This window comes from Parapedobacter luteus (genome assembly GCF_900168055.1).
GTDB lineage: Bacteria > Bacteroidota > Bacteroidia > Sphingobacteriales > Sphingobacteriaceae > Parapedobacter > Parapedobacter luteus.
The window spans coordinates 55,913-113,583 of sequence record NZ_FUYS01000001.1 but is presented as its reverse complement, the minus strand read 5'-3'; the positions used below and the strand labels follow the sequence as shown (position 1 = coordinate 113,583).

Annotated in this window: 49 protein-coding genes (2 of these 49 running past the window's edge); 26 read left to right on the top strand and 23 right to left on the bottom strand. The window is 49.5% G+C overall.

Going from position 1 to position 57,671, the window contains the following annotated elements; genetic code table 11:
• The 4 genes from B5X72_RS00570 to B5X72_RS00555 form a co-directional block, all read left to right on the top strand.
• Window positions 1–220 carry the final stretch of a GLPGLI family protein gene (locus B5X72_RS00570; protein ID WP_079714861.1) on the top strand. 620 nt of this gene lie to the left of the window's left edge, so only the last 220 of its 840 coding nucleotides appear in the window; its start codon lies beyond the left edge, outside the window; it ends in the stop codon at window positions 218–220.
• Window positions 221–312: 92 nt separating this feature from the next.
• Window positions 313–1,083: a GLPGLI family protein gene (locus B5X72_RS00565; RefSeq protein WP_079714860.1), complete on the top strand. Its 771-nt coding sequence runs from the start codon at window positions 313–315 to the stop codon at window positions 1,081–1,083.
• Window positions 1,084–1,144: 61 nt separating this feature from the next.
• Complete coding sequence (locus B5X72_RS00560; protein ID WP_079714859.1) at window positions 1,145–2,014, top strand: GLPGLI family protein; 870 nt, start codon at window positions 1,145–1,147, stop codon at window positions 2,012–2,014.
• A gap of 4 nt (window positions 2,015–2,018) precedes the next feature.
• Entirely contained in the window at window positions 2,019–4,673 is a 2,655-nt protein-coding gene (locus B5X72_RS00555; protein WP_079714858.1) for a carboxypeptidase-like regulatory domain-containing protein, read from the top strand.
• Here B5X72_RS00555 and B5X72_RS00550 read toward each other — a convergent pair.
• The 3 genes from B5X72_RS00550 to B5X72_RS00540 are packed head-to-tail and all read right to left on the bottom strand — an operon-like array spanning window position 4,663 to window position 8,328.
• Entirely contained in the window at window positions 4,663–5,439 is a 777-nt protein-coding gene (locus B5X72_RS00550) for a Rossmann-like and DUF2520 domain-containing protein (RefSeq protein WP_079714857.1), read from the bottom strand. The two genes, B5X72_RS00555 and B5X72_RS00550, sit on opposite strands and share 11 nt — an antisense overlap.
• Window positions 5,439–7,886 (bottom strand): heme lyase CcmF/NrfE family subunit, encoded by a 2,448-nt coding sequence (locus tag B5X72_RS00545; protein ID WP_079714856.1) that lies wholly within the window; start codon window positions 7,884–7,886, stop codon window positions 5,439–5,441. The genes B5X72_RS00550 and B5X72_RS00545 overlap by 1 nt, the downstream gene beginning before the upstream one ends.
• A gap of 10 nt (window positions 7,887–7,896) precedes the next feature.
• On the bottom strand, window positions 7,897–8,328 hold the full coding sequence (locus B5X72_RS00540) for a cytochrome c maturation protein CcmE domain-containing protein (RefSeq protein ID WP_079714855.1): 432 nt from the start codon (window positions 8,326–8,328) through the stop codon (window positions 7,897–7,899).
• Between the two features lie 208 nt (window positions 8,329–8,536).
• On the opposite strand from B5X72_RS00540, the gene B5X72_RS00535 reads away from it, so the two are divergent.
• Entirely contained in the window at window positions 8,537–9,499 is a 963-nt protein-coding gene (locus B5X72_RS00535) for a lipid A deacylase LpxR family protein (protein WP_079714854.1), read from the top strand.
• Here B5X72_RS00535 and arfB read toward each other — a convergent pair.
• Both arfB and B5X72_RS00525 read right to left on the bottom strand, forming a co-directional pair.
• Entirely contained in the window at window positions 9,496–9,933 is a 438-nt protein-coding gene (gene arfB / locus B5X72_RS00530; protein ID WP_233632426.1) for an alternative ribosome rescue aminoacyl-tRNA hydrolase ArfB, read from the bottom strand. The genes B5X72_RS00535 and arfB overlap by 4 nt on opposite strands.
• Window positions 9,902–11,170, bottom strand: a complete 1,269-nt coding sequence (locus tag B5X72_RS00525) for a dicarboxylate/amino acid:cation symporter (protein WP_079714853.1) — start codon at window positions 11,168–11,170, stop codon at window positions 9,902–9,904. The genes arfB and B5X72_RS00525 overlap by 32 nt, the downstream gene beginning before the upstream one ends.
• Window positions 11,171–11,214: 44 nt before the next feature.
• Between B5X72_RS00525 and mnmD the strand changes: the two genes are divergently transcribed.
• A complete protein-coding gene (mnmD, locus tag B5X72_RS00520) occupies window positions 11,215–11,886 on the top strand; it encodes a tRNA (5-methylaminomethyl-2-thiouridine)(34)-methyltransferase MnmC2 (protein ID WP_079714852.1) in 672 nt (223 codons plus the stop codon).
• 4 nt (window positions 11,887–11,890) lie between these two features.
• On the opposite strand, the gene B5X72_RS00515 is transcribed toward mnmD, so the two are convergent.
• From B5X72_RS00515 to B5X72_RS00505, 3 genes are read right to left on the bottom strand one after another with little or no spacing between them, the layout of a single operon-like run.
• Window positions 11,891–12,388, bottom strand: a complete 498-nt coding sequence (locus tag B5X72_RS00515; protein ID WP_079715371.1) for an FKBP-type peptidyl-prolyl cis-trans isomerase — start codon at window positions 12,386–12,388, stop codon at window positions 11,891–11,893.
• A gap of 40 nt (window positions 12,389–12,428) precedes the next feature.
• On the bottom strand, window positions 12,429–14,435 hold the full coding sequence (locus B5X72_RS00510) for a thioredoxin domain-containing protein (RefSeq protein ID WP_079714851.1): 2,007 nt from the start codon (window positions 14,433–14,435) through the stop codon (window positions 12,429–12,431).
• A 19-nt stretch (window positions 14,436–14,454) separates the two neighbouring features.
• Window positions 14,455–14,940: a SixA phosphatase family protein gene (locus tag B5X72_RS00505; protein ID WP_079715370.1), complete on the bottom strand. Its 486-nt coding sequence runs from the start codon at window positions 14,938–14,940 to the stop codon at window positions 14,455–14,457.
• 219 nt (window positions 14,941–15,159) lie between these two features.
• Between B5X72_RS00505 and B5X72_RS00500 the strand changes: the two genes are divergently transcribed.
• Window positions 15,160–15,960, top strand: coding sequence for a glycosyltransferase family 2 protein (locus tag B5X72_RS00500; protein WP_079714850.1), 801 nt, complete (start codon window positions 15,160–15,162; stop codon window positions 15,958–15,960).
• A gap of 15 nt (window positions 15,961–15,975) precedes the next feature.
• On the top strand, window positions 15,976–16,941 hold the full coding sequence (locus tag B5X72_RS00495) for a glycosyltransferase family 10 domain-containing protein (protein ID WP_079714849.1): 966 nt from the start codon (window positions 15,976–15,978) through the stop codon (window positions 16,939–16,941).
• 56 nt (window positions 16,942–16,997) lie between these two features.
• Here B5X72_RS00495 and B5X72_RS00490 read toward each other — a convergent pair whose 3' ends face one another.
• The 7 genes from B5X72_RS00490 to B5X72_RS00455 all read right to left on the bottom strand — a co-directional run bounded on the left by B5X72_RS00490 (window position 16,998) and on the right by B5X72_RS00455 (window position 24,010).
• The gene (locus B5X72_RS00490; RefSeq protein ID WP_079714848.1) at window positions 16,998–17,249 is read right to left on the bottom strand and encodes a hypothetical protein; all 252 of its coding nucleotides are present in this window, start codon (window positions 17,247–17,249) and stop codon (window positions 16,998–17,000) included.
• A gap of 70 nt (window positions 17,250–17,319) precedes the next feature.
• Window positions 17,320–18,150, bottom strand: coding sequence for a GLPGLI family protein (locus B5X72_RS00485; protein ID WP_079714847.1), 831 nt, complete (start codon window positions 18,148–18,150; stop codon window positions 17,320–17,322).
• Window positions 18,151–18,800: 650 nt separating this feature from the next.
• Window positions 18,801–19,916, bottom strand: a complete 1,116-nt coding sequence (locus tag B5X72_RS00475) for a glycosyltransferase family 2 protein (protein ID WP_079714845.1) — start codon at window positions 19,914–19,916, stop codon at window positions 18,801–18,803.
• A 30-nt stretch (window positions 19,917–19,946) separates the two neighbouring features.
• A complete protein-coding gene (locus B5X72_RS00470) occupies window positions 19,947–20,960 on the bottom strand; it encodes a glycosyltransferase (protein WP_079714844.1) in 1,014 nt (337 codons plus the stop codon).
• A 19-nt stretch (window positions 20,961–20,979) separates the two neighbouring features.
• Window positions 20,980–21,987: a glycosyltransferase family 2 protein gene (locus B5X72_RS00465; RefSeq protein WP_176146038.1), complete on the bottom strand. Its 1,008-nt coding sequence runs from the start codon at window positions 21,985–21,987 to the stop codon at window positions 20,980–20,982.
• On the bottom strand, window positions 21,984–22,841 hold the full coding sequence (locus B5X72_RS00460) for an alpha-1,2-fucosyltransferase (RefSeq protein ID WP_079714842.1): 858 nt from the start codon (window positions 22,839–22,841) through the stop codon (window positions 21,984–21,986). Before B5X72_RS00460 ends, B5X72_RS00465 begins: the two co-directional genes overlap by 4 nt.
• Window positions 22,838–24,010 carry a glycosyltransferase family 4 protein gene (locus B5X72_RS00455; protein ID WP_176146037.1) on the bottom strand — a complete coding sequence of 391 codons (1,173 nt, stop codon included), beginning with the start codon at window positions 24,008–24,010 and terminating at the stop codon, window positions 22,838–22,840. Before B5X72_RS00455 ends, B5X72_RS00460 begins: the two co-directional genes overlap by 4 nt.
• 128 nt (window positions 24,011–24,138) lie before the next feature.
• Between B5X72_RS00455 and B5X72_RS00450 the strand changes: the two genes are divergently transcribed.
• Complete coding sequence (locus B5X72_RS00450; RefSeq protein WP_079714840.1) at window positions 24,139–25,107, top strand: glycosyltransferase family protein; 969 nt, start codon at window positions 24,139–24,141, stop codon at window positions 25,105–25,107.
• Between the two features lie 4 nt (window positions 25,108–25,111).
• On the opposite strand, the gene B5X72_RS00445 is transcribed toward B5X72_RS00450, so the two are convergent.
• From B5X72_RS00445 to B5X72_RS00425, 5 genes are all read right to left on the bottom strand, one after another.
• Entirely contained in the window at window positions 25,112–26,203 is a 1,092-nt protein-coding gene (locus B5X72_RS00445; RefSeq protein WP_139378467.1) for a glycosyltransferase family protein, read from the bottom strand.
• Window positions 26,196–27,284 (bottom strand): glycosyltransferase, encoded by a 1,089-nt coding sequence (locus B5X72_RS00440; protein WP_079714838.1) that lies wholly within the window; start codon window positions 27,282–27,284, stop codon window positions 26,196–26,198. Before B5X72_RS00440 ends, B5X72_RS00445 begins: the two co-directional genes overlap by 8 nt.
• An 84-nt stretch (window positions 27,285–27,368) precedes the next feature.
• Window positions 27,369–28,490, bottom strand: a complete 1,122-nt coding sequence (locus B5X72_RS00435; RefSeq protein ID WP_079714837.1) for a glycosyltransferase family 4 protein — start codon at window positions 28,488–28,490, stop codon at window positions 27,369–27,371.
• A complete protein-coding gene (locus B5X72_RS00430) occupies window positions 28,487–29,524 on the bottom strand; it encodes a glycosyltransferase family 9 protein (protein ID WP_079714836.1) in 1,038 nt (345 codons plus the stop codon). The genes B5X72_RS00435 and B5X72_RS00430 overlap by 4 nt, the downstream gene beginning before the upstream one ends.
• Entirely contained in the window at window positions 29,521–30,126 is a 606-nt protein-coding gene (locus B5X72_RS00425) for a DUF4254 domain-containing protein (protein WP_079714835.1), read from the bottom strand. The genes B5X72_RS00430 and B5X72_RS00425 overlap by 4 nt, the downstream gene beginning before the upstream one ends.
• A gap of 162 nt (window positions 30,127–30,288) precedes the next feature.
• Between B5X72_RS00425 and B5X72_RS00420 the strand changes: the two genes are divergently transcribed.
• The 6 genes from B5X72_RS00420 (at window position 30,289) to B5X72_RS00395 (ending at window position 37,136) form a co-directional block, all read left to right on the top strand.
• Window positions 30,289–31,167, top strand: a complete 879-nt coding sequence (locus tag B5X72_RS00420) for an AraC family transcriptional regulator (RefSeq protein WP_079714834.1) — start codon at window positions 30,289–30,291, stop codon at window positions 31,165–31,167.
• A 156-nt stretch (window positions 31,168–31,323) separates the two neighbouring features.
• Window positions 31,324–32,274 (top strand): dihydrodipicolinate synthase family protein, encoded by a 951-nt coding sequence (locus B5X72_RS00415; RefSeq protein ID WP_079714833.1) that lies wholly within the window; start codon window positions 31,324–31,326, stop codon window positions 32,272–32,274.
• A complete protein-coding gene (locus B5X72_RS00410; protein ID WP_079714832.1) occupies window positions 32,271–33,746 on the top strand; it encodes an aldehyde dehydrogenase (NADP(+)) in 1,476 nt (491 codons plus the stop codon). The genes B5X72_RS00415 and B5X72_RS00410 overlap by 4 nt, the downstream gene beginning before the upstream one ends.
• The gene (locus tag B5X72_RS00405; protein WP_079714831.1) at window positions 33,746–34,753 is read left to right on the top strand and encodes a 4-hydroxyproline epimerase; all 1,008 of its coding nucleotides are present in this window, start codon (window positions 33,746–33,748) and stop codon (window positions 34,751–34,753) included. The genes B5X72_RS00410 and B5X72_RS00405 overlap by 1 nt, the downstream gene beginning before the upstream one ends.
• Before the next feature lie 112 nt (window positions 34,754–34,865).
• A complete protein-coding gene (locus tag B5X72_RS00400) occupies window positions 34,866–36,128 on the top strand; it encodes an NAD(P)/FAD-dependent oxidoreductase (RefSeq protein WP_079714830.1) in 1,263 nt (420 codons plus the stop codon).
• 114 nt (window positions 36,129–36,242) lie between these two features.
• Complete coding sequence (locus tag B5X72_RS00395; RefSeq protein ID WP_079714829.1) at window positions 36,243–37,136, top strand: thioredoxin family protein; 894 nt, start codon at window positions 36,243–36,245, stop codon at window positions 37,134–37,136.
• 3 nt (window positions 37,137–37,139) lie between these two features.
• Here B5X72_RS00395 and uvrB read toward each other — a convergent pair whose 3' ends face one another.
• Complete coding sequence (gene uvrB, locus B5X72_RS00390) at window positions 37,140–39,173, bottom strand: excinuclease ABC subunit UvrB (protein WP_079714828.1); 2,034 nt, start codon at window positions 39,171–39,173, stop codon at window positions 37,140–37,142.
• Window positions 39,174–39,270: 97 nt separating this feature from the next.
• Here uvrB and upp point away from each other — a divergent pair, with 97 nt between their 5' ends.
• On the top strand, window positions 39,271–39,921 hold the full coding sequence (upp, locus tag B5X72_RS00385) for a uracil phosphoribosyltransferase (RefSeq protein ID WP_079714827.1): 651 nt from the start codon (window positions 39,271–39,273) through the stop codon (window positions 39,919–39,921).
• On the opposite strand, the gene B5X72_RS00380 is transcribed toward upp, so the two are convergent.
• Window positions 39,918–41,147, bottom strand: a complete 1,230-nt coding sequence (locus B5X72_RS00380) for an acyloxyacyl hydrolase (RefSeq protein WP_079714826.1) — start codon at window positions 41,145–41,147, stop codon at window positions 39,918–39,920. The genes upp and B5X72_RS00380 overlap by 4 nt on opposite strands.
• A 49-nt stretch (window positions 41,148–41,196) precedes the next feature.
• Here B5X72_RS00380 and B5X72_RS20475 point away from each other — a divergent pair, with 49 nt between their 5' ends.
• Both B5X72_RS20475 and B5X72_RS00375 read left to right on the top strand, forming a co-directional pair.
• Window positions 41,197–41,403, top strand: a complete 207-nt coding sequence (locus B5X72_RS20475) for a hypothetical protein (RefSeq protein ID WP_139378466.1) — start codon at window positions 41,197–41,199, stop codon at window positions 41,401–41,403.
• A 70-nt stretch (window positions 41,404–41,473) separates the two neighbouring features.
• Window positions 41,474–41,947 carry a ribonuclease H-like YkuK family protein gene (locus tag B5X72_RS00375; RefSeq protein WP_079714825.1) on the top strand — a complete coding sequence of 158 codons (474 nt, stop codon included), beginning with the start codon at window positions 41,474–41,476 and terminating at the stop codon, window positions 41,945–41,947.
• A gap of 3 nt (window positions 41,948–41,950) precedes the next feature.
• On the opposite strand, the gene B5X72_RS00370 is transcribed toward B5X72_RS00375, so the two are convergent.
• Complete coding sequence (locus B5X72_RS00370) at window positions 41,951–44,218, bottom strand: glycoside hydrolase family 20 protein (RefSeq protein ID WP_079714824.1); 2,268 nt, start codon at window positions 44,216–44,218, stop codon at window positions 41,951–41,953.
• Window positions 44,219–44,321: 103 nt separating this feature from the next.
• On the opposite strand from B5X72_RS00370, the gene B5X72_RS00365 reads away from it, so the two are divergent.
• From B5X72_RS00365 to B5X72_RS00330, 8 genes are all read left to right on the top strand, one after another.
• Window positions 44,322–47,228: a triple tyrosine motif-containing protein gene (locus B5X72_RS00365; RefSeq protein ID WP_079714823.1), complete on the top strand. Its 2,907-nt coding sequence runs from the start codon at window positions 44,322–44,324 to the stop codon at window positions 47,226–47,228.
• A gap of 253 nt (window positions 47,229–47,481) precedes the next feature.
• On the top strand, window positions 47,482–50,595 hold the full coding sequence (locus B5X72_RS00360; protein WP_079714822.1) for a SusC/RagA family TonB-linked outer membrane protein: 3,114 nt from the start codon (window positions 47,482–47,484) through the stop codon (window positions 50,593–50,595).
• Window positions 50,596–50,607: 12 nt separating this feature from the next.
• Complete coding sequence (locus B5X72_RS00355; protein WP_079714821.1) at window positions 50,608–52,128, top strand: RagB/SusD family nutrient uptake outer membrane protein; 1,521 nt, start codon at window positions 50,608–50,610, stop codon at window positions 52,126–52,128.
• 27 nt (window positions 52,129–52,155) lie between these two features.
• Window positions 52,156–53,094: a hypothetical protein gene (locus B5X72_RS00350; RefSeq protein ID WP_079714820.1), complete on the top strand. Its 939-nt coding sequence runs from the start codon at window positions 52,156–52,158 to the stop codon at window positions 53,092–53,094.
• 123 nt (window positions 53,095–53,217) lie between these two features.
• On the top strand, window positions 53,218–54,060 hold the full coding sequence (locus B5X72_RS00345; protein ID WP_079714819.1) for a glycoside hydrolase family 16 protein: 843 nt from the start codon (window positions 53,218–53,220) through the stop codon (window positions 54,058–54,060).
• Between the two features lie 17 nt (window positions 54,061–54,077).
• On the top strand, window positions 54,078–55,850 hold the full coding sequence (locus B5X72_RS00340) for a cellulase family glycosylhydrolase (RefSeq protein ID WP_079714818.1): 1,773 nt from the start codon (window positions 54,078–54,080) through the stop codon (window positions 55,848–55,850).
• 74 nt (window positions 55,851–55,924) lie between these two features.
• Window positions 55,925–57,016, top strand: coding sequence for an NADH:flavin oxidoreductase/NADH oxidase (locus B5X72_RS00335; protein WP_079714817.1), 1,092 nt, complete (start codon window positions 55,925–55,927; stop codon window positions 57,014–57,016).
• Between the two features lie 211 nt (window positions 57,017–57,227).
• Window positions 57,228–57,671, top strand: partial view of an alpha/beta hydrolase gene (locus B5X72_RS00330; RefSeq protein WP_079714816.1) — the 5' portion only. It continues 414 nt past the right edge of the window; 444 of the gene's 858 nt are visible here — the first part of the coding sequence; it begins with the start codon at window positions 57,228–57,230; the stop codon falls past the right edge of the window.

Genomic DNA, 57,671 nt, shown 5'->3' with positions numbered 1-57,671 from the left:
CGTTCTGAACTTTCAGTCATGGTATAAATTTGTCCCGGCTACGAAAGAAAAGCTGTTTCGCGAAAGAAGACAGTTCCAAAACAGTTTGGTAGCCAACATGGAGGCGGCAGGTGCCGATTTCAGCCATCCGGCAAGTGCGGAATACACTCACGAACGCGGCAGGAAAGAATACAGCAAAAGACTGGCCGATGACAACAATTGGATAGAATTGTACCCATAGATATGCCGAAAAATATCTTTGTAACTGGTTGCAAACCCGATTATTATAAACTAATTTAATAGTTTATAAATTGCCATTTGAATGAATCATTTATGAAAAGTAAGCTGTTGATAATAATATCCCTAGTACATTTATTTTTCTTTACCGCGGCAGCACAGAACCATGAAGGGTATAAAATATACTATGACATGTCATTCCGGAAGGATAGTACAAGTTCCCTTACCACCACGGAATTGACCGAACTGCTGGTCAATGGGAGGAAATCCCTGTTTCGCACGGTTCTCCAAGCGGAACAGGATACAGCCCTGTTCTACCAAAGTTTGCAGAGACGCTCGGAACAAGCCATTTCAACTAATGCAAGATATCGTATTCTTAAAGACTATTCCGATCAAAAAACGCATTATTATGAGCAGGTTGAAACGCTGGGAGGAGTAATCTGTACCTACGTTGAATCACAGGATAGTATGATCTGGTCATTAACGAATGATACGGCCACAATCAACAAATTTTTGTGTCAGAAAGCATTACTAACCTTTGGAAAACGGACGTGGGAGGCTTGGTTCTGCCCAGATATACCCATCAGTGACGGGCCCTACAAATTCTGCGGACTGCCGGGATTGATAGTCAGAATCCGTGATCGGACTGATTCTTGGCTATTTGATCTGAAGCGGATAGAACATGTGCCGGCTTTCATAGTTGACCTCACATTTCTGCATAGCGCCGAGGTAGTGAACAAACTGGAGCTTTATAAGCGAAAATGGAATTATCGGTATAATTGGTTGCAAATCAATCAAGCGGCCGGCAATATCGGGCCGGTGGACGAAGAAATGCGGCAGCATACAAAAAACTTTTTCGAGAAATAGTTGCAAACTCGATTACTAAAAACTAATTTTATAGTTCACAAATACCGTTTGAATAATTGTTATGAAAAGTAAGCTGCTGATTATATTATGCCTGATACGTTTAACACAAGACAGTTTTAGCCAAAAAACCGGTTATCACGCACAGCATACTGATACGCTGCACTTCGACCGCCAAGTCATCTACCGAGCAACCTATCAAACAGATAGCACCGATACCGAAAGCCGCAAACAACTCGACTTTGAATTGCTGCTGAATGATGGACTTTCTTTGTTTCAATCCATAAAAAAATTCAGAGCGGATTCGGTTTATTACGCTGAAAAAAAATCTAAAAGTATGACCATAGGCTTACGGCCCGTAGACCCATTCAACTACCAAGTCATCAAAGAGACAGGGACAATAACAACATATGATTCGCCCTTCGGAATGAACTTGAATGGGAAAGAAGTAATCTACTACTACGAAGAATACCAGCAGGACTTAAATTGGGACATTAGACCAGATACCATGACCATAGCAAACTTGCTTTGCCAACGTGCCGACCTGTACTTCGGCAATCGACATTGGATAGCATGGTTTACTACTGACATCCCCATTCAGGATGGGCCTTATAAATTTGCGGGACTACCGGGCCTGATAATTTCCATATCCGACGTCAATGACTTTTGGCGTTTTGAAATGACTAATATCAGAAATATCGATAAGAACGTGGTCATCAATTTTCAGGATTGGTACGAGTTTGCCCCCGCGACTAAAGAGCGCCTTTATAGAGAGCGGCGGCATTATCAAGCCAACATATTCGATGTATACAAAACCGCTGGAGCCCTCCGATTTGAAAATGCACCCGATGAGGAACGAGCGCTTGAAGAGGCACGGAAACAAATTGCGGCCCAAATGGCAAAAGACAACAACTGGATAGAACTATACCCATGATACCATGTATATCCGCTACATCATCCTACTGATCATTTGCTTGCAGAGCAATGGGCTGCTTCATGCGCAGGTGGTCATTTCCGGCCGTGTCGTGGATTCACTTGGGCGGCCCATCGGCAATGCCAGCGTCACCTACAAAGAAATCGGAAGCCCTGCCGTCAAAGGGTATACGATGACTAAACCGGATGGTTCTTTCCGGCTTACCAGCAATACAACAAATGCAGACAGCATCGAACTGGCGGTTTCACACCTAACGTACCGGACATGGCGAGCCATCATCGCCAATAATGCCGCAGACCATGCGATCAAGCTGGAAGCAAGCTATACCGAGCTGGCGGAAGTAGACGTGGCTCCTTTTCCGATATATAAACGACGCGATACAATCAGCTACGTCGTGGATGCGTTTACCTCCCGTCAGGATAGGGTTATCGGGGATATCATCCAGAAACTACCGGGCATCGAGGTGGTGAACGGTCGCATTTATTATCAAGGGAAGCCTATACAGAAGTACATGGTAAACAACCTGGACCTGATGGAGGGACGCTACGGCATGATCAATAACAACTTGCCGGCCGATGCCGTAAAGAATGTACAGATCGTGGAGAATGACCAGCCCATCAAGGTGCTGGATTCGGTGGTCGCCTCCGACCGCGCCTCGCTCAACCTGGAATTGAAAAATCCGGTGACCACCACTGGCACGGGCCGTGTCGGCGCCGGCGCTTTGCCCGCCTTATGGGACGTCAACTTCACACCGATGGTGTTTGGCAAGACGTTCCAACTGCTTGCCAGCGGCCAAACCAACAATACGGGCAACGATGCAGCAAAGACATTGCAGCCATTTTATACCGGCGGACAGCTTTTCCATGCGGCCACCGGCAATACCCCGGGTCCGTCTTATCTTTCCGTCCGCGACGTAACAAGCCCTGGCTTCGATGAAGCAAAATGGCTGGACAACCGACTGTTCTTGATCAGCGCAAATGCACTTCAAAAGCTATCCAGCGGATTGGAAGTCAAAGGAAATATCGCTTTCTATAATGACCGCCGGCAACGCCGGGGATATACGGCCACGAACGTGTTTGCCCCGGATCAGCAAATCCTGTTGACGGAAGCCGTGGACAACCGCTACCGCCTAAATGATCTGACAGTTGGCCTGTTGCTGGAAAAGAACGAAAAGCAGGTATACCTGCGGAATAAACTGAACTACCACAGCCGCTGGAATAGAGACCGCGGTGCCCTGCGGCTGAATACGGCAAACGATATCTCGCAGAATCGCACCTACGATGATTTCAGCCTGCTGAACAATCTGTCGCTGGCACGTTTCATTGGCAAGCAACTCATCACTATTCAGTCGGATGTGGAAATCATGCAGACGCCGCAGCACCTCGTTGTTCAGCCCGGTCAATTGCTGGAGGCACTGAATAACGGCGAGCCTTACGAACGGATGCGGCAACGCATCGATTACCGAAGCCTGCGTACAGAAAACGAACTCAGCTTCGTTCGCCGGATTGGATGGCTGTCCGTCACACCATCGCTTATGGTCAATTATCGTTCCAGCACCTTAAAAACCGGCATAACCACTACCGTAGATGGTGAGGCTAACGACTTGGGCGCAGGCTATTGGAACGATATGGTGGCCAGCAGGGGGCAATTAGCCATGGGATTCCGCCTCAACTATGAGCGTGGCAATTGGAAGCTATCGGGCAACCTTCCCTATTCCCTCCACCTGTTTGATGTGGAGCAGCAAGGCGAACGGCCGTTGCGGCATGTGACGAGGAACACGTTCAATCCGGAAGCGTCGGTGCGTTATGCCCTGAGCAGTCGGCAGGAGCTGGGGATTACCTCTTCCTATGGCCGGCAATTCGAGGAGATGAACAACTTTTACAACGCCTACATTGCCAGCACATACCGGAGCCTCCTGCGGTACAGCGCACGCCTACTAAGCAACCAAGGGGTAAGTACGGCCGTCTCCTACAACTTCAACCACACCCTGAAGGGCATTTTCGCCAACGCCAGCTACAACTATGCCAACCGGATACAGGACTACCTCTTTCAGACTTCGATAGATTCACTCGCGCAATCCGTAATAAGCATCGCGAATCGCAGCGGCAGAAATACCATGCATCGCCTATCGGCAGGTTACGGCCATTTCTTTGCCCATAGTAAGACGGTGGTCAAACTGCAGGCCAATGCCGGCTTGGGACAGGCCGACTACTTGTTGAATGGCGTAATGGCCAAACGCAAAAGCCGTTCATGGGACGGCTCATTTGAAGTGGTCAACTCGAAGTGGCACTTCCTTGGATTTTCGTACAAGTTGGTCCATGGCTATGGGAAGACTTTGCTGGCTATGGGGGAGTCCAATACCGTGGTCTACCAAAACCACTTTTTACAGGCCAGCACGCACATCGGCGACCGGCATAGCTTCGCCGTCCAGAATGCCTACTACTTGAACAATATCGAAGGTATCCGTCCTCAATACTTCGTGGACTGCTCCTACACCTATCACCTCAAAAAATGGAAAACCGACATCGTGCTGAACGCGCAGAACCTATTAGATAATAGTCGCTATACCCAACAATTCTCCAGCGACTACCAACTGGTCGAAACGTACTTTGAACTTAGGCCAAGGCAGTTCGTCGTTTCGACGCGATTCAGGTTTTAAGAGCTGATTGGCGACCAATCCGCTCGCTCAACTTCCGGTAAAGCTCGGCTAAGTCAGGCTGGCCGTCCAACAGCGCCAAATGCCGCTGCATCGTGCCGATGTCATTGCGCACGGCCGGCCCCGTCTGCACATCCTCAGGCTCGTGCATCATCACCTTCTCCGCCGTCTCAAGGATGAGTGGCCGGATAAGTCCGAAATCAAGCCCGTGTTCGCGAAGAATGCCTGCCCCGATGGCATACAGGTGGTTAGCGAAATTGCAGGCGAACACCGCCGCTACATGCAGGGAAAGGCGCTGCCCCGAATCACAGGGGAAAACACGGGTGGACAAACTTTCCCCGAGCCGGGCAAGCGCGGTATATGTCGCCGGATCGGAAGCTTCCACAGCGACAGGAACCGCCGAGAAATCAACTGCCTTGGCCTTGGAAAAGGTTTGTACAGGGTACACGACGCCATACCGCTCCGCGTGTCCTGCAAATACCTCCATAGCTACGCTTCCGGCTGTATGGACGACGATACCGTTCGACGATGGTGGCAACTGCGCCGCCACCTGCGCGATAGCATCATCCTTTACAGCGATGACATACACGTCTGCATTGGGTTCAACGACCGCGAGGTCGTCAATTGCCCGGGCATTGACCGCATCAGCTAATACCATGGCGTGCGCTTGGGTAGGGCTGTATACCTGCGTGATGCGGTGTCCGGCATCCACAAGCGCCCGGCCCAAATGTGTCGCCACATTACCGCTGCCAAGCAAAACAATATTCATCAGACCTTTTCGGGTTTAATCTCTTTGTTGCGTCGGAAGATGGAAAGCAAAAAGCCAATGGTCATTACAATAGCCCCGCACCAGAAGAAATTGATGTAAGGGAATTTGATAGCCTTAAACACGATCCACTTTTTCTCCGGTACCGGCTTTTGGTACACCATGACTTCCAGCTTATCTTTCTGCGGGATGATGTTGCTGAACCGGAGCCGCAGTCCCTGCTCTTCGACGTCTTTGAATAAATCAAATGTGCTGCCTCCGCGAATCAGGAATACAGGCTCCGCGTCGTAAGATTCGCCGCTCACTGCATGTACCTTCAGCTTGAGCCCGACAATGACGTCATCATCCCGGCGGGGGATGTTCTGTACCGTGGCATCGCGGTTGATACCTTCCACCACAATATAGCCATTGCGATAGCGCAGCGTATCCCCGATATTGGTTTCGTAGATAGCCGGTTCTTCGTAATCCTCAAAACCTCCCTGATCACCCGGTTGGGCTTGCTGGTGTGCATCCGACATCGCGGCGGTGATCAACGTATATATATCATGGGTCAGGTAATGCTTGGTTGCCGGGGTACCGATGAGCCCCCCCATCTGTGGGTTGTTCTGTGCAAACGGCCGAAGCTGGAAACGCTCGGTCACCCTGCCAGTTTCCTCATCTATCTTTTCATAGTTGATTTTGTAGTATACGTTGGGGCGCGCTACGCTATCACCTACGTACGTGATGCGGTAATCACCCATTTGCACGGGCTCGCCCTCGGTGAGAAAGAGGTTGTCACCGGGTTTTTCGACCTGGTCAAAGCCTGCCACCGCAATGTAATTGCTACTGTTGACCGAAATCACTTCGTTTGTTGCGGCAGCTACCAGCGCACCGATAAGCAACAACCCAAACCCAATATGTGCCACTGCTGATCCGGTGAGCTTCCATTTACCCTTGATGGCCTCACCCAATATCCTGCCATTGGCCACAACAGCATAGGCAGCGGAAAACACCAACAGGATATACATAAAATTGGTATATACGCCGGTGATATACACCACAAGGGCGGTAACGACCATGGCGACAACCAACGATGCGATAGCCGCAGCGTAAAACTTGCGTACATCCGTACGCTTGTATTTCATGAATTGCGTAAAGGCCGAAAGTAGGCCAACGACTACAGCAAAGCCCGCCTGCCACTTATTGTAATGCTGCACCGGCTCAACAGGAGGAGCTACCTTGGTTCCAAAAACAGCATTGAATACGGGGATGGACGTCGATGAGATAATCTGTACGCAGGCGACCGAGAGCACCAATGCACCGATAAACAACCAGAACTCCCGTGAATAGATGTCTTCTTCTTTCGGTGTTGACGGCATGCGCTTCTTGTGCTTGACCAGCAAGTAGACCATGATACCGAGGAAGATAACGTTGAACGCCACCAACTGCCAGTAAAGTCCCAGATCGGTAAAGGAATGTACAGAAGTCTCTCCCAGCACACCACTGCGGGTAAGAAACGATGCATAGATGACGAGTACGAAGCTGACCAGCACCAAAAAGGTAGCGGTAAAGTATGAGTGGCCCGAATTTTTGTATGCCACCATGACGTGTACTGCTGCAATGAGGGTAAGCCAGGGAATAATCGAAGCATTCTCGACTGGATCCCAAGCCCAGAATCCTCCAAAATTAAGCGCCTCATATGCCCAAAACGAGCCCATGATGATACCTGCCCCAAGCGTCATGACAGCAAAGAGCGCCCATGGGATACCGGGTGTAATCCACTCGTGATATCGTCGCTGCCACAATCCGGCCACACCATAGGCAAAGGGCACAATCATCGCCGCAAAGCCAAGAAAAAGTGTGGGAGGATGGATGACCATCCAATAATTCTGCAACAACGGATTAAGGCCCCGGCCATCGGTAACCATGGTCAAGTAATCCGGGTTGGCAAAAATCGGTCCCGGTATAGCCTCCCGTAGCAGAATAAATGGCGAGCTGCCCACGCGCTCACCGAAAATCTCGACGCCGATAAGCATCGAGCCCAATACAGCTTGGCAAAGCATGACTACCGCCATCACGGGATTTTCCCAGCTTTTCGCCTTGAACACCAACACGATTCCCAGTACAATCTGCCAAAACATCCACAGCCAAAAGCTGCCCTCCTGGCCTTCCCAAAAACTGGAAATAATGTAATGGGTGGGCAATGCCCTGGATGAATGGGCCCAGGCATAATGATACTCAAACAGGTGGCTGTAAATGATGTAATACAAACAGGTACCGATACCCACCACGGCCACCACGTTTGCCCAAAAAGCAAACCGTGCAATGGTTTTCCATGACTGTTCTTCTTTGTGGTTGGCAGCGAAATAGTAGCTGATGCAAGACAATAATGCTGTCCCAAACGAAAGAATGACAAAGAGTTGCCCTACTTTCCCGGGCAGCAGGTTTTCACCTACATACGTTATATCCATTTATTGTGTCCTATCGATTATCGGTTGGAACGAAGCTCAAAGCCTGTGCAGCGGTTGCCTCAGTCACCTCTACCTCGTCTTGGTTATATTTAGAAGGGCATTTCATCAAAATCTTGCTGGCGTGAAATTCATCCCCCACCATTTTGCCCGTCAGTACAATCTGCTCCGAACGCTCAATGTCCTGCGGCTTTGCGCCCCGGAACACGACCCTGCATTCGGTGCTGTCGTTGTCATACATATAAAACGAAAAATGGTTGGCGTCTACGGTTGGATTATAGACCAAATCCTTTTCCTTATTCAGCACACCGACCACATATAATTCAGCTTGCTTTTCCCTCGCTTCGGTGAACGTTGAATACGTACTTGAATCTGTGTATATCACAATAATCATCGCGATAGCAATAGCAATGATGATGATTCCTATTACCGAACTTTTCTTCATGTCATTATCCCCCAATGGATTAATACCGGAATGCAAAATTACGAATTGGAAAATGAAGCTACGAATATTGCAACTGATTGCTATTTTTTAGAACTATTCTAAATTAGAAGAGTAGGTCGTAAGCGTATAAGCTAATGCATATAGCTTATAACCAAAAGCATCAAAAAAATCAGTATGTTTGCTACGGCGAGATACAGCTACACCATTCATGATCAACAGCCTATATAGTCGTCCCAAAGTTTACGCCGTGGCCGTGCTATTTTTTGTTTACACTGGAGGCCTTGCACAACACACACCCCGATCTGAATTTAATTTCAGAAATGACAACGATCTTTATTTGTTCAATAAACAGGATCAATACTATACAAACGGTGTTTTCTTCAATATCCGCAAAACTGTCGATAGCGTTTCGCTGTCACCTAACGAGGTGAACAGGCTTTGGGGCATCACAATCGGGCAAAAAATATACAATGCATATACCGCGCACATCCGCTACATTGAGGAGGTCGACCGGCCGATAACGGCTTATCTTTTCCTCGCGGTGGATATCGACCGGTATTTTGCCAACGAATCGTTCGTGTCCTTGGCTGGTGAAGTCGGCACCATCGGGCAGCGTGCATTCGGACGGCAGCTTCAGGAAGGCATCCACAACGTGCTAAACTTGTACGAGATCGCGGGCTGGGAATACCAGCTGGAGAATGCCTTCGGTATCGACGCGGCGGTTCAATATGGCAGACTATTGTATCGCAATGCGCGGCAATGGTTTGACCTATCGGCTGGAGCCGAAGCCAAATTGGGCTTAAATCATACCGGATTATCCGTCGCGCCGACGATCCGGCTGGGACGTTTAAACCCGCTCCACCAATCCGCTTACACGTCCAGCCGGTTGCAAACGAAGGCAAAGCCTGTCGGCGATGAGCTGTTTTTTTATTACAGCCCGCTGCTGAATTTTGTGGGCTACAATGCTACGCTCCAAGGGGGCATGTTCCTGCGCGACAAGGGGCCGGTGACACACGACCCGGCGCGCTTGGTGTGGTACAACCAGTTTGGCGTGATGTATGCCCGGAGTGCGCTTACACTCCGCCTGCATTACATTTTCTATACGAAGGAGGTCCCCGGAATGTTTTTCAGGCATCGCTATGGTTCGGTGGGAATGAGCTACAGGTTTTAAAGCCAATCCTTTTTGCGGTTGATCTTACGCAGCGCCTGCCGCCGCTTGGCATCAAGACGCTTTTCCAAGGCTGCCTTCGATGGCTTCGTTGCTTTACGGGGCTGCCTGACCCGGGTCGCACTGGCCAATAGCTCAACCAGCTTCTGCAGTGCAATTTCTTTATTCTGCAGTTGGCTGCGGGTTTCCTGGCTGGTCACCTGCAATAATCCATTGCTTTGCAAGCGCCTCGATAGGTGTTTCCGGATATGTTCCTTTTCGTCTGCTGAAAAGAACGGCGCGGCATCAATGTCAAACAGCAGGGTGACCTTGGTTTCCACCTTATTGACATGCTGGCCGCCACTGCCGCCGCTTCTGGAAGTCTGAAATTGCACATAGGGCAATAAGGCCTCCGTATCGAGCTGCTTATTCCATGCCATCCGCTTCTCCCCCTTCATTTGAATGCACTGCATGCTTGCCCAAAGCGAAGCGGCTGACCAGCATCGCCGCCACCGTATCCCCCGTGGCATTCAATACCGTAGCCATAGGGTCTACGAGGGTACCGATGATCATGACCGCAGGAATGGCTTCCGTGGGCAATCCGTACACCGATATCATCAGCATCTCCCCAATGTATCCACCATTGGGGATGCCGCCCGCTACGATGCTGACCAATACGGTGATGCCTAAGGCCGTCAGCAAGGTCATCGGTTCAAAAAAATCCCAGCCGATAAGCACGAAAGCAACATAGATCTTAATGATGCTGGACATGGATGAACCATTCTTATGCAACGTGGTGCCCAGCGGAATCACCACGTTGGCTACCGCGGGGGGGATGCCCATGCCGGGCGCTGCGGCAAGATTGACTGGCATCGTCGCAATACTGCTGCACGTACTGATAGCCGTAGCGGAAGGCAGGATATTATTTTTCCAAAACCGGCGTACGCCGGTTTTGCCCGCGGCCACATACGCATAAAAGCTGAAAAACACGGCAAAATAAAATGCGCCCAAAAGATAGTACAACCCCAATGGCTTGGCATAAAAGCCAAAGAGTGCAGGGCCAATGGTCCCCACCTGATACGCAAAATACGCACCAAGACCAAGGGGAGCGACCTTCATAATGAGCATAAGCAAATGCTTCATGACCTCATTTGCTGACAACAAAAACCTTCTGAACGGCGCACCTGCCTCCCCCGATCGCTGAGCAGCAACTCCTAAAAGAAAAGAGAAGATGACAAACGCCAGCATATTTTCGCGAGAAAGCAACTTATAAAATTCATCAACCGTCACAAACCTGACCAGCCTATCGCCCCACGTGTCATTGGGATCGTCCTCGAGCAACGTACTTGCGGGCTCCTGAACGGCTTGCGGCGCTTCGACGGGAAAAAACCACAACGCAATAATCGTGCATACACCCGCTATGAGAATCGTGCCCAAAAATACGCCGGCCATGGTGGAGATAATCCGCCCAAGCTTCTGCGACCCGTCTATATTGGCCACGGCCGAGGCGATGGCAAAGAACAACAGTGGAATGACCGCGGCGAACAACAGGTTGAGAAAGACGTCTCCCAAAGGCTTGATCCAGACAACGGTGCCGGGAAAAAAACCACCGACAAAGCTGCCTACCACGATGCCGAGCAACAAGAGCAGGATACTGCCGTAACTACGCAAGAAGTTGGAGGTCTGCCTTTCCATATTTTCGTCACTAAAGTAGTGGATTTATTTTATGTTTGCACAACATGAAGGAATTTGTTGTCACGGCGGACGGCTCAAAAACGTTGTATCATCCCGATATAGGCGAACATTATCACTCGCGGCACGGTGCCGTGCAGGAAAGTAGGCATGTATTCCTTGGTATGGGATTACAACATTTCCTGGCGTCACCTGCTATTCGGCGTGCTTCGGTGCTGGAGATCGGCTTCGGTACAGGGCTTAACTTTCTGCTGAGCGCAGACTATTGCATCCAGCATGCCGTGACGTTGGACTATACGGGCGTGGAGGCGTACCCACTACCCATCGAAATCATCTCACAAACCGGCTATGACGCATACGTTGGGCGGGAGGTTTGGCATTCCTTTCTATCATCCTATTCCAACAGCCAGCGGCAAGCGCAAACATTCGCAGCCGGAAGCTCGCTGGAAGTTATGACGACTGATGTGTTGCAGTTTGTGACCAGCAAGCGGTTTGACGTCCTCTATTTTGATGCATTTGCGGCGGTACACCAGCCGGAGATGTGGTCTGCTGAAACACTAAAGCACGTATGCGGATACCTGAAACCTGGCGGTATATTCGTTACCTACGCCATCACCGGCCACCTCAAACGCGCGATGAGTGCGTTGGGCTTTGCTATTGAAAAAGTACCCGGAGCACCTGGAAAACGGGAGATGCTCAGGGCAACAAAGAACAGTTAATTTACTAATGATCGTGCGAGCCATCCGGGCCATGCGAATGCCCGTGTGCCAGTTCATCGGGCGTAGCCTCACGAACGGATAACACTTCGATGGAAAAATGCAGGTTTTGTCCGGCCATGGGATGATTGAGATCGACGACAACCACCTCAGGGCTGACTTCCGTCACTTTGCCCCGGAATTGGTTGCCCTGGTTGTCCTGCAGCGGCAAAATCTGCCCGACGGCGGGAATGCCGCTTTCCCTAAACATGTCGATAGGCAATGAAGCGATTGCTTGCTCGTTGACTTCGCCATATGCGTCTTCCGCAGCCAGTTCAAAATCCGTTGTATCACCCGCCGCCAACCCGGCTATGTTTTCTTCAAATTTGGGCAACATCATGCCCACACCGTACAGGAAATCCAGCGGGTTGTCCTTGCCGGCTTCCTCTACAAAAGTTCTCTTGCCATCTTCAACGGTGTGGAGTTTGTAGGTCAGCGTCACCACGCTGTTGGGTTCTATAGTCATTGTTTTAAAAATTATGGGCATGGCACGCATACCCCAGTTATCATTGTGTAATTAATTCCAACAGTTCTTCCACATGCTCCACGGGCAAGCTACATGTTTTGTTACGGCATACATAGGCTTTTGTTGCATGTCCTACCCTCCCTGCTAACAACGGAAGGGTCTCCTTTGTTCCTCCCAATACGATTTTGTTTGGGATGTAATAGTTGTCGAGCTCCTTACGCATCTCGGAATGGCCGGCACCGGTAAATACAATTTCATAGCATCCATAAACTTGCTCAAGCAGTTGTATAGCCCAATTGGAATAGGCCGAACCATAAGCCTCCATATGGGGCACCACATTGGCCAACACCTGCGAGCCAATAGCTATATATTGCTGTTTATCAAAAATCAAGCCCAACCGGTAAAGCTGCCGAACAATGGTGGAAGTAGAAGACGGGATAACATTATCCATAATTTCCTGTTTGCGGGCAATCAGCTCTTCGGCAGTGGCCGACGTAAAATAAAATGCCGCCGCCTCTTGGTCATAAAAATGGCTCAATACATACTCCATCAACCGTTTTGCCTCGTAAAGCCAGGTTTCATCGAAGGTGGCTTCATACAACGATACAAAGGCATCGATGCAACACGCATAGTCATCAAGGAAACCCATAATTATTTTTCCATTTGCCTCGGGTTGATGGAGTAGGCCGCCGTCTTTGGCATACAAATAATGCCGTATAAATTGCGCATTGTCCAATGCGGCCTTCAAATAGGCTGGCACATCAAAAACCCGATAAGCATCTACAAACCCCTTAAGCATCAGCCCATTCCAAGACGCAAGCAGCTTATCATCCAATCCTGGGCGCACGCGTATACTGCGATAATCAAGCAACCGCTGTTTGCTCTGGGCAAGGTACTTTTCCCATTCTTCGGTGGAAAAACCGGCCTCATGTGCCATTTTGTCTGCTTCGACATCAATTTTCAGCACATTCGTTTGTTCTTCTTCCCAGTTGCCTTCTTCGGTAACACCGAAGTAACGGATAAACAACTCGGCATCGGCTCCCAGTATTTGTGCGATCTCGGATTGGTGAAACGTATAGAACTTGCCTTCCACGCCTTCACTATCCGCGTCCAGCGCACAGTAAAACCCGCCTTGGGGGCTGGTCATTTCGCGCAGCACCCACTCCAAAGTTTCGGCCACCACCCGCTTATATTGCTCAATGGGGCGCTGTTGCCAAGCCTCCGCATATAGACTGACCAACTGCGCATTGTCATATAACATTTTTTCGAAGTGCGGGATATGCCATTGCCCATCTACCGCGTAGCGGGCGAACCCACCACCCACATGGTCGTAGATGCCTCCAGAAGCAATTTTTTGAAGGGTAAAATGCACATGCTCCAACACGTCGCTATCTTGCGCCAGTACAGCATAACGCAACAGAAACAACCAATTATTGGGCAAGGGAAACTTAGGCACGCGCTTATAGCCGCCCTCCTGCTTGTCAAAAAGGCGCTTCCAGGGCGTGACAATGGCTTGCAGATCGTCTGTCGAATACGCTTCAGGGATGCGGTTTATAGGTAATTGCTCACTCTGCCTGACGCCCGCAGTCAATCGATCGGCGTAGTCATAGGCCACTTCCGGCCGCTCGCGCCACATTTCATTTAATTGCAGCAAGACATTCCGCCAGTCATCCGGGCGGAAATAGGTACCCCCATAAATTGGCCGCCCATCGGGCAGGCAGACGCAATTGAGTGGCCATCCCCCTTGATTGGTCATCAGCTGCACGGCAATCATGTAAATCTGGTCGATGTCGGGCCGCTCTTCGCGGTCTACTTTGACCGACACGAAATGCGCGTTCATCACGGCCGCGATATCCTCGTTTTCAAAACTCTCGCGCTCCATCACATGGCACCAATGGCAGGCTGAATAACCGATGCTGACGATGAGCAGCTTATTTTCTGCCTTGGCTTTGTTCAGTGCTTCCGCACTCCATGGATACCACGCCACCGGATTGTGCTGATGCTGCCGTAGGTAAGGCGATGTTTCGTTATGAAGTTTATTGGGCATGTGACAATAAAGGTAATCGTTATGGATAAACAAACCAAGCATTAATTCCTGTTCCCCCGCTTACGGACGCCCAATCATCGATGTCATCGAACCGGATATGTACGATGCCGCAAGTAGGCACGTTATAAATGTCATCATTAGCCAAGTAATTAGCCAACAGGGTGATTCCGGGGTTATGTCCGAAAAGCGCTACACTGCTGTAGTCATCACTCAATTCGTTGATGACTTGGAGCAACGTATCCGGTAGCGCTTCATAGATACGGTTGTCGGTCTGGATGTCACTCACCGGCACCGCTAAGTGCTCGGCAAATATCTGCGCCGTAGTGATGGCCCGTTTGGCCGGGCTGCTAACGAGTTGTTGTGGCTGAACGGTATGGCTGCCCAAACGTATTGCCATCTGAGGTGCATTTTTAAACCCACGGGCATTCAGTGGTCGGTCAAAGTCGCTAACATCAAAACTCCAATCTGATTTCGCATGCCGGATGACGAATAAATGTTTGGCCATAACTACTTCGTTTCTTACCCACTTTCGGACAATAATCATGCCCTCGTTGTCGGTAATTTTGGCACATGTTTTGCCTTTTTTTCTGCCATATTCCGTTAACGGCATGCTGCTAACCTGCAAAATACCAGACAAAGCAGCGTTGCGTGGAAGAACAAAAGGCAGGAATGGGTGTAGCGTTGCTTCATTCAATTCCGTTAGCCCTTAATAAAACCGAGAGAAATGGCATATCCATCTTGTTCATGTATTGTATCCACATATAATTGGCCGGAGGCTTTGGATTTGTGCTTAAAGAGTTTATTGGCACAGCGCACGATGCCTGATGAAATTATCATCGCCGATGATGGGTCGCGAGCCGAAACCCGGCTACTGATTGACCGCTATCAAGCCAGCTCGCCTATTCCAATCAAGCACGTATGGCATCCGGACGACGGGTTTAGGAAGACCATTATCCTCAATGCTGCGATACAGGAAGCCAAAGGGGAATACATTATCCAAATCGATGGCGATATCATCGTTCACAACGCCTTTGTAAAAGATCATTTGGCGGCAGCCAAGCCCGGGCAATTTGTCCGTGGAAGCCGAGCGATGGTCAACGAAGACACATCGCTGCTTATTCAGCAAAACAAACGCATTAAGTTTCATTCTATGTCGAAAGGGGTCGAACACCGCTTTAATGCCGTGAGGCTGCCGTTTTTGTCCAGGCTGATCAGAACAAACCCCTGGTCGCCTGCCGATGTAAAAGGCTGCAACATGGCTTTCTGGAAATCGGATTTCGAACTGGTGAATGGATATAATAACAATCTGACCGGCTGGGGCCATGAGGACATCGAGCTCGCTGCACGCTTCATTAACAACGGCATCAAGAAGCGGCACCTTAAACTCGCCGCGGTTTGTTACCACATCCACCACGAGCTCAATTCGAGGGCACATGAAAAGCACAACAAACACTTTTATGAAGAAGTGCTTTCGTTGGGGCTGAAACGCTGTGCAAACGGTTATTATGCACTGGCTGAGGCATAGCACCGCGTACATCGTATGCATATCAAGCGTTTTTTCCAAAAGTTAGGATGGTACCGCCAACCGGCGTTTTATCAATACCAGCCGGATGAAAACCACATCGAACTACTTAACTTTTGGACATCCCAAAAACGTGATGAAATTTGGCTCTACCAGTTTGTCCGCCAACACTTTTCTCAATACTTAACCACTGAAAGAACGCTTTTATTAAGCTCAGTTTTCGGCCCCAGAAAGCTGATAACTGACAGCCATAGCAGCATTAAAGTATTTTATACCGGCGAGAACGTGAGGCGTTTCCATGAATACCGGGACCATTGCTTGCCGGATGTAGATCTATCGCTCGGGTTTGACGACATCAGGCACCCGAATTACATCCGTTTTCCAATATGGATATTTTATTTCTTTGGCGGCGGACAAACCCAGCGCGCTATCCAACGGACACTTGACCAATTTGTCTTGCCGAAACCAATAAGCATCGATGCTCGCCAGTTTTGCTCCATGGTATGCAGTCATGATAAAAATGGTATTAGAGGCAGGCTTTTTAAAGCACTGAGCACCGTCGCTCCAATAGCCAGCGCGGGTACTTACTTAACCAATACGGACATACTCCAAACGCAGTATAACGACGACAAAACACATTTTCTGCAAGCCTTCCAGTTTAATATCTGTCCGGAAAACACCAATCATCCCGGGTATGTCACCGAGAAGATCTTTCAGGCGATCCAAGCCGACACCGTTCCCATCTATTGGGGCAGCGACAACAACCCGGAACCCGAGGTGCTTAATCCGGATGCTATCTTGTTTTACAACGGTCGTGGCAGCGTCGGGACTTTAACGCAGCAGGTTGAAGATTTATACCGTAACCCGAGAAAATATGCAGCGTTTTTAGCGCAGCCAAAGTTCAAACCGACGGCGGCGGAATACATTGCACATCGTATAGCTTTATTGCGGCAAAGGCTTCAGCAATTATTCGAGGGCAGCTGATGCAAGATCCCATCGAACCTGTGGGGCAGTTGATGGAAATAATCGTAAAACTTCGATCACGGTGCTGTCCGGCACCTTGTTTCATAAATACGCGTTACATAGATTTCCCAGTCGGACAATGGCTTGCCCCATTCCACGAGGCGATCGTCGAAGAAGTACAGCCAATAAGTTTCTATGGTATTAGGGTTTGCCGCATGTAGGTTAGCGGGGCCACTGTATTGCACCACTTCCATCACACCGTTTTCGTATTGCTTTGCCCCAATAACATTATCTGGTTTCTTCCCAAGCGCTTGCAAACAATCACACATGTATATCCGTAAAATAAGTTCTATCCGGCGACTATCGGTACGTGGAACATTTAACCTCCGCCTCTTCGACCTATGGGTACAACTCTATCCAGTTATTGTTTTTGACCGCATTGATTTTTGCAGTTTTTAGTATTCGCTGCCTCATCACTTCGTTATCAAACCATATTGAACCTTTCGCTTCATTGATTTCCATGCTGTTGTCCGTATAATACCGCTTGCGTTTGTAAAAGGCCATCTTTTCTATCACTTCTACTTCTGCATCCTCCAGGAATGGAAGATCAAAGGTAAACGCCGGCACATGCGCAATATGCGTCAGATTAAAAAGCCATGAACCGGTGCGGTCGCGGATCTGAACAATCAAGCCCGGCAAACCGCAAAATGTATAGGGACCGTCACTGATGGGAATGTCTGGGGCAAACCAGGCTTCCCATACGCGGTTGCCATAGTGCAGCGAAGCCCGCTGACACAGATAGCCGTGGATGGTAAGTGTATCGCTTGTCAATGTCCAACGCATGCTATCATGTGATTCTATGTACGCACACATAGGGCCTCCTAAAATTTCGATAACCTCATAGCGGCGGGAGGAATGATTTTCATGGTCTTTAAAGATTCGATAACTCGCTTCGGTGTAAACATTCGCTAACGAATTGTCCGCTGATTTCACATAGTAATTGTTAGTGTCCTTTTCCGCTTGCAGGACTGTGCGGAATAAGGATTTTCCCCCGCTGGTCAACAACTCCGTCATTTCGGAAGTCAACTTAGAATCGTTACTATCTTTCTGGAAGGTCATCTCATAGTAGATCTTATATCCTTTCTGGGAGGGGGCTTGAGCCCAAATAATGTGGACAACGAGTAAGCCGGCGACAAAAAAAACAGATTTCAATGGACTGGTTCTGTACATAGTCTGGTATTATACAAATAAGAATAAATAGACAAACATACAAACGAACCACCTTATTCCAAGTTGTAAGGTGGTTCGATATGAATAGCTTCGGATAAGTTCTTTCGTCGTTAGGTTATTACTTCAAAACACCCGCCACATGAACTACCTAAAGCTTCCCCACATTGGTGACCACATTGTTCCAGACCGTTGTTGCAGTAATATTCGCCGCCACCAGTGTCCAAGCATTTAACTGCCCCTCCTATCACTTGCTTCATCTGTTCTCTGGTGAGCGTTTCACCGAACTTTAAATCTAAGATGTTCATTTTCTAAAATTTTTAATTCCAGGCCCAATAAAAATGTGTTAATGGATTCCTACATGGTTTAAAAATTGCCGACAGACTTGCCGACCTAACCAACCTTTTGGAGTCCCTGCCTTGCAGGTAACTTATTATTTCAATTTGTTTGTTTGTTAGATCTTTACCCTCTCTTTCTTGTCCTCCTTTCTTTGATCATATGGAACGTAAATATGTTAAAAGCTTTCTCTTTGCCGAAAAACTTTACGAGAACGGCAAAAAATTTTACGACAATTGAATTCAGTTTAATTTCATGGAGCAGCTTATGTTATCCGTACGTGAAAAGCAGTAACCACAACAAACTTAAGGCAGGGCTTAAGCAAATAGCAAAACAAAAAAAATCAAATAAAGCACCCACTTGACAATCTTGTAGGTGTTGAATCGGAAAAATCCATTGCCACGCACTTGGCCTTTATATTCAAACCGAGCGCCGATCCCTTTAAACCTAAACCGGGCGATGTTGCCCCAGAGTAAACCGGTCTCATAAGCCAGCTTAAGAGGCACCAGGTAGTAGGCGACTGCTGCACTCAACGGTGCTTTGCGCTTGGCCGCTTGGAAAAGTGTTGCAATGACCTCCGCGAAACCAATCCCGATAAACAGCAGCAACCACGACCCCAGGTAGGACGGAGCTAAAAAAGCAATGAAAGGCAATGCCAGCAACAGCAGGAAAAGCGCTTCCGGCGTATTTGGAAAATCATAGTAGGCATATTTTGGGATAAATTGGCTAAGATAACTGTTGCCTACCCCATACCGGAAAGGACGCTTGAAAGACGCCTGCCCGCCGTCCCACCAAGGATGGTAAACGACGGCTTCCTGCAATGTTTTATAATTGCGTGAATGGTTGTTGTCCCGCACATTCAAAAAGAAATCGACATCTTCGCCACCGCCAGATTTCGGATAGTCTGTAGAAAACCTGCTCGATCCGACGGCCTCCCTCCTTACCATCACGTTGGCCGTAGCACCCCAAGCGAAGGTATCCGTTTCTTCGGCTATACCAAATATCATCATCGACCCATTGATAACCAGCGCCCGGGCAAATGCTGTGGGCGGCGGAGGCAACTTCACCAGACCAATGTACCCAATCTCGTCCGGATATCGCGCTATTGCATCTACATACTGGTGCAGGAGCATTTCATCCGCTTTGATATCATCATCGAGGAACAAAATCCACTGGCCACTCCCTGCCTCCAACCCCCTGTTCCGACTGGTAGAAGCGCCGAGGTTGGTAGGGTTGATGAGTAAGGCAATATCGCCGGCCGCGGCCAACCGGGCAATTTCTTCATCGACAATAACCTGGGGGTTGTCTACGACAATGTAATAGTTAAACACCCATCCTTCCGGTTTGGGCAAACGGATAAGGGGCAAAATATACTCCTTTTCCAACCGGTATGAGGGGATGACGATATCGATACGCTGTTTGATGTCTGGCATATAGTGGACGGGCAGTTTGTGATCAATCAGTTAAAGCAGTCTGGCATGTTTTAAGATGGCAGTAACCATCCTTGGAATGGGCATCTGGTATAGCCGGTATAGGCTGGACATGGCCCCAATATAATTGACGGCATTGACCATCTTGGCGGGACTGCCTGTCAACAGGGCGAAAAGGTAACGTTTCGCCGATTTGAATGCAAACCTCCTTGGCCGATGGACCTGGGATTTCATCACTCCCGCATATTCGGGGAGGACTTCAGCGATACTGGTATGAAAGGCCACGTTACTACCGTAGGCAAGCCGTTTGATGTACGTCATAGCTGCACGCTTACCGGGAATAATATGCGTCACCTGCAAGTGCGGCGAATGGCCCGCCGCATAACCCTGTGCAATACAGGTCATGACCATTTGCACATCCTCGCCACTCGCCAAGGATGTGCCTCTTCGTCCCGTTGCTGTAAATTCCCCCATTTCAACCCGCTCCGTGAAATGCACCGAGACATCAGCTCTAATACAAAGCCCCGTGCCAAACGGATAGCAACCCTGCCACTGACGCAGGCAAGCAAATGCCGTGTAATCTGCATGTTTGCCTTGGAACGCTTCATAAGCCACTTGCCTAATCCGCGGGTCTATGCCATCTGCAAAATCAACCGATACGATGCCAGGCCCCCAAGCGCCGACGGCAGGATACCGCTCCGTTAACGCATGGAGCTCAACCAGATAGTCCGATTTCGGCTCGTTGTCATCATCAAAAAACACAATGTACTGACCTGTCGCCTGTGCAATGCCGGCAAGGCGCGCATAAATCAGCCCTTGCTGCTCGGCAACAATAATTTTTGAATTCGGCCTTTTGCCTAAGAAATCGCGCACCATGGGAAGACCGGCCAGTGGCGGGTTGCTGTTGTTGTCTACCAGCAATATTTCGCTGATAAATCCGTGGTGCGTAAGCCGGTCTACAGCATATAGGCATCGTTGCAACAGCCGTTCGTCGGGCTGGTAACTGCAAATAATAACTGAAAAGTAAACGTTGGACACTTCCTTCATCTATCATATTTTGGATGTACTACCTTACGACCCAAAACGTCTGCTTAAACGCTTTCCGGAACCTTTTGGGTGTTATATGCCGCCAGGAAAACAAAGGCGATGCAAATAGCAGGAAAAAGGCGCTGCGTTTTGCCTTTTCGCGAATCTTCTCATACCAAAGCTCAAAGATAAACTTCTTGAAAAACGTTGCGGGATACATGGCCGTTTTTTCGTTTGCATACCAAAATGCACTTAACAGTTTGTAATAATCATCGATTTCAAATGCACTGGAATCTCCACCCAAACGCAGGCTATGGTGCATAGCCACCTGATGTTCGTTCCCCGGCAGCCCGATGGCCCTTTGCATCCTAGCTAAGAGCTGGTACTCCGCTTCGCGATACCTGCTTGAATCGCGGATGGTGGAATTGGCACCGTGTATCCGGTACAGCACCAACGCATCATCGATATTCCCTAACATAAACCGGCCGTTGAGTTGAATTGCCATCTCGTAATCTTCAGAAAATCCGCCATAATAGCCAGAAGACGCATGCAACGCCTCCATGCGAAACATGACCGATGAATTGATAAACGTATTATGAAAAAACAGCCGTGCGCTGATTTCTTCGGGCTCTGTGGGCATCACATAAGCTTCGCCCGTCTCCACGCCCGCCGCATCGATGAGACGTGCATGGGAACCACACATGGCCATCTCAGGCTGCCGCACCAAGTACTCAACCTGTCGTTGCAGCCGGTCTGGCAGAGCAACGTCATCCGCATCGAGCAGCGCAAAAAATTCTCCCCGAGCTTCCGCAATGCCACGGTTTCGGGTGAATGATATCCCACTGTTCGCCGCGTTCACAAGGTAGCGAATGCGTGGATCGGCAAACGATTGAATAACCGATGCGCTGCTATCTGTAGAGCCGTCATCAATCAACAACAACTCGAAATTGCCGTACGTCTGGCTCAACACGCTGCTTATCGTCTCGCCGATATAGCGCTCGGCATTATATACCGGAACAAAAACCGTAACCAGCGGTAACCTTTTCATAAGCGGACAAAGCTTGGAAGGATCAGACCATCTAATTGCGCTGACGAGCCATTTATCCATTTGGACGGACTGACAATAATTTTCGATGGTGAGGTATTAAACCACGCCCCCCACCAGCTGAAACTGCTGTTGGCTATGATATGGTGTTTGCAGTGTGCCATCAGTTGCATATCCCGAAAACTATCGTAAGCGTCGTTCCAGTCTACAAACATTGCACCGTATTGCGAAAATGTTTTCTTACACCAGCTTGCATCATTGGAAAAAAAGACAAACGACGGATCGTCAACCGTGCACTTCATGTATTCGATAGCCCGCTTGTAATAGGCGACGTCACAAATACCGCCCAACAATGGGTCGCCTATGTAATCTCCTCTGCGCACATGCACAGACACGGTATTTCGGTCTTCAATCCACGCGAGCAGCTCTTCGTTGCGACGGCCAGCTATCGGCGGAAAAGCCAGCACATTGCGTAATTCGTCCTCCACACGGCGTATATAGTCGATATGTTGCCAATACCCCCAGAAATAGCGCTTTGCCGGTCTACTGAAAATTGACCCATCGTAGCGAAAAAGCTGTTTCTCCTCGACATAACTATACTTCGTGCCACAAATTTGTCTAAGCTTACGCCACAGCCATCGCCGGTCTTCCGGCAGATAAAGCTTGCGCTCAAAGCTGGTCACCTGGCGAAGCTTGATACCGAATATCCGTTCTAACTCAAATCCTTGATGCAAGGTATACTTTTCATACCCGGTGAGGTCGGCTTTGACGTTCCCAAAAGCTTTTTCCAGTGCTAAATAAAAAGCATATTGAAAAAGCTGGTTGCCTAACCCGCCTAAAAACTTGACTATCGTCATCTTTCTTTTTCATTTAACAATAGGTTACGATATGCGGTCTCGAACCGCTCCGTGCTGAACTTTTCATCGACCAGTTTTTGGCAATGCAACGAATATGATTTCCATACGCGTGGATTTGCCTGCAAAAAACTGATTTTTGCGATAAAATCATCGATGATTTTATCTTCTGGTTGACGGCCATCAATGGCGTATCCTGTTTCGAGAGATGCCGAAATATAATATGGAATTTCGCCAACATCGGTACATATTGGCACCACACCCTGCGACATGGCTTCAACCAGCACCAGTGGAAACCCTTCAAATGTGGAGGTAATCGCGATGATATGGGCCTGACGGTAATAAGCAACCAACCGGTCAGTCTCGTAAATTTCTCCCGCGAAATGAACATATGGCATATAGGGCTGTCGAATCCGTCCAAACTCCCCCACTGCGGTGAACCGAGCATCGATACCGCGTTCGCTACACGCTTTCGCAATCCGGAAAAAAAGTTCCGGCCTTTTTTCGTCAGAATCGCGGCCAACAAAGATGATGTGCAGTGGGGCATCCAGCTCCCTCTCCTGGGAAGAGACTGCTATGCTTGCCCTATTGGGAATAATCGTAAAACGCGCTAATAGCGCTGCGGGAACGTTATGCTCGGCATAGATTGCACGAAAGGCTTCTAACGTCTTGGGGCCCAATATCACCCGTCTATTTATCCGATGTACATGGGGCAAATTGTACGTTTCGCACCATTCCTGCTTAGGCGTAATGGAATGTGTGAGATCAATGACCCGGACATGCGATTTCAAAAGCGGCAGTAAATCATAAAAAAACAGGTTGTTGCTTCCAAAAACGACCGAATCCGCCTGCTTGTTGATCGCTTCGGCAACATGTTGAAGCATCTTGGGTTTGAACGAGGCTTTGGTACCCCATCGCCGGAGGTAGATGAGGTCTGCACATTGTGCAAATGAATCTTTCAACCCCCGGCCTCTTTGTGGCGTAGTAATGATGCAGATGGGGCGGCTGTTTTTCACCAGCGCCATAATATCCGCATGGATACGCTCTGAACCACCCAGCTGCCATGAGGGAAAAATAAAGAACAGTGGCGAACGCATATCACGAAGTGAACGGCGTATCCTTCGGTAGTGCCATAACGATGAGATTGTTTCAATTGCCTTTCGTAGCTTCATCTGGTTTACTTGAGCATCACGTATCATTCTAAAACGGCAAAACTACGGGATTCGATACAACTTGGAAACGAAACCGGCAAACATCCCCCAGGATTATTTGTAACTTTTACAGACGACAAACAGTCCCCATGTTGAAGATTGCCTACATCTTTGAACTGGATAACCCCTACACTTTTGCGGCAAAGACCATTGCGCATGGTTTCCGCAACGCCTTCATAGACCGTGGTGATGACTGCCGTTTTTTCGACCTAAAAAGATTAAGCGGCCCATTGGGATTTTCCGATCGGTGGCGGCTCCTGCGGTTCCGCCCAGACCTGATTTTCATCTCGCTGGAAAAGATTCATTTATTGCCAAGAAAAATGAATAGCGATACAAAATTGGTCATATGGGGGCAATTTTACAAACCGTGTGACTATGAAGCCCAAATACATCACCTGCAACCCGAAACCAAAAAGCTGCTCCAACACCTCGCTGCCAGGCACGACATCCTTATTTGGTCGCAGCATGACGAGGTGATCAATGAGGAGTTTTTTTCAGGGTATACCCGGGAGTTGGGGTTGAAGTTCGCCCAGTTGCTGCACGCTGCCGACAAATCCACCTATGTGCCCCCTCCAGAAGAACCACCGGCTTATGACTTTATGTGGGTAGGCAATATCAGCCACCGGAAAGATCAATACGAGGCCTTCATCACCCCGCTCAAGGCACTTTCGGACAACTACCTGAATTATTCCGAGTTTAACAAAGGTAAGCCCGACGAAATAGAAAAAAACAGGCTATATAGTAAAAGCGCGGTCATACCGAGCATCCATACCTCCGCACAGGTACATCACGGTATTTTGGTAAACGAGCGTGTCTTCACCGCGCCGATGCAGGGCGGATTCCAAATCTGCGACAACCCATTGGCGCGGAAGTACTTTACGGCTGAAGAACTTGTCATAGCCGAAACACCGCAAGATTTTATCGAGGCATTCAGATACTTCACGGCAAATCCAGAAAGCCGCCTTCCTTATATCAGTAAAATGCAAGACAAGGTGTTGAAAAACCACACTTACCATCATCGCATTGAAAAATTGTTGGCGATGTTTGGGATGACTTAACACATCATGGCCTCACTTCCGTAAACGCCAAGTAAGCTTGTTGCTGCGCATTGAACGCCCACTTTGCGTGACGGTAAGCGCCTTCCTTGATCTTGGGCAGCACTGCCATCAGCTGCGTAAAAAACGTGTCCTTCAACTCGCTTCCGGCATAAAATACGGCATTTTCGCAGAGGTCTTGTATAGCGGAGAATGACTGTTCGATAATCAGCGGTTTCCGGTACGCAAAGGCCAGGTTAAAGGCCCCAGAGATTTTATGGTTTAGGTAGTCCGAAAATCCTTGCGTGCAGGGGTGAATCAACGGCATCACAGCATCGCAAAGCCGCATATAGGCATGAAGGGTCGCAATCGGCACAAACTGTTCGAAGTAGATAATATGCGCGCTCAGGTCGGGATGGTCATTCAATTGCTTGATTATCCAGTTGCGGTCTCCAGCCGAAAGCCTTCCCAAAAGAATAAATTTGACGTCACGCTTCTCTTTCCAAGCTTTCAAGGTGTCTAATAGCACGGCATAATCCCGGCGCTTCGATGACACTTCCCCGGGTATACCTATCCATAATGCGCCATCAGGTTTCTGGATAGTGTCTGCAGAAGCCCATTCTGGGAAAAAAATCGGGTAGTACGATGCAAATCGTAAGCCTGTCAGCCGGGATACGGAGGGAAGCAGATAATCGTTCAAGACGAAGTATCGCTTAACACGGCGGTTAATCAGCTTTTGACCAATTCCCGTGTAAAACTTCGAGGTATTGTGGATGACGCCCAGCATGACCGTTTTTTCAGGAAACGGCAGAACGAATAGTTTCTTAAGGCCACCCTGCGCAGTATTGAACACTATACGATCAAATCGCTGGGACTTTAGATATCGGTATACCTTCCAAATGTTTTTCCACTGGAATGAAGCCGACGAATGAAACCCGAAGACCTTCGTGGAAGAAGCCATCCAATGATAATCGCCCAGCCTGGCCTCCAAATCAGCGGTGACGACCAACGTGACATGGGCATGCCCCTGCAGAAAAAGGCACTGACTGTACAAGCACTCGTCGTGAGACCCACCTATTTCAACCAACGCTATGCGGATGGTGTGTTGCTCATCATTCATTGATGTACGCCTCTATCGTAGCCATGATTCGATTTTTCTCAAAGGTATTGATAATGTGCAGCATGCCATCGGCCCCCATTTTTTCCCGGAGCTGCGGATTATTTCTCAATAAACAAACCTTCTCCGCACATTCCTTCACATCGTTTTTGGTCACTAAAAAACCCGAAACATCGGGCAATACGAGCTCAGGGTTACTGCTGATGTCAAATGCGACGATGGCCTTGCGGCATAGCGAAGCCTCGGCAAGCACATAACCGAACCCTTCCCACAATGATGGAAGCAAAAAAATATCACACGACATCAAGACATCCTTTACATTATGGATAAAACCGGTAAACAATATGTTGTCTGCTACATTGAGGCTGTTGCTCAGCTTTTTCAACTCCCGATCCAATCTGCCGGACCCTGCAACGATAATCTTATGCGCTATGCCCCGCCGATCCAATTCGACGGATAACAACATCAGAAACCGTTGGTTCTTTTGCTCTTCTAATCGTCCGAGGTTGGCAATGACCAGTTCACCGGACGCTTTATAGTAAATTGGCTCGAAAGGCGTGTTTACAAAGGATTCAACATCAATGGGGTTATAGATGACTTTGATTTTATGCTCGGGAAAAAGCCGTGCATTATACTGCAGGATTGTTTTCTTGGTTGCCTCTGAGTTGGCGAGTATGTCGGTGACCCAGTGCTTAAATACGTATTTATTGAAAAAACTGTTTTTAATCGGTATGGCACTCCCCCTTCGGTAAATGATGCGCTTGACACCTGCTTTTGAGGCGGCTTGCCCTGCCAATTTCAGGTCACTTGACAAGTTGATCAACAGGGTGTCGATGCCAAGCGACTGAAAAGTGTGTTTTAATGCCTGTACTTTCTGCCGGTTGAGAAAACTGTAATTGCCTACATTAAAGGGCACAAATGAAATGGCCGGCTGCTCGGTGATTTTTTGTTGCAACACACTTCCTTCCTGTGAAAAAAAAAACACCGAATAACCACGGCAAGCAAAGTACAATGCGGCTTCATAATGCCACTTTTCGCCTCCGCCCCAGGTTTTAGCCGAGTTGAAGAACCCGATTTTTCGCATGGATTGATCCCTATAAGTTTAACGTTAGGCTTGCGTCACAAAGATATGCAATTTACTAAGAAACAGGCAAGTTTATTAAAAAAACTACCGCACAAGCACTGTCTTGTACAAAGATGCCAGTTCGTCTGCAATGGAGTTGTCGTCGAATCGCCGGGCGTACGCAAAACCGGCATCTACCATCAAATTTCGCTGCTGGCCATCTGCCAGCAGCTCCCCGATGGCTCCCTGTAGCCCTGCTACGTCATCCGGAGCAACATATTTGGAATGCGGCCCCCCTGCCTCCGGAAAGCAGCCCGTATCAGAGGTAATGACCGGAACGCCAGAATACAGGGCTTCGATAATCGGAATGCCGAACCCTTCGAAAAAGGAAGGATAAATAAAAAGAAGCGCCGATTGGTAAAGTTTTGCCAAATCATCCAGGGTGGCTCCATGTACAAACAAAATTCGGTGCGCCATCCCCCTCTTTCCTATGTAATCCTTGATTTCATCCAGATACGGTGTTTCCCTGCCGATGATGACCAGTGGTATATCAATATGCTCGATGGCCTTGACGATCGATAATGCGTTTTTACGTGCTTCTATCGTGCCGACATTCAGTATAAAATCGTCGGGCAAGCCGTACTTGGCCTTGGCGGCCTGCTTCTCCGCTTCGGTATACCGTTGCTTGAATGCTGGATGACATCCTTGGTAAACCACACTTATTTTTGCCTCATCCACTTTCAAAAATTCCATCACATCCCGCTTGGTCTGCTCACTGATGGCGATGATATGGTCTGCATGATGGGCAGCATGGCGGAATTTGCGAAAATAGATGGTGCGGTCGATAAGCGTATACAGCTGCGGATAACGCACAAAAATCAGATCATGGATGGTTACCACACTTTTTATCGGATAGGCCGACAAACCCATCGGCAATTCGCCCGACAGGCCGTGGTAAAGCTCGATACCGTCCCGTTTTAAATCATGCAACACTGTGCGCTGCCGCCACAGGTTATGGAAGATGCGATCCGAATACCTGCGTGGCAACCGCTCGAACACATTGCCGCGATCCGCCTGAAACAATCGGCTTTCCGCCGGTTTTGGATTGTAGAGGTAGTACCTGTTTTCTGGATGATATTCACTCAAGGCCCGTACCAAATCGCGACCGTAGTTTCCTAACCCCGTTCGATTATGGAATATGCGTTTTGCTTCATAGCCGATGTTCATAACCCGATCTCCCGCAATTTATTGATGACCATTTCGGGAGGGATAAGCTCCATACTATCCTTTCCGTCGCACATGCAAGGTTTATTGCCGTATACGGAGCTGGGACGCGCCGGATGATCCACCTGAATACAGTCATCCATACTTTGCCCATACCCCAAAAATCCGGCATAAGGGTGGGTAGCTCCCCAAATAGACAAGACACGTACGCCCATTAATGATGCCATGTGCATGCCTGCGGAGTCCATGCTCAGCATGGCGTCAAGGTTGGAAATGATCGCTAATTCTTGCTGCAACGAAAATTGGCCGACAAGGCTCTGTACATGGTTATGCCGCTGTTGCCATTGCTCAGCTGTACGCTGTTCGGCCTGTCCTCCCCCAAAAAGAAGCACCGTATGCCCACGTTGGCTGAGATAAGCGATTACTGCCTCCATGCGATCAAAGGGATATACCTTAGGCTGATGTTGCGCAAAGGGCGCAATACCTATGACTTTTCCGGTTTCACTTTGGGCAAAAAAACGCTTCGCCGTTTCGGGAAGCGGCAGCCTGCGACGAATCAACCGATGGCTCAATACAAACGGATAGCCCAAGCTTCTCAACACATCGGCATAACGCTCGGTAGTAGGTTTGAGCGGACGCAATACCTTGCGGTACGGCCGTGTCAGTGCTTTTTTCTCTTTTCGGCCTTTATCGAGTTGCCTGACGGCAATCCCTTTCATACGGAACAGCAATGCCAGGAACCGGCTGCGTATATTGTAATGCAAATCTGCCACGGCCGAGGGATCGTAGCGCTTCAATTCTTTAAAAAGCCGATATAATCCAGGAATACCCCGATGGATGTGCTGTGGATAAAACGGGTGAAAAACAAGACCTCCGATGCCGGCAAAAAAAGGTTTGAACGTCTCATTGCTGACCATAACGATACGTACTCCGGGGTGTTGATGGATAAATTCGTGCAATACGCTGCCCACCATAGCCACATCGCCCATCGCTGATAACCGGATCACTATAAGTGTGGGCTGCCCTGCTCCATTCATTTGCTTGCGGTGTATAACACCGGGTTAAGTGCCGGATCATTATACATTTTCATCTGTTTGTATACCTTCATGTATTTCCGTCCCGCTTGTATATCTTCAAGCAATTCGTCTATACTTTGCGACAGGTCTGACCGTTGCTCCTCCAATATGGCTAACTTACTTCGGCATGCCGATATATGCGCCGGCGCTGCATCCGTACGCTGCGTCTGTTGTTGCATATGAAAGATTTTAAGCGCCAATATTGATAACCTGTCTATCGCCCAAGCAACGCTTTCTGTGTTGATTCTGGCTGTTTTCTCCGGTATTACGCCGGCGAATTGCCTTACGAAGTAATCATCGATATCTTCAACGGTATCCGTACGGTCTTGATTTGACTGGTCTATCCGCCTTTTCCAACGCAAGCCCTCAACGGGATCAATATCAGGCCTTCTGACCTCATCTTCCATATGCCACTGCACCGTATCAATCCAGCACTTCAGATACAATAGACGCTCCAATGAATCAGGAGGGTAAGGATTTATGATCGGCCGATCGATTTGATCATGTACATGATAGTCCTGAATCGCTTTATCGAATATCTCGTTTGCTTTTTCGCTAATCATGGTCAAAGATAGCTAAAAGTATATGACTTACGACAATGTTTTCGGGCGGCAAGTGTTCAATTCTTAGCTATTGACAACCGTATTTTAACCTTTTTGTTTTAATAGTTGGATAAACAAGGTTAATATCTGTATATTTATATGACTTTTTATTAACCCACTGTGATGAAGACACTTCAATTTACCGTTCCGGTGACGCCGGACAGGACCGTAATCATACAGGAGGATATTATCCCTCAGTTTTACCCGCACTTACACCGCCATAAAGAAGCGCAATTGATCTGGATTATCAGGGGTGAGGGCACATTAATTGCAGAAAACACCATGCACAGCTTCAAGGCCAATGATATATTCATGATTGCGCCAAATCAATCGCATGTGTTTAAAGGCAGTCGTCAATTGAATGACGACAAATCAGCTGAAGGCGTACATAGCATTTCTGTTTTTTATGACCCAAACGGCCATCTTGCGAACTTCCTCCAACTGCCCGAATTGAGTCAGCTCAATGCCTTTTTAAAGGAATATAAATATGGATTCAAACTACCGGAGCAGCACTTCCATGTGGTTTCCAAACATATCCTCAAACTAAAGGCATCCAATAACATGGATCAGATGTTGAATTTTCTCCATCTTTTGAGGACATTCTGCAAGATGAATCCGAAGCCCAAGCATCTTTCGACATTCAGCAAGGAACATATCACGGATGGCGAAGGACTGCGTATGGGCAATATATACAATTATATCTTGCATCACTACCAAAATGCCCTAACGTTGGAAGAAGTGGCTGCCGAAGCGCATCTCACGCCTCAGGCCTTCTGCCGGTACTTCAAAAAACACACGGGGGTCACATTCGTCACATTCCTCAATGAGATGCGGATAAACCAAGCATGCAAAAAACTTACGGCCGGTGAGTATGACTCAATCGCCACCGTTGCCTACAATTGCGGGTTCAACAGCATCACCAACTTCAACCGGGTGTTTAAAAGCGTCGCCGGCGCATCCCCCAAGGAATACCTTTCTAAATACCTCAACAATGTCCAATAGCTGAGACTGTTAAAATTTGCACAATATTGATTAATTAGCGGGTGGTTTGACCTGTGGGTTAATGGTATATTTGTGCCAATTATTAATCAGGCACACACCTAATTAAATGCATGAAGGTGTAATAGTTTCGCATTATATACCATAACAATAGAAGACATGAACAAAACCACACTTTGGCACGGAGTCTATCCTGCACTATTAACGCCGTTTACTGCCGATGGGGCTATTGACTATGAAATGTTTAAAAAGAATTTCTTGGCGCAAATCGATGCGGGAGTTTCTGGACTTATCATTGCAGGAACGTTGGGCGAAGCCAGCACATTAAGCAGGCAAGAGAAGTTTGACTTGCTGGTGTTTGCCAAGCAGCACGTGCCAGACCATATACCTGTGGTCCTCAACATCGCGGAACAGACCACAGCAGAAGCAGTGAGCATTGCAAAGGAAGCGGAGCGACTTGGTGCCAATGCGTTGATGCTTCTTCCTCCCATGCGTTATAAAGCTTCGGATCGGGAAGTCGTGCACTATTTCAAAACCATTGCCAACGCCACGAACCTGGCTATCATGATTTATAACAATCCGGTAGATTATGCCATCCATGTGACGGTGGATATGTTTGCCGAATTGGCCGAGTGTCCTAACATCCAAGCCGTAAAGGAATCCACGCGCGATTTAACCAACATTACCCGGATGATCAATCGCTTTGGCGACCGGTTCAAAGTATTGGGTGGGGTAGACACCATCGCGCTTGAAAGCCAGTTGGTTGGTGCCCATGGCTCCGTGGCAGGCCTTGTCGACGCTTTTCCGCGGGAGACCGTAGCGATTTATCGCTTGGCCGGCGCAGGCCGATTGGATGAAGCGCTGGCCATCTACCGGTGGTTTATGCCCTTGTTGGAATTGGATATCCATCCACGTCTTGTTCAGTACATCAAACTTGCGGCAACGGCCGAAGGATTGAGTAATGAATACGTCAGGGCCCCAAGGCTGACGTTGGAGGGTGAAGAACGGGCTCGTATTCAAAAAATCATCGATGATGCGATTGCTACGCGGCCGTTATTGCCAGATTACTTAAATTTACCGCTCAATACAGCAGTAGAACAAGCATCATGAATGAAAATACCCCCATATCGGAAATCGATCAACTGGTCCAGCAGGCGCACGAGGCGTTCCTGGCGTTTAAGCGCATAAACAGCAAGCAACGCGCGGCGTTTATGCATTTGGTGGCGGATGAAATAGAGGCCCTGGGCCCCGAGCTTATCGATACTGCCAAACTGGAGACAAACCTTCCGGACGCAAGGCTGGCCGGCGAGAAAGCGCGGACAGTTTTCCAATGGCGCAGCTACGCAGATGCCCTGGAAAAGGTACTGGACATCCGCATTGACACCGCTGACACGCAGCGCACGCCACCAAAGCCTGACCTCCGGAAGACTGCCGTGGGATTGGGTGTGGTTGCCGTGTTTGGGGCGAGCAATTTCCCGTTTGCTTTTTCTACCGCGGGTGGAGATACCGCATCCGCCATAGCGGCAGGCTGCTCAGTAATTGTAAAGACACATCCTGGCCACCCCAAAACTTCGGCGTTAATGGCCGGAGCGATTAAGGCAGCCGTACAACGTGCCGGGTTGCATACCGGTTTATTCACCGAAGTGCGTAGCGACAACGTCGAAGGCGGCCAGTACCTGGTTGCTCATCCCCTGATTAAGGCCGTCGGGTTTACAGGTTCGTTTGCGGGGGGCAAAGCGCTGTATGACCTCGCTGCAAAACGACCTGAACCTATTCCAGTATTTGCCGAAATGGGGAGTGTCAATCCGGTATTTTTGCTCCCCCGTAAACTGGAAAAGGCCGCAGCCGACGTAGCAAAGCAATATGCGGCATCATTGACACTCGGTGTAGGCCAGTTCTGCACCAATCCGGGCATTTTTGTGGCGCCGAACCATAAGGATTTACCGCAGTTTATTGATGCTTTAAAGACACTCATTGCGGATACTTCCGCAGCTCCCATGCTCCATCAGGGCATTGCCTCGGCCTATTGCAAGAACAAAGCTGCGCTATTGGCGCAAGCCGGCGTAACCGTGTTGGCTGAAGCCCCTGAAACTTCGCCGGAAACCCACGGAAACGCAACCGTCGCCACGGTCACGGCTAATCAGTTCCTCGCCAATGAACAGCTGGGGCATGAAGTTTTTGGACCATTCGGATTGATCATCACCTATGAAAATGCCCAGGAGGCCGAGGCCATCGCCAAAACGTTTCATGGAGAGCTTACAACAACGGTGCTGGCGGAGCCTGAGGACATCCACGCACACCAGTCACTGATTGAGGTGCTGACCGGCAAATGCGGGCGCTTGCTTCTTAATGGCTTCCCAACGGGGGTGGAGGTATGCTATGCCATGCAACATGGAGGCCCTTATCCCGCGAGTACGGATAGCCGGTTTACTTCTGTCGGACCGGACGCCATAAAGCGATTTTTACGACCGCTGAGCTATCAAAATTGGCCAGATGAATGGCTGCCGGACGAACTAAAAAACGCCAACCCGTTAGGAATCTGGCGTACGGTGAATGGCGAATTGACGAAGAGCAGTCTGTGATGAAAAAAACGTTCTTTTGCATCGATGCGCATACGTGCGGAAACCCGGTAAGATTGGTGGCAGGCGGCGGACCGCTATTGCAGGGCAACAACATGATGGAGCGCAGGCTCCATTTTTTGAAGGACTATGATTGGATACGGAAAGGGTTGATGTTCGAACCTCGTGGCCATGATATGATGAGCGGGAGCATCCTTTACCCACCGGTAGACCCCGCCAATGATATCGGGGTGTTGTATATCGAGACCAGCGGCTGCCTGCCGATGTGCGGACATGGCACCATCGGGACCGTCACCATCGCCATTGAGGAGGGCTTGATCATTCCGAAAAACGCGGGCAAGTTGCGCCTCGAAACCCCTGCTGGATTGGTACTTATCGACTACACGCAAGAGGGCAAAAAGGTAACGTCGGTAAAATTGACCAACGTCAAATCTTTTCTGGCAGCGGAAGGAATCACCGTTGAATGCCCCAAGCTGGGTACCCTTACCGCAGACGTTGCTTATGGCGGCAACTTCTATGCGATCATTGATCCTCAACCAAACTTCAAGGGGCTGGAGCACCATTCAGCCGACCAGTTAATCGCCTGGAGCCGCATATTGCGCCAGCGGATAAATGATCAGTACACATTCGTACACCCTCAGGATGCTAATATCAGCGGGCTGAGCCATATTCAGTGGACGGGCACGCCCCTTGACCCGGCATCAACAGCGCGCAATGCGGTGTTTTATGGCGATAAGGCAATAGACCGATCGCCCTGCGGCACGGGGACATCCGCACGCATGGCCCAATGGCACGCCAAGGGTAAACTCAAAAAGGGTGATCGGTTTGTCCATGAAAGCATTATCGGCTCTAAGTTTATTGGCACTATCGAAGATGAGGTAGCCGATGCTTTTGGCGATGGCCGCCCTGCCATCGCGCCTGGCATTGAAGGCTGGGCCATGGTGACAGGCTATAATACCATCATCATTGATGACGACGACCCCTATGCGCATGGGTTTCAGGTGATTTAGCCAGAGACGGCGGCCAGTGGCCGGTACGCGACGGTGGGTAGCCGGTGCTCGGTGATAGCGCTCAGCGTTGATTAAAGCAAATCGTATCGTAAATCGTAATCGTAAACAAAATATGGCTTCTCCTTCTCAAGGAACCGCACTCGTTATCGGCAGCGGCATCATAGGCCTCGCCTCGGCATACTACCTGATTAAAGCAGGGTGGAAGGTGACCCTTTTGGACAAAGGTGACTTTTCGGACAACTGTTCATACGGCAATGCGGGCATGATCGTCCCCAGCCACTTCACGCCCATGGCTGCCCCCGGCATCGTGGCACAGGGTATCAAATGGATGTTCAACAGCCGAAGCCCTTTTTATGTGAAGCCCACATTGAGTCGCTCCTTGGCTTCGTGGGGGCTCAAATTCATTAAGCACGCCAATGAGCATCATGTCACGCGCTCGGCGCCGCACCTGCTTGCCCTGAATAACCTTAGCAAAGACCTTTATGATGCGCTTGCTGATGAATTGAGCGAAGACTTTGGACTCACCCACCGTGGCATCCTTATGCTCTATAAGACGGAGAAAACGGCCGAGGAAGAAATCCACTTAGCCGAGCAAGCCAAAGCATTGGGTCTTGACGTCGCCGTTTTGACGCGCGAAGCGGTACAAGCCCTTGAGCCGGATGTACAACTGGATGTTTTGGGAGCCGTGCATTACCGCAGCGATGCTCACCTCTACCCTCCTGCGCTCATTGGCGCGCTGACGGAACGTATTAAACAGCTGGGCGGCACATTAGTGCCGCATGCTGAGGTGGTGTCCATGACACGTAGCGGCGGGAAAATCACAGAAGTCATGACAACAAGCGGAGGTTTCTCCGCAGATACCATTGTCTTAGCTGCCGGCGCATGGCTGCAAGAGCTGGCCAAAAAAGCAGGGCTTTCCATTCCGTTGATGCCGGGCAAAGGGTACTCGTTTATGACGGACGCCTTTGGAGGGAAGGTAAGGCATCCGGCACTATTGCTGGAAGCCCGGGTAGCGCTCACACCCATGGGCGGAAAGGTGCGTGTCGGGGGAACGATGGAGTTGGCGGCTATCAATCACCGGGTCAATATGCGCCGTGTGGAAGGCATCGTCAACGCATTGCCTGAATATTATCCGGAATATCGATTGCCTGTACCGGACGAACAAGCTGTCTGGCATGGATTCAGGCCCTGCTCGCCGGATGGGTTGCCCTACCTGGGGCGCTCAACGACGGTATCGAATTTAATTGTCGCCGGCGGAATGGGCATGATGGGACTCAGCTTAGGGCCCGCAGCCGGGAAGCTCGTGTCTGAGCTCGCCCATCGCGGCACGACATCGGCCAACATCGCCGCTTTCGCGCCCGAACGATTCCATTAGATGAACTGCTCTGCCGCCAATGCGAAGCCGGTTACAAGAATATTACATACCATCATTTGGGACAATGATTGAATATTCTTTATTTTTGTCTACATATTCTGTAGTCAATATCGTATGCGACAATTATTTTACACGCTACTGGCGGTCATTGCTTCAGCGCTGCCAGCTGTCGCCCAGCCGGCAAGCACACCCATCGTAAACACCGAGTATACGCGCGCCAATGGGCAAAAGGTATTGTTGGGCCATTGTTCGCCATCGATGATGCAAGGCGGTATCTACCGGGAATGGTATGATCGCAGCTATGATGGCTACACCATCGATTCGGGATTGGCCAAGCAATTTGCCCCCCTCCTCGATGGCAAGGTGATAGAAGTATTTGCCGGAAGCTGGTGTGGCGATACCCGCCGGGAAATCCCCCGGCTGATGAAGCTGTTAAACTCCAGCAATTTTGACACGACCCAGCTAAAGCTTATTTTCGTTGACAATAGCAGAGATCTTTATAAGCAAAGTCCGCAGCATGAAGAGGCCGGCAAGGCTATCCATCGCATCCCGACCATTATCGTCTACGAAGACGGAAAGGAGCTTAACCGGATTGTGGAAACCCCCGTCAACTCCTTAGAACAGGACTTGCTTGACATCCTTTCGGGGAAACCCTACGTATCCAATTATTACGCAATAACATACTGGCAGCAGCAGGATGACGTCAACGAGAAACTGTCCGCAGAACGGCTGGCCGAGCTCGCGACAGCTATCAAGCACGTTTCTAAAAATGCCGGAGAACTTAACAGTTACAGCTATGCGCTTGCCGCACAGGGGCAACTTACTGAAGCCGCCAATGTACTGGAGTTAAATACGCTGTTGTATCCAGCTGATCCGGTGAGTTACTTAAGTTTAAGTAAGCTTTATCGCCAAGCTGGCGAGGTAAAGCTTGCACAGAAAAACTTGCAGAAAGTGCTCGCCCTCCAACCGGATAACAGCGAAGCCGCCGAGCTGCTGGAGCAGCTATAGCCCCTACTCACCGAACAGTTCGGCGTAGGTTTTTTCCAATGCAAACATCTCGTCGCGCAGCTTGGCAGCTTGTAGAAAGTCCATTTCCTTGGCGGCCTTTTCCATATCTTTGCGCACCTTGTCAATGGCCTGCTTCATCTGCGGCTTGCTCATGTACTGCACCAACGGATCAGCCGCAATGCTACTGGTTGGCTCGGGCTCGACATAGATCTTGGCTTCACCGCCCTTAAAATCAGCAACCGATGTCTGTTCTAAAATAGCTTCGCGCGACTTGCCTACGGTACGCGGCGTAATACCGTGCTCCTCGTTATAGTGTATTTGTTTCGCTCTACGGCGGTTCGTCTCCTCGATGGTCACCCGCATGCTGTCGGTAATGCTATCGGCATACATGATTACCCGTCCCTTGTCATTACGGGCAGCGCGGCCAATCGTTTGGATAAGCGACCGCTCTGACCTCAGGAAACCCTCTTTGTCGGCGTCCAAGATCGCCACCAGCGTAACCTCCGGCAGGTCCAGCCCCTCGCGAAGCAGGTTAATCCCCACTAATACATCAAACTCGCCCAAGCGCAGGCCACGCAGGATCTCCACTCGATCCAAGGTCTTGATTTCGGAGTGGATATACCGCACTCTGATGCCCAGCTTGGCCATGTACTTGGTCAATTCTTCAGCCATGCGCTTCGTCAATGTAGTGACCAAAATTCGTCCGCCTTCCTTCGTCACACGATCAACCTCATCCAACAAGTCGTCTACCTGGTTAATGACCGGCCGGATTTCAATCACCGGATCGAGCAAACCTGTGGGCCGGATGACCTGTTCCACGACGACACCTCCCGTCTGCTGCAGCTCATAATCACCGGGCGTAGCGCTCACATAAATGGTCTGCGTCACCAACGATTCAAACTCCGGAAAATTCAAGGGCCGGTTATCCAAAGCCGCCGGTAGGCGAAAACCGTATTCGACCAAGGAAAGCTTACGTGACCGGTCTCCGCCGTACATCGCTCGGATTTGGGGGATGGTCACGTGGCTCTCGTCGATGACCATCAGGTAGTCATCGGGAAAGTAATCCAGCAGACAGAACGGACGCATTCCCGGTTGCCTGCCATCGAAAAACCGCGAATAATTCTCGATGCCGCTACAATATCCCAACTCACGCATCATTTCCAAATCATAATTCACACGTTCTTCCAGGCGCTTGGCTTCCAAAGGTTTGCCATCCAACAATAGCTGTTCTTTACGTAGCTCCAGCTCTTCTCCTATCGCCCAGAGGGAGTTGACAAACTTTTCACGTGGCGTCACAAACAGGTTAGCCGGATACAAGGCCATGGTTTCCGTCCTTTCCAACGTTTTGCCCGAGATGGGATCGATGACACTGAGCTCATCGATTTCATCACCAAAAAAGGAGATGCGATAAGCCTCGTCCATGTAGGCAGGAAACACATCGACCGTATCTCCTTTGACACGGAATGTCCCGCGTTTAAAATCGGTCGTTGTCCGGGCATACAGGATCTCCACGAGCCGATGCAGGAACGCGTTTCGGCTGATGGTGGTACCTACACCAAAACGGAATACCGAGCGGGAAAAGTCTTCCGGATTGCCCATACCATAAATACACGATACGGATGAAACAACGATGACATCGCGCCTGCCGGACATTAGCGCCGAAGTCGTGCGCAAGCGCAGCTTCTCAATTTCATCATTAATGGCCAAGTCCTTTTCAATGTATGTATTAGAGGACGCGATGTAAGCTTCCGGCTGGTAGTAGTCGTAATAAGACACGAAATAGTTAACCGCATTTTCCGGAAAAAACTGCTTAAACTCCCCGTAAAGCTGGGCGGCCAACGTTTTATTGTGGCTTAATATCAATGTGGGGCGTTGCGTTTGCTGGATAACATTGGCAATGGTGAACGTCTTGCCAGAGCCGGTCACCCCCAGTAAGGTCTGGTACATTTCGCCGGCATTGACACCTTCAACCAACTGACGGATAGCCTCAGGTTGGTCGCCCGTAGGCGTATATTCAGAGGTAAGCTTGAATTTCATCTGACAACAACAATTAAAACCAAGGAAGACCTGGATTGTTTAAGACCAAGATAACAAAGATAACAAAAAGCACCGGAGAATTCGTTATATTTGAAACATGGTCCATGTCTTAACGCAACAAAACAGCATCGTCAATCATATTCTTGCAGAACTACGTGACATTGCCGTACAACAGGACCGCATGCGCTTTCGACGCAACCTCGAGCGCCTGGGCGAGATCTTTGCCTATGAAATCAGTAAAACACTGGCCTACGAGCCTGTCGAAATTGAAACACCACTGGGCATTGCCGAGACCGCACTCTTGCCCGAACAGCCGGTACTTGCCGCTATTCTTCGCGCTGGAATACCGATGCACCAAGGCATGCTCCATGTATTTGATCAGGCCGATTGCGCATTTATCGGCGCCTACCGTAAGACTAAGAAGAGCGGTGCTTTCGAAATCCGCAAAGAATACGTAAGCAGTGTCAATCTGGATAACCGCATCCTGATTTTAATTGACCCGATGCTGGCTACAGGGCGGACGGCAGTGCTCACCTGCAAAGAGCTGCTGGATGACTACACCGTCAAATCGCTCATCATCGTATCCGCCATTGCCAGTGAAGAGGGGATTGCACATGTCAAGGCATATCTTCCGCAGGCCCAGCTGTGGGTGGGCGATATCGATAGCGAACTTACCAGCAAAGCCTATATTGTACCCGGCTTGGGTGATGCGGGCGATCTGGCGTATGGGGTTAAAGATAGCAACTAATTTGCTAACAACGAGGGCGTACGGTTGGCGAAGCGATACCCTAAGCCCAACATCAGGTAGTTCGGCTCACGGAAATCCTTCAGGTTATGACCAATGTGGAGAAACAAGCTCCTCGTTGCCCTCACCTTTAACGCTATCGCTTGGTACGTGCCCCGCAAATCTCCACCCTTATGGAAAACATTGGCGCCTAAGCCCAAACTGATAGTGAAAATGGGCATGACATACTCACCCCTGATTGAAGTCCCCAATGCCATCTGCCGATCCCTGTCGGGGGTAAAAAACACCTGGTCGGTACCGGCGATGTAATCCGCTGTGTAAACATTCGCGCTGCCATCATAAATCGCGTCCAGTGAAACGCCGGCCCGGAACCGGTACCCAAAGTTATACATCGGTGCAAAATATGCCCCTATCACGGCGTACTTGTAGGGCGACGCCACCTGTGTTCCCAAAAAATCCACGCCCGTTCGCTTCCAGGAGCCGAAAACGACCAGATCGTAACTCACATGCTTTGGAAATCCGGCCCGCTCCCTGTCGTAGATTTGGTCCGCATCATCCGGTTCCGGCGGCGAGAAATCATACAGCACCCCCATCTTCACCCCCAAGGTATTCAGGCCGGCATTGGGGAACTCGGTATTGCCATTCGAAAAGTGGGTGGCATCGATGCCGCCCATAACTGCCCAGCGGCGTAAGGGCTTCCACCTGATGTGCAGACCCGCATTGAGGTATGCGTTTACCTCCGAACCCACGATGATGTTATTCGGATTAGTCATAGGATGATAAGGCTGCCATCCGGCGGATAACCCAAAATTCCATTCGTAGTCCAATGAAACACGGGAATTTATCCGCATGATTCTTGACCGCTGAAACATGTAGGCGGCCACGGGACTGCCTAATTCCAACCGGTTGCCAAAATCAAAGTATGCGACACCTATACCTTGATACGTCCCGGAAAATACACGACTACCCAATGAGCCCCTGGGGAAACCAAAGGAATAGTTCATATGAGCAGACCATGAACGTTTGATGGGTAACTGGCGCTGGTTTGCCCCGTCGAAGAAAGACACGGACGGCATCACCAATGCGGGCCTGAAGGTGACTGCCACCTGATGGTCAAACCGCCCCAGGCCGGTGACTACCAAGGAGTCCTGATGGCTGGCTTGGCCAAAGGCGAGTAATGGACAAAGCAAGGATAGTGCTGCTAACCCGAGGTTCAGAAAATTTGACATAAATGTTTATGAAGACATCAAAAAACCGAAGCAAGTATAACAATTTCAAGTGGAAAAGAAGTTTTCAGCCGATGGCCAAGCATTTCAATTTGTCGCTATGCGATTTCCGTCCGGATTGGTCTTTATGCCTGCTGCCCGCAAGCTGAGGTCTGCTGCGCGTCGCCCGCGTATCGGCTCGCGCTACCGCTATCGGCGCTTTTGTGTTGAAAACCTGCTTATTGTTAATAAAAACATAATACTAAGTTATTGGTATTAAGGGCTTTTTATCGGTAACTTTATATCGTATTCAACAACGTTCTTTTCCGTATCCCTCAATCCCATCTAATATGACTTGGAAAAAATTCAGCGGCGAGCCCATCCGCCAGCCCATTCTCGATGAAGTATCTACCACCATTGCTCGTGAATACCTGTTGGGCAATAAGCTTAAGGTATGTATCGGCACAGACTCACAAGTAAAGGGTGCCATCACCGAGTTCGCCACCGTTATCGTATTTGTACGCGAAAAAAAAGGTGGCTTTATGTACATCCATCAAGATCGCACAACTCAAAAAATGAGCATTAAGGAGCGCATGTTGGCTGAGGTACAGCGCTCCATCGAAACCGCATACGCGCTGTGCGATTTGCTTGACCGTTATGATGTGGATCTGGAGGTACATGCGGACATCAACACCAACCCCATGTTCAAATCTAACCAGGCCCTGCATGATGCTATGGGATATATCCTCAGCATGGGGTTTGTATTCAAGGCCAAGCCTGAAGCTTTTGCCAGCTCGGCCTGCGCGAATAAGGTGGTGCAATAGCCACTAATACACCACCACTTCATCCGCAAGCAGCAACGCATTCCGTACGTTGGTTGCCACAATACGCAGGTAACGCGCGGTTTGCGCGGTATCGAATTTCAATTCGAAAGTTCTTACCTGCCTGAATTTTTCTTGAGGAGACGCGCCATTCACTAAGGTGCCTGCTTCCCGGAAATTCTTGCCATTGTCCGAAAGCAGCACTTTCACTTCCCCGGGCTGATAGGCGTTTATTGCAGGATCTTGCAGGAAGCTTATCGCTACGTTATTCATTGATTCACGCCGCTCGAAATCTACCGTCACGTCAATATGATTTGTAAAACCCTGCCATTGGCCGTCATCAGCATGTTTTCCGCCCTTCTGTCCGTTTAGGAGCGTGCTTTCTGCCTGAGCGGGATAGGCGTCATCCCACGACGTCTGATAAGTAATACTTTTTCCAATGGCCTTGTGAATATCTGCTTTGGCCGCAGCGACAGGCCCTACGCGGCCAGAATCAACAAAATAAGCTGCCTTGACTACCGCAGGTACGGCCAGCTCGATGGGCTTCGTGTAAACCGGTGATTCGGCATCCGGCTCTTTACCGTCTGTCGTATAGCGAATACCCAGCTCACGTTGCTCCGTGGCCATGGATATGGTATTGGTCAATGTATCGGCATTGAAGTCTACGGCGATATCCACCTCATAGGAGGGCCTGTAATAGTTGACATGCAACCGTTGCAGTAACGGGTAGTGGTGCTGCAAGCGCCGTTGAAAATCGTTCCAATCGCGATCAGCCGATGCAGACCACACCACCTCCGCCAACGCCAGCGCACGCGGGAAAACCATGTATTCCACATGGTCAGCGGTAGGCATGTATTCAGTGCGGATATTACCTTGTGCACCGAGCACATGTTTTCGCTTATCTGCCGCTATGTCGTCGGATACAGGCTCATATCCGTAGACTTTCTGCACTGGTGTGTAGCCGCCGGCAGCTTCAGGCTGGGTCGATGGATTGCCTTGATAATGATCAAAATACAGGTGTGAATCGGGCGTCATAATGACATCATGGCCAGCATTTGCCGCTCGGATACCACCAACAGTACCTCGCCAACCCATAATCGTGGCATCAGCAGGAAGCCCTTTCCCCAGAATTTCATCCGGCCCTATCAGTTTCCTATCGTACGACTGCAAAAAGGTATTCAACCGTTTTACCACATCACGTTGCAACTCGTTGACATCTTTCAGGCCCTTTTTCTCCATCAACGCCTGGCATTTAGGGCATGCTTCCCAAGCGTTGCCGTTGGCCTCATCGCCGCCGATATGGATGTAGGTAGAAGGGAAGATATCCACGACTTCTTCCAGCACATGCCTCAGGAAGGTAAATGTCTCCTCGTTGCCGATACAAAATTCACCGTGTTGATAGGGCCTTCCCGTGCACGATAGCTGCGGATATACAGCCAACACTTCGTCAGCATGCCCCAGCACATCGATTTCAGGAACGATGGTGATTCCTTTTCGCTTAGCATAAGCGACCAAGTCCCTTGCCTCATCTTGGGTATAATAACCACCGCTGGCATTGGGGTGGCCTGCAGGCAGGTAACGACGCCCCTTTTGCCACCAATCTTTCCAACGGGTATGCGTACGCCAGGCAGCTTTCTGCGTAAGCTCAGGATACCGCTTGATTTCCAAGCGCCAACCCGGTCCGCCCGCAAGATGCCAATGGAAGCTGTTGAACTTGTAAAGTGCCATGATATCGATGAATTTCTTGAGGAAAGACACGGGATAAAAATGTCCCGAGACATCAAGATGAAGTCCACGATAGCCAAACCGGGGCTTGTCCTCAATGAGCATGGCGGGCAATACACCCCCGTTTGGCAATGTATACGCCAGCTGCATCAACGTCAATATCCCATAACGCATCGCAGCTGGTTGATGCGCCGTAATGGTGATCCCGCTTGTATCGATGAGAAGCCGGTATGCATCTGGCGCCAACTTGTCAATATCACGAGCCTCAACAAGGCGTACGCCGGCCTCCGGGATACGCCTATGCGACTTTATACGCTCAACGGGTGCAAAGGCAGCAAAAGGATGATCGTCCAGCAAAGCAGCAACCTCGAGAAATGGTTCAAAGGCGTAACATGGCGTATTGGCCGGAAACACGAATTCCCCTTCGTGAATTTCCAATGTTTGGGGTTTGGGAATGATGGAAACCTGATGTTGGGCACGGGCAGACATTACCGCAATCAACGGTATAACCCAAAAACCCAATATCAACCGAGGTGCATATTGAGTCATGCGATCTGTTTGTTTAATGTATCTGTTACAAACTTATCGAAAATACCGAACTTATGCAATTATCTTTACCTTTGCCGAAGAATATACTAACCGACATTACCTAATGACCAATGTGCATATAAAGCGAGCTGTGTTTGTGGGCCTTTTCTTTGTTGTAGTCCAATGCAGCATTGCGCAACATCGGGTAGCCATTCCGCAAATTATCAATTACAATAACAATCAGTATAAAGGTGGTTTGCAAAACTGGGATATCGCACAAGACAGCCACGGCATCATGTACTTTGGCAATAACGAAGGTTTGCTGACGTTCAACGGCCGTTACTGGAACATTTACCCACTGCCCAATGCCACCGTGGTCAGGTCCGTGGCTGTAGATTCGAACAATAGGATTTATGTAGGCGGGCAAGATGAGATAGGCTATTTCCAACCCGACAGTACAGGTACGCTGCAATATTGCTCTTTGGTCGATCTTATCCCCCAACCGGAGCGCCGGTTTGCTGATGTATGGAATATCGTCGTCATGGGTTCTGATGTCTTTTTCCGGGCCAATACAAAGATCTTGCATTACAAAGACGGCCGCATTGCCGTAGATAAGCCGGCTACCGAATGGCAATTCCTGGGACAGGTGCAAGGCAAACTGTATGCACAAGCGCTGAGACAGGGCATCATGCATTTTGAAGGCGGTTTCTGGAAACCGTTGACCAACCACCCGGATCTAAACGGGAATGTCATAACCGCTATCATGCCGCACAGCGGAGACACCCTATTGGTCACAACCTTGAAACGGGGCCTCTTTTACTTAATAGGCGATACGCTTATCGTGAAGAAGACGCCATTTGATGAACTGTTTTCGACTGACCGGATTTATTGCGGACTACCTGTAAACGACGATTGGTTTGTATTTGGCACCACATCAGCTGGGGTACTGATCGTCGACAGGCATGATCGGCTGGTACAGCAATACGTATACGGCGAAGGCTTGCAGATGAATAATGTACGGGATGTCTTTATCGACCGCAATCGGAACTTATGGCTGGCACTTGATGATGGCATTGATTTCATTGGCATCAACAGCGCAGTAAAATACATCCACCCCAATAGAACAAACCCAGTCAGTAGTTATACCACCCGATTGTTCAACCAACACCTCTACATCGGCACGTCGAACGGATTGTATGTGACGCCGATTGATGCCAACCAACGGGATATCAGTCTCTCCGATGCCGATTTTTCAGAGGTAAATCATACCGAAGGCCAAGTGTGGAGCCTCAATGAAATCAATGGCCGGCTGCTTATGGGGCATGAAGACGGCGCGTTTGAAATTGTCAATCAATCGATCCGGAAAATTTATACCGTCCCCGGAACCTGGCTTTATCAGCCGTTGTCAAGAGTGTTTCCGTCCAAGCACCTCATTGCTGGAACTTACCTCGGCTTACACCACATGATGTTCAACGGCGAGGCGTTCCTTGATGCCGGCCGTGTGGATGGCCCCTACGAGTCACTGCGTTTCATCTACTATGATGAGCATGCCCACGTGGTTTGGGCCTCTCACCCCTATCGAGGTATCTTCAAGTTCAACCTATCGGAAGACTGCTCCAGGATAACGCTACAGAAAACATACACGAGCAATGACGGGCTTCCTTCGTCACTCTATAACTACCTGTTTCTTATAAAAAACAACATCACCGTTGCAACCAGCGACGGGATCTATGAGTATGATACCCAAACCGATCGCTTTGCACCTTCGCCACTATTTTATCCACGATTCAAAGGCATGGAAATCCAGTACCTGAAAGAGGATGGAGATGGCAATGTGTGGTTTATCAGCCATAAAAAACTAGGAGTAGCTGATTTTTCCAATCCCAGCGACAGCATCCCGTTTGATATTACATACTTCCCTGAATTGAACGGGCAGATCCTGGGCGGATTTGAAAACATCTATATCTTGAACGAAGAGAACATCTTTATCGGTGCCAATCGGGGTGCCATACACCTCAATTACCAACGCTACAAAGAAAACACCAGCAAACCTGACATCCTTTTAAACCGCGTCAAATTAATCAACAGCGGCGAGCAAGCGCAGGTGTTATACGGTGGACACCGGGCTCCCCACACACCTACCCCCACGCTCCACTACCGATCTAATTCGCTACACTTTTCATTCGCGACAACCCTGTATGACCAGCAAGAAAACGTCGAATTTAGCTATCTGCTGGAAGGTTTTGACAGGGCATGGTCTACCTGGAGCAACCGTAGCGAAAAAGAATATACCAACCTCCCTCCGGGGCAATATGTTTTTAAGGTAAAATCCAGGAATAGCAATGGAAACGAATCGGATACCGATACCTACTCCTTTGTTATCGCCCCGCCATGGTACAGCAATCCGGTAAGCCATACGATCTATTGCGTTTTGGTCGGGCTGGCCATCTTCTTGCTTTTTAAATGGCAAAAAAAGAAGCTGCAACGCAAACACGATCATGAGTTATACTTAAGTCAATTAGAGCTTGACAGGAGCGAAAAAGAAGTCGTGCGCCTTCAAAATGAAAAACTGGAAGCAGAAATCGCATTTAAGAACAAGGAATTGGCCAATATGACGATGCACCTTATCCAACGCGGCGAAGTGCTCTCGAAGATTAAGGAAACGATATTGGCAGTGGTCAAGAAACATGACTTTCCGGACAGCACCATCAATTTCAGGCAGCTTATCCGGCTTATCCGCACGGCTGAGCGCACCGAGGAGGATTGGGAACAATTCAGTGTTCATTTCAACCACGTCAATCAAGGGTTCTTTGCTCGCCTTAAGCAGCTGTATCCCGATCTAACACCTAACGAACTAAAGCTTTGCGCTTTCCTTCGCATGAATCTCTCGTCAAAAGAAATTGCCCAACTGATGAACATTACCATCAAAGCCGTAGAGGTAAGCCGGTACCGGCTGCGTAAAAAAATTAAACTGGATCCCGAGCAAAACCTTTATGAGTTTCTACTACAGATCCGGGATGATAAGCGATAGGCGCCATTTTACTGACCCTGCGCCAAATAAAAAACAATCAACTGAAAAACAGAATATTATACACGGATTGTAGTGGCATTGTAGTGTATTTTTTTGCCGAAATGCCCACCCCTTTGATTTTTGTAGGGGTATTGTAGAACGAGCGGATAGGTCTTGTTAAAATCTACATGATAGCTTTGCCTTTGCTTTTTCGCGCCAAGTGTGTAAAAAAAAGCAAAACCAATTTTTAACCATATTAATAAGTTCAGTCATTATGAAAAAAAGAGTTTTACATGCATTCATCGTGCTCTGTGTTTGCTTGTCGCCGTTGGTGCTTGCCGCACAAACCCTGCAAGTGACGGGCAAGGTTACAGCAGCGGCAGACGGGAGGCCCCTTTCGGGTGTGACGGTAGCTGTTCAGGGCTCAACGATGGCAACCAGCACCGATGACGATGGCAACTACGTCATCTCTCTTGAAGCCGGATCGACATTAGTTTTCCGGCAATTGGGCATGGTCACACGACACATTGAAGTAACGCAAAGCGGCACCATCAATGTGACACTGGAAGACGAGTCAAGCACCTTAGACGAGGTCGTCGTTGTCGGATATGGCACACAGAAAAAGAGTGTTGTCACAGGTGCTATCAGCAGCGTAAAAGCCAGTGACTTGGAAACCATGCCCATTACGCGAATCGAACAATCGCTCCAGGGACGGACCTCCGGCCTTACCATTGCCGCAAGCTCCGGACAGCCTGGATCAGCCTCCACCATCCGGGTACGGGGTATCACCACATTTGGAAACAATAATCCGCTTTGGGTCGTGGATGGCGTGGTCGTGGATGCAGGTGGTATCGGCTACCTCAATCAATCAGATATCGAATCCATTGAAGTGTTAAAGGACGCATCGTCACAAGCCATATACGGTGCGCGTGCGGCAGCGGGAGTTATTCTGGTCACCACCAAAAAGGGCCAGGCAGGTGGCATCAGAATTAATTACAATGGTTTTTATGGGGTTTCCGCTCCAGCAAAAAAGCTGAGCCTGCTAAATGCCACGGAATACGCGACGCTACGTAACGAGGCCTCGTTAGCTGCGGGAAACAGTATGCCTTTTCCCGACCCTGCCGCCTACGGCGTTGGAACTGATTGGCAGAAGCAAATCTTCAATGATAATGCCCAGCGGCACAATCATGAATTCAGCATAAGTGGAGGTAATGAACGTTCTACATTCTATGCCTCGTTTGGATACCTGGGCCAGGACGGCATCGTTGCCACCGATATTTCCAAATACCGACGGACAAACATCCGTCTCAATTCTGAACATAAAATTACAAGTTGGCTGAAAATTGGACAAAATCTCGGGTACGCCCACGATAAGTCAATCGGATTGGGTAACACAAACAGCGAATTTGGCGGACCGTTGAGTTCCGCCATCAATTTGGATCCCATCACGAAGGCGGTAATTACCGACCCAACAGAGGCGTCAGCTTCCAAGTATGCGAATAATCCTGTAGTGCGCGATGCCTTTGGCAATCCCTACGGAATTTCGGATATCGTCGCCCAAGAGATGACCAATCCCTTAGCCTATATACAGACCCGTTTGGGCAACAACGGCTGGTCGGACAATATCGTAGGCAACGTGTACACGGAAATATCCCCTATCGAAGGACTCACATTCCGCTCCACATTCGGCACGAAATTGTCCTACTGGGGCTCGGAAAGCTTCACACCGATCTTTTACCTCAACCCCACGACCATCAGCTCACAGACCTCCTTCAATAGGGGAATGAACCGCGGGTTTGACTGGAATCTCGAAAATACGATATCGTATACACATGGCTTCAATGACCACAACTTTACCTTTCTTATAGGACAAGGCGCATATAAAGATAGCCAGGCGCGCGGACTTAGTGTAACATACTTCAATGTGCCCGCCGATAATTTTGATGATGCCTCGCTCAACTACAACGTCCCTACCGATCAGCGGAATTCATCAGGTTCGGAGGGATCAGGTCATACGGTATCTTCTCTTTTTGCCCGGGTAAATTACAACTACAAAGAGCGATACATCGCGGAAGCATTGGTACGCCGCGATGGTTCTTCCCGATTTGGCGCCAATAATCGCTATGGGGTTTTTCCGTCTTTTTCCCTGGGCTGGAATGTATCCAATGAAGAATTCCTTACGGGCAACACCATCATCAACTCCCTGAAAATACGGGGCGGCTATGGCGTGGTCGGCAATGATAACATCGGCGATTTTGCTTTTCTATCTACCATCGGGAGCGGCAGAAACTATACCATAGGTACATCCGGAAGCTATTTTGTGGGCTATAGCCCCAATGCACCATCAAATCCCGACCTGCGATGGGAAGAGACCAGCCAAACAAACATTGGCTTCGATGCCATAGTGCTGCAAAACTTCAACATAACCTTCGATTGGTACCGTAAAGTCACCTCAGGCATTTTACAGAACCCGCGCATTCCCGGCTACGTCGGTGCAATTTCCAATCCGGCTGCAAACATCGCAGACATGCGCAATGCTGGCGTAGAACTGGAATTGGGATACCGTAACCAAGTTGGCCAATTGAGCTTTTCGGTAGATGGCAATGTGTCTTACCTCAAGAATGAAGTAACGAACTTGGGAACCGGCATAAGCTATCTTTCAGGCGGTCAAAGCTTCCAGTCATCCAGTTATCCCATCACGCGTACCGCTTTAGGCCAAGCGTTTAATTCCTTCTTTGGCTTTCAAACCCTCGGTATCTTCCAGACACAAGAAGAAATCAACAACTATGTCAACAGCGAAGGCGGTTTAATTCAACCCAACGCAAGCCCCGGCGATTTCAAATGGGCCGACGTCAACGGCGATGGCTCAATTACCGAAGACGATCGCACATTCATCGGCGACCCAACACCGAATTGGACTTATGGTCTTACGATCAGCATGGCATGGCGTGGTTTTGATGCTGTTATCTTTGGACAAGGTGTGGCAGGCAATAAAATTTTCCAGGGGCTGCGCCGTTTGGATATGTCTACCGCAAACTACCAGCGCAAAGCGTTGGGCAGATGGACTGGACCGGGTTCCAGCAATACCTTCCCGCGTTTGAACGATGCTGACCCGAATGACAACTTCACCAACCCGTCCGACTTTTACCTGGAAGATGGCGCTTATTTTAGGTTGAAGACGCTCCAGCTGGGCTATTCATTGCCACCTCAGGTATCCCGAAAAATTGGACTGCAGAAAACGCGGGTTTACATCATGAGCGAAAACCTTTTTACGCTGACCAGGTATACGGGCTATGACCCCGAAATAGGCGGCGGCGTGATGAGTATCGACCGGGGGATTTATCCTCAAGCACGGTCATTCATGATTGGATTAAATGTGGGCTTTTAAACTACGAATACGATGAATAAGACGATAAAATATTTCTTTTACAGCTGCACCGTCGCCTTACTGGGCACTGCATGCAGCGATTCCTTCCTTGATGTGAAACCTCGGGGGACCGACCTTGAAGCCAACTACTACCGAAACAGGCAGGAAGCTTTTAATGGCTTGGTGGCTGTTTATGACGTGGTCGGCTGGCAAGGCGGTGGCTATGTCACCAAGATCAACGCCGTGAGTGCTGCCTCAGATGATCATTATGCCGGCGGTGGCGGGCCAAATGACGTGACGAACCTACAGGTTTGGTCTGATTATTCACTTACCCCGGCACAAGGGCCACAGGAAGAGTTGTGGCGCAAAGGATTCTCAGGCATTTTCCGAGCCAATATCTTGCTTCAAAAATTGCCTGATATTCCTATGGACGAAAACGAAAAAGCACGCTTTACGGCGGAAACCAAATTCCTGAGGGCATACTTTTATTTTGATTTGGTACGCTTATTCAAGAATATCCCGTTATTTACGGAACCGGTAGCAACCGACCAAATGTATAACGTCACGCAGGCGCCCCCCGTCGATGTGTATGCACTTATCGAACAAGATTTACTTGATGCGATACCGGCGCTTCCACCGACCATACCTGTAGCGACCGAAGGGGGCCGCGCTACGCAAGGCACGGCCAGAGCATTGCTCGGCAAGGTCTACCTGCAACAGGAAAAATTCGGCCCCGCCGCCGAGCAGTTGGCACAAGTGAATGGCGAGCCGGGCAGCACCAGCCAATACGGCTATAGACTGCTTGACAACTTCGGCGATCTGTTTGAAGTATCCAATAAATTCAACAGCGAATCTATTTTTGAAATATCGTTTACCAACACCTCTGTAGGTGACTGGGGCTGTGTGTCTTGTACCGAGGGTAATGTGATGAACATCATGGTCGGCCCACGCAATTATAATCCCCGCCCTGGGGCACCTGACTACGTGTCTGGCTGGAGTTTCCTCCCCATCACACCGCAATTGTTTGATGAAATACACTACGATCCGCGCAACCCGCACACCGTAGCCAACTTGGACAGCTTGGAAGCAAACGGCTTAGCGACTTATGAAAAAGGGTACATGAACACCGGCTATTTTCTTGAAAAATTCGCCGGGCGGGAAAAAGACCGCTGGACAGGTGCGGGCAGTCCCGAACTCAACTTCCCGCAGAATATGTATGAGATACGGCTCGCCGATACCTATCTGCTTGAAGCGGAAGCATTGGTCCGTGGCGGCGGCAATGCGACCCGGGCGGCTGCCTTGCTCAACGCTGTACGCCACCGTGTAGGCTTAGGGCCCATAGCAGCAACGTTTGACAACATTAAACGCGAACGTCGCCTGGAGCTGGTAGGCGAAGGGCACCGTTGGTTTGACCTTGTGCGATGGGGCGATGCAGCTACCGCATTGGCGTCACGCGGTTTTGTCGCAGGACGACATGAAATCCTGCCTATACCCCTGCTTGAACTCGAAAATACGCAAATCGAACAGAGCGTAGAGTGGGGTGGGACGAAATAATCAATCAAATAACCCAATCGAAAAGCCATGATATATAAGCATCAAAAATACATCAAGCGCGTTATCTCAAAAACGCTACATGTGGTTACGGTACTATTGCTGTTTGCCGGATGTTCAGACGAAACTGAGGACCTCTCGCTCGGCCAGCTGCCCAGCGCCGATTTCCAGGCCGTGGTTGCCGAAGGCAGCAATACTGTGCAACTTATCAACACCACTTCGACACCCACGATTGCGTATTGGACTGTCGAAAACACGGGACAGACTTTCCGGGGGGATACGGCTACTATACGCCTTACTTTTGAGGGCACATATGACGTCACGTTGTTAGTTGCTGGCAAAGGCGGCACATCTACCATCACTAAACAGGTAACTATCGCCCAAAACGACCCCACCGCCTGCAGCCCGGATAGACCGTTGGGTTTCATTGCCGGATGTACAGAAAAGGTTTGGCGGCTCAACCCTGAGGCGGGCGCATTCAAAGTAGGTGAAGGGCCTGATAATGGCAATTGGTGGTCAAGTGGTGCCGGAGATGTCCAAGCACGTGCTTGTGAGTTTAACGACGAATTTACGTTTAGATTTGATGCGCAAGGCACATTTGTCTATGACAACAAGGGCGATTTATTTGCTGATGGCTATCTCGGTACTGGATCAACTGCTTGCGAGCCGGCCAGTAACCTGACGGGTGATCAAGCAGCTTGGGGTTCGGGGACATTTTCCTTTTCTGTCATAGAGGGCGCGGGCATCAACGGACTTGGCCAACTGCGGTTGAACGGGCGAGGCGCACACATCGGCGTCAAGAAAGCGCATAATGGCGGAGAGACACCAGGTGGCCCCGTTGGAAACTCGGTGACCTACGATATCCTTGCGATGGAACAGAATGTAAACGGCGAGGGCTACGACATCCTCAAAATCGGCGTAAATATCGGCGGTCCTGGTTGGTGGACCTTCACTTTACGTTCCTACTGATGTTTTTTTATAATTTTATCGTTAGTTTGGCAATCCGGCATGGTTCATTCCGCCGGATTGCATTGTTAGGCCCTTAATGAGCGGGGCAATAGAACGCTGTAACACTTCATAAATAATTTTCGCATGATACGTCTTTTTTTAATCCCTATCCTGTTTTTGGCCTGCGCCAGTGAGTCTCCAAAACCGAATATCCCGATGCCGGAACCGCCGCAACATACGGAATACACCTTCGAAAGCACCCCTTCCTGGTCCGACGAATTTGATTACGAAGGCCTTCCTGACGAAAGTAAATGGAGCTATGATGTGGGATCTGAAAACAATGGCTGGGGAAATAACGAACTGCAATATTACACCGAAAAGCGTTTGGAAAACGCCCAAGTTGGAAATGGCGTACTCACGATCACGGCCATTAAAGAAGACTATGAAGGGTTGAATTTTACCTCAGCACGGCTGGTAAGCCGCGGCAAGGCTGACTTTTTATATGGTCGGTTTGAAGTGAGGGCCAAGGTTCCTGCTGGTATCGGCACATGGCCGGCCGTATGGATGCTACCCACCGACTGGGCTTATGGCGGGTGGCCGGCATCGGGAGAAATCGACATCCTCGAACATGTGGGGCATGATCAAGATGTGGTTCACATAAGTGTGCATACCGAAGCATACAACCATGCGATCGGCACACAGAAGACCGCCACTCGAAAGATAGAACATGCAACCACGGATTTCCATCGCTATCGGGTGGATTGGACACCGGCTTATATCCGTGGATACGTAGACGATATGCCCATCTTTAACTTTCCCAATGAAGGTGGCGGTTTCCAAGTATGGCCGTTTGACAAGAAATTCCACTGGCTCATCAACATCGCTGTGGGCGGAAATTGGGGCGGCCAACAGGGAGTCGACGATGGTGCGTTTCCAGCACGCATGGAAGTCGATTATGTGCGTGTATATAATTTGGTCGAAAACTAGCTTAACCGTATTGCAAAATGAACACACACGTTGTCAAACCTGACGCTAAGCCTAATATATCCGCTACGCTGGCCATCTTATTCTGCTGTGTCCTGTTCGTATGTTGCCAAGGGCCAAAGAAAAATTTTCTGCGCGCCCAGGGCCACCACATTGTAAATGGACAAGGTGATACCATTATACTACGTGGTATGGGCCTCGGCGGATGGATGCTTCAGGAGGGTTACATGTTTAGGCTTGGCTTTCTCGGACAGCAGTATCGCATACGTGAAAGCATTGAAGATGTCGTAGGCAAGGAAGAGACTGATCGGTTTTACAACGAATGGTTGGTCAACCATACGCGACGCATCGATATCGATTCAATGGCTGCGTGGGGATTCAACTCCATCCGGCTCCCTATGCATTACAACTTGTATACATTGCCCGTGGAAGATGAGCCTGTCACTGGCGAAAACACCTGGTTGGAAAAGGGGTTTGCCCTCACGGATAGCCTGCTCACTTGGTGCAAGGCCAACGGGATGTACCTCATTCTCGACCTCCATGCCGCCCCCGGAGGGCAAGGCAATGACTTGAATATCTCGGACCGCAACCCCGATAAGCCCTCCTTTTGGGAGAACGAGGCCAACCGCCGGAAAACCATCGCCCTCTGGCGTAAGCTGGCTGAGCGTTATGCCGACGAAGAATGGATAGGCGGGTATGATGTGCTTAATGAAACCAATTGGGGTTTTGAGGATGCTGCTGATTTCAGGGGTACTGCCGAGCAGACCAATGTGCCGCTGCGGCAATTTCTGGTAGACGTCACCCGGGCCATACGCGAAGTAGACACCAACCACATCATCTTCTTGGAGGGCAATGGCTTCGCCAACAACTACAACGGCATCTTTCCCAAGTGGGACGACAATCTGGTGCTTAGTTTCCATAAATATGGCAACCCGAATACCGAAGCATCCATCCAGCGCTTCCTCGACCTGCGCGATGAGCATGATATCCCGCTATGGCTGGGCGAATCGGGTGAAAATTCAAACACCTGGTTTACCGAAGCGATTGCGCTATGCGAACAAAATGGCATCGGCTGGGCTTGGTGGCAAAATAAAAAAATGGGCATCAATCAGCCCTTGGAAATCACTCCCCCCGAAGGTTATACAGCGTTGCTGGATTACTGGTCTGGCAAGGGCAAAAAACCTTCACACGAAGAGGCCCTGCGCATATTGAACCAGTGGTTGGAAAATCTCAAGCTGGAAAACAACATTTTCCATCGTGATGTGGTAGACGCCATGTTCCGGCAGGTCTATTCACATGATGCGCTGGCCTTCAAAAACCATGCAATTCGCAAGGGCACCGTACTGAATGCTGCCGACTTCGATTTGGGCCGGCAACGCGTAGCCTACTACGATACCGACACCGCCAGCTACCACTATACCCCCGGCATGAACACACAGGGCAACCGCGGCCGAAGTTACCGGAATGACGGGGTGGACATTCAGGCCGATACGTCCGGCTACTATGTCTTCCATATCGAAAACGGCGAATGGCTGCAATACACATTGAATATAGCGGAAGAAGGAATAGCGCAGCTATTGCTTAACGTAGCCAGCGAAACTGACGGTGGCCGCATCATCGTGATGATCAATGGTAATATTCTGTCCGAACCTATTGAAGTGCCTGCCACGGGTGGTGGGCAGACATGGGCTACCATCCCGATACAACTGCCGGAATTCTCCCCGGGACAACACCGCATACGCATTGTTGCCGAAACAGGAGGCTTTAACTTTAAATCCATGACATTTGACTAACCATAAGACGACAAGCCAATGACATATCGCAATGCTGACATCGCTAATTTTGGAAGCGAAATAGCAACTCGGACATGTCATCAAACACGATATTATTTTCACCGCTTTCGTTGCCCAACAGTGGGCTGACCTTAAAAAACCGCCTCGTGGTATCACCCATGTGCCAGTACAGCGCAGAAGACGGATTTGCCAATGACTGGCACCTCGTCCACTTGGGCAGTAGGGCTGTCGGCGGCGTGTCGGCCGTCATTCAGGAGGCGACGGCCGTAAGCCCCGAAGGACGCATTACCTATGGCGACCTCGGTATTTGGGAAGACGGGCATATCACCGCGCTTCACCGTATCACCGCTTTCCTCAAGCAGCAAGGCGCTATCCCAGGCATCCAATTAGCGCACGCCGGGCGAAAGGCAAGCGCGGAAAAGCCTTGGCTGGGAGGCAAGCAAATCAAAGCAGGTAAACACGCTTGGCGCCCACTTGCGCCTTCTGCTATACCTTTTGCTAAAGACGATGATGCACCGCAGGCCATGGACAACCGCGCCATCACAAAGGTGATCAGGGACTTTGTTGAAGCGGCGCGACGCGCGGTTCGCGCCGGCTACCAACTTATTGAAATACATGCAGCCCACGGCTACTTACTTCATCAATTTCTTTCGCCATTATCCAATCAACGTACCGATGGCTACGGAGGACCTTTTGAAAACCGCATCCGCTTACTGATTGAAGTGGTCGACGCTGTCGCTTCGGCTATCCCAAAAGACGTATCGTTGTGGGTACGCTTATCAGCTACGGATTGGGTGGCGGATGGATGGGACTTGCCCCAAAGTATTCAACTGGCTACCGTATTGAAAGGCCACGGGGTGGAGGTAATAGACGTATCATCCGGGGGAATGGTACCGCGGGCGGTAATCCCCGCAACTCCCGGTTATCAAGTGCCTTTTTCAGAACGTATCCGTAAGGAAAGCGACATGCTCACCGCGGCTGTCGGATTGATTACCACCGCACCGCAAGCGGAAGCCATTCTTACGGAAGGCGAGGCAGACGTGGTACTGATCGGACGGGAGCTGCTGCGGAATCCCTACTTTGCGATTCAGGCAGCTACCCAAGTAGGTGAAGATGTAACGTGGCCGCTTCAGTATTTACGGGCTAAGCCGCCTTTGGGTCGTTGACCTCATCGGACTCACGCCATCACCGGGCCTCGCGGCTGTTTGCCGCCTACACGCCGAACTCATCGGGCTCACCGGAAAAACCGGCAGTCATGCTTTAATAGTCCGGCGTACGCATGCCTTTGTTAAAATATGTAAAAGTTGTTAAAAAAGTTAAATCATTAGGCTACTGAAAATTAGGCATCTATTTTTACGCTCACTTAATCAGTAAGCCATGGAAAATATCGTTGCACTTGCCCTTTTCTCATGCCTGCCGCTATTCAGCGTCGCTCAATTGAGCCAACCTCAGCATTATTGTATCGCCCAGTCCGTTGAACTTCATTCGAAGGTCGTCGGCGATACCTTCACAATAAGCATTCAGACGCCAAAGGAATACACAACCGAGCCGGACAAACATTATCCCATTGCATTATTGATCGACGGTGACTTTTACTTCCCGACATTGGCGCCATTAATGCGCCAGTATGAGATGACAGGCCTGCTACCTCCTATAATCTTAGTCGGTATCGGCTATGGCGACTTCCAGAAGATGGACGCACTACGAATGCGGGACTTGCTTTACCCCCAATCACTGGAAACCGACGAACTTGATGCTCCAGGAGGTGGATTGGATTTTTACCGTTTTATCACGGATGAGCTTTTGCCTTACCTGGAGGCA

Excerpts from the sequence above, each read along its gene's own strand:
- B5X72_RS00565 (WP_079714860.1), top strand. The coding sequence starts at position 313 with ATGAAAAGTAAGCTGTTGATAATAATATCCCTAGTACATTTATTTTTC.
- B5X72_RS00560 (WP_079714859.1), top strand. The coding sequence starts at position 1,145 with ATGAAAAGTAAGCTGCTGATTATATTATGCCTGATACGTTTAACACAA.
- B5X72_RS00555 (WP_079714858.1), top strand. The coding sequence starts at position 2,019 with ATGTATATCCGCTACATCATCCTACTGATCATTTGCTTGCAGAGCAAT.
- B5X72_RS00550 (WP_079714857.1), bottom strand. The coding sequence starts at position 5,439 with ATGAATATTGTTTTGCTTGGCAGCGGTAATGTGGCGACACATTTGGGC.
- B5X72_RS00545 (WP_079714856.1), bottom strand. The coding sequence starts at position 7,886 with ATGGATATAACGTATGTAGGTGAAAACCTGCTGCCCGGGAAAGTAGGG.
- B5X72_RS00540 (WP_079714855.1), bottom strand. The coding sequence starts at position 8,328 with ATGAAGAAAAGTTCGGTAATAGGAATCATCATCATTGCTATTGCTATC.
- B5X72_RS00535 (WP_079714854.1), top strand. The coding sequence starts at position 8,537 with ATGATCAACAGCCTATATAGTCGTCCCAAAGTTTACGCCGTGGCCGTG.
- arfB (WP_233632426.1), bottom strand. The coding sequence starts at position 9,933 with ATGAAGGGGGAGAAGCGGATGGCATGGAATAAGCAGCTCGATACGGAG.
- B5X72_RS00525 (WP_079714853.1), bottom strand. The coding sequence starts at position 11,170 with ATGGAAAGGCAGACCTCCAACTTCTTGCGTAGTTACGGCAGTATCCTG.
- mnmD (WP_079714852.1), top strand. The coding sequence starts at position 11,215 with ATGAAGGAATTTGTTGTCACGGCGGACGGCTCAAAAACGTTGTATCAT.
- B5X72_RS00515 (WP_079715371.1), bottom strand. The coding sequence starts at position 12,388 with ATGACTATAGAACCCAACAGCGTGGTGACGCTGACCTACAAACTCCAC.
- B5X72_RS00510 (WP_079714851.1), bottom strand. The coding sequence starts at position 14,435 with ATGCCCAATAAACTTCATAACGAAACATCGCCTTACCTACGGCAGCAT.
- B5X72_RS00505 (WP_079715370.1), bottom strand. The coding sequence starts at position 14,940 with ATGGCCAAACATTTATTCGTCATCCGGCATGCGAAATCAGATTGGAGT.
- B5X72_RS00500 (WP_079714850.1), top strand. The coding sequence starts at position 15,160 with ATGGCATATCCATCTTGTTCATGTATTGTATCCACATATAATTGGCCG.
- B5X72_RS00495 (WP_079714849.1), top strand. The coding sequence starts at position 15,976 with ATGCATATCAAGCGTTTTTTCCAAAAGTTAGGATGGTACCGCCAACCG.
- B5X72_RS00490 (WP_079714848.1), bottom strand. The coding sequence starts at position 17,249 with ATGTGTGATTGTTTGCAAGCGCTTGGGAAGAAACCAGATAATGTTATT.
- B5X72_RS00485 (WP_079714847.1), bottom strand. The coding sequence starts at position 18,150 with ATGTACAGAACCAGTCCATTGAAATCTGTTTTTTTTGTCGCCGGCTTA.
- B5X72_RS00475 (WP_079714845.1), bottom strand. The coding sequence starts at position 19,916 with ATGCCAGACATCAAACAGCGTATCGATATCGTCATCCCCTCATACCGG.
- B5X72_RS00470 (WP_079714844.1), bottom strand. The coding sequence starts at position 20,960 with ATGAAGGAAGTGTCCAACGTTTACTTTTCAGTTATTATTTGCAGTTAC.
- B5X72_RS00465 (WP_176146038.1), bottom strand. The coding sequence starts at position 21,987 with ATGAAAAGGTTACCGCTGGTTACGGTTTTTGTTCCGGTATATAATGCC.
- B5X72_RS00460 (WP_079714842.1), bottom strand. The coding sequence starts at position 22,841 with ATGACGATAGTCAAGTTTTTAGGCGGGTTAGGCAACCAGCTTTTTCAA.
- B5X72_RS00455 (WP_176146037.1), bottom strand. The coding sequence starts at position 24,010 with ATGAAGCTACGAAAGGCAATTGAAACAATCTCATCGTTATGGCACTAC.
- B5X72_RS00450 (WP_079714840.1), top strand. The coding sequence starts at position 24,139 with ATGTTGAAGATTGCCTACATCTTTGAACTGGATAACCCCTACACTTTT.
- B5X72_RS00445 (WP_139378467.1), bottom strand. The coding sequence starts at position 26,203 with ATGAATGATGAGCAACACACCATCCGCATAGCGTTGGTTGAAATAGGT.
- B5X72_RS00440 (WP_079714838.1), bottom strand. The coding sequence starts at position 27,284 with ATGCGAAAAATCGGGTTCTTCAACTCGGCTAAAACCTGGGGCGGAGGC.
- B5X72_RS00435 (WP_079714837.1), bottom strand. The coding sequence starts at position 28,490 with ATGAACATCGGCTATGAAGCAAAACGCATATTCCATAATCGAACGGGG.
- B5X72_RS00430 (WP_079714836.1), bottom strand. The coding sequence starts at position 29,524 with ATGAATGGAGCAGGGCAGCCCACACTTATAGTGATCCGGTTATCAGCG.
- B5X72_RS00425 (WP_079714835.1), bottom strand. The coding sequence starts at position 30,126 with ATGATTAGCGAAAAAGCAAACGAGATATTCGATAAAGCGATTCAGGAC.
- B5X72_RS00420 (WP_079714834.1), top strand. The coding sequence starts at position 30,289 with ATGAAGACACTTCAATTTACCGTTCCGGTGACGCCGGACAGGACCGTA.
- B5X72_RS00415 (WP_079714833.1), top strand. The coding sequence starts at position 31,324 with ATGAACAAAACCACACTTTGGCACGGAGTCTATCCTGCACTATTAACG.
- B5X72_RS00410 (WP_079714832.1), top strand. The coding sequence starts at position 32,271 with ATGAATGAAAATACCCCCATATCGGAAATCGATCAACTGGTCCAGCAG.
- B5X72_RS00405 (WP_079714831.1), top strand. The coding sequence starts at position 33,746 with ATGAAAAAAACGTTCTTTTGCATCGATGCGCATACGTGCGGAAACCCG.
- B5X72_RS00400 (WP_079714830.1), top strand. The coding sequence starts at position 34,866 with ATGGCTTCTCCTTCTCAAGGAACCGCACTCGTTATCGGCAGCGGCATC.
- B5X72_RS00395 (WP_079714829.1), top strand. The coding sequence starts at position 36,243 with ATGCGACAATTATTTTACACGCTACTGGCGGTCATTGCTTCAGCGCTG.
- uvrB (WP_079714828.1), bottom strand. The coding sequence starts at position 39,173 with ATGAAATTCAAGCTTACCTCTGAATATACGCCTACGGGCGACCAACCT.
- upp (WP_079714827.1), top strand. The coding sequence starts at position 39,271 with ATGGTCCATGTCTTAACGCAACAAAACAGCATCGTCAATCATATTCTT.
- B5X72_RS00380 (WP_079714826.1), bottom strand. The coding sequence starts at position 41,147 with ATGTCAAATTTTCTGAACCTCGGGTTAGCAGCACTATCCTTGCTTTGT.
- B5X72_RS00375 (WP_079714825.1), top strand. The coding sequence starts at position 41,474 with ATGACTTGGAAAAAATTCAGCGGCGAGCCCATCCGCCAGCCCATTCTC.
- B5X72_RS00370 (WP_079714824.1), bottom strand. The coding sequence starts at position 44,218 with ATGACTCAATATGCACCTCGGTTGATATTGGGTTTTTGGGTTATACCG.
- B5X72_RS00365 (WP_079714823.1), top strand. The coding sequence starts at position 44,322 with ATGACCAATGTGCATATAAAGCGAGCTGTGTTTGTGGGCCTTTTCTTT.
- B5X72_RS00360 (WP_079714822.1), top strand. The coding sequence starts at position 47,482 with ATGAAAAAAAGAGTTTTACATGCATTCATCGTGCTCTGTGTTTGCTTG.
- B5X72_RS00355 (WP_079714821.1), top strand. The coding sequence starts at position 50,608 with ATGAATAAGACGATAAAATATTTCTTTTACAGCTGCACCGTCGCCTTA.
- B5X72_RS00350 (WP_079714820.1), top strand. The coding sequence starts at position 52,156 with ATGATATATAAGCATCAAAAATACATCAAGCGCGTTATCTCAAAAACG.
- B5X72_RS00345 (WP_079714819.1), top strand. The coding sequence starts at position 53,218 with ATGATACGTCTTTTTTTAATCCCTATCCTGTTTTTGGCCTGCGCCAGT.
- B5X72_RS00340 (WP_079714818.1), top strand. The coding sequence starts at position 54,078 with ATGAACACACACGTTGTCAAACCTGACGCTAAGCCTAATATATCCGCT.
- B5X72_RS00335 (WP_079714817.1), top strand. The coding sequence starts at position 55,925 with ATGTCATCAAACACGATATTATTTTCACCGCTTTCGTTGCCCAACAGT.